57 protein-coding genes, 1 pseudogene and 2 riboswitches (1 of these 60 running past the window's edge) are annotated in these 55337 nt (G+C 68.9%); of the genes and pseudogenes, 24 read left to right on the forward strand and 34 right to left on the reverse strand.

What is annotated here, in order from left to right:
* Position 1: 1 nt before the first annotated feature.
* The 14 genes and pseudogenes from H7F30_RS01885 to H7F30_RS01945 form a co-directional block, all read right to left on the reverse strand.
* A complete protein-coding gene (locus H7F30_RS01885) occupies positions 2–433 on the reverse strand; it encodes a pyrimidine dimer DNA glycosylase/endonuclease V (RefSeq protein WP_047310698.1) in 432 nt (143 codons plus the stop codon).
* A 739-nt stretch (positions 434–1172) separates the two neighbouring features.
* Positions 1173–1409 (reverse strand): YbdD/YjiX family protein, encoded by a 237-nt coding sequence (locus H7F30_RS01890; protein ID WP_187036341.1) that lies wholly within the window; start codon positions 1407–1409, stop codon positions 1173–1175.
* A 106-nt stretch (positions 1410–1515) separates the two neighbouring features.
* Positions 1516–2067: a hypothetical protein gene (locus H7F30_RS01895; protein ID WP_187036343.1), complete on the reverse strand. Its 552-nt coding sequence runs from the start codon at positions 2065–2067 to the stop codon at positions 1516–1518.
* Positions 2068–2193: 126 nt separating this feature from the next.
* Entirely contained in the window at positions 2194–2430 is a 237-nt protein-coding gene (locus H7F30_RS01900; protein ID WP_047311175.1) for a YbdD/YjiX family protein, read from the reverse strand.
* Entirely contained in the window at positions 2423–4684 is a 2262-nt protein-coding gene (locus tag H7F30_RS01905) for a carbon starvation CstA family protein (RefSeq protein WP_222617831.1), read from the reverse strand. The genes H7F30_RS01900 and H7F30_RS01905 overlap by 8 nt, the downstream gene beginning before the upstream one ends.
* Positions 4685–4801: 117 nt before the next feature.
* The gene (locus H7F30_RS01910; RefSeq protein ID WP_255464923.1) at positions 4802–5389 is read right to left on the reverse strand and encodes a GNAT family N-acetyltransferase; all 588 of its coding nucleotides are present in this window, start codon (positions 5387–5389) and stop codon (positions 4802–4804) included.
* 44 nt (positions 5390–5433) lie between these two features.
* Positions 5434–6318 (reverse strand): TauD/TfdA family dioxygenase, encoded by an 885-nt coding sequence (locus H7F30_RS01915; RefSeq protein WP_187036345.1) that lies wholly within the window; start codon positions 6316–6318, stop codon positions 5434–5436.
* Positions 6319–6332: 14 nt separating this feature from the next.
* A riboswitch (SAM riboswitch) is annotated at positions 6333–6448 on the reverse strand.
* A 338-nt stretch (positions 6449–6786) separates the two neighbouring features.
* A complete protein-coding gene (locus H7F30_RS01920) occupies positions 6787–8088 on the reverse strand; it encodes a cyclopropane-fatty-acyl-phospholipid synthase family protein (protein ID WP_187036346.1) in 1302 nt (433 codons plus the stop codon).
* Positions 8085–9479: an FAD-binding oxidoreductase gene (locus tag H7F30_RS01925; RefSeq protein ID WP_187036348.1), complete on the reverse strand. Its 1395-nt coding sequence runs from the start codon at positions 9477–9479 to the stop codon at positions 8085–8087. The genes H7F30_RS01920 and H7F30_RS01925 overlap by 4 nt, the downstream gene beginning before the upstream one ends.
* A gap of 87 nt (positions 9480–9566) precedes the next feature.
* Positions 9567–10823 carry an FAD-binding protein gene (locus tag H7F30_RS01930; RefSeq protein WP_187036350.1) on the reverse strand — a complete coding sequence of 419 codons (1257 nt, stop codon included), beginning with the start codon at positions 10821–10823 and terminating at the stop codon, positions 9567–9569.
* 34 nt (positions 10824–10857) lie between these two features.
* Entirely contained in the window at positions 10858–12096 is a 1239-nt protein-coding gene (locus H7F30_RS01935) for a D-alanyl-D-alanine carboxypeptidase family protein (protein ID WP_187036352.1), read from the reverse strand.
* A 314-nt stretch (positions 12097–12410) separates the two neighbouring features.
* A pseudogene (locus H7F30_RS15030) lies at positions 12411–12515 on the reverse strand (NADP-dependent oxidoreductase); the annotation flags it as partial.
* Positions 12516–12808: 293 nt separating this feature from the next.
* Positions 12809–13186, reverse strand: a complete 378-nt coding sequence (locus H7F30_RS01940; protein ID WP_047310707.1) for a nuclear transport factor 2 family protein — start codon at positions 13184–13186, stop codon at positions 12809–12811.
* Positions 13187–13194: 8 nt separating this feature from the next.
* Positions 13195–14211, reverse strand: a complete 1017-nt coding sequence (locus H7F30_RS01945) for an NADP-dependent oxidoreductase (RefSeq protein ID WP_187036354.1) — start codon at positions 14209–14211, stop codon at positions 13195–13197.
* 59 nt (positions 14212–14270) lie between these two features.
* Between H7F30_RS01945 and H7F30_RS01950 the strand changes: the two genes are divergently transcribed.
* On the forward strand, positions 14271–14735 hold the full coding sequence (locus H7F30_RS01950; protein WP_047310709.1) for a GNAT family N-acetyltransferase: 465 nt from the start codon (positions 14271–14273) through the stop codon (positions 14733–14735).
* A gap of 13 nt (positions 14736–14748) precedes the next feature.
* On the opposite strand, the gene H7F30_RS01955 is transcribed toward H7F30_RS01950, so the two are convergent.
* Positions 14749–15918 carry an acyl-CoA dehydrogenase family protein gene (locus H7F30_RS01955; protein WP_187036356.1) on the reverse strand — a complete coding sequence of 390 codons (1170 nt, stop codon included), beginning with the start codon at positions 15916–15918 and terminating at the stop codon, positions 14749–14751.
* Between the two features lie 333 nt (positions 15919–16251).
* Here H7F30_RS01955 and H7F30_RS01960 point away from each other — a divergent pair, with 333 nt between their 5' ends.
* The 3 genes from H7F30_RS01960 (at position 16252) to H7F30_RS01970 (ending at position 19452) form a co-directional block, all read left to right on the forward strand.
* Positions 16252–17655, forward strand: coding sequence for a hypothetical protein (locus H7F30_RS01960; protein WP_187036358.1), 1404 nt, complete (start codon positions 16252–16254; stop codon positions 17653–17655).
* 147 nt (positions 17656–17802) lie between these two features.
* Positions 17803–19221 (forward strand): hypothetical protein, encoded by a 1419-nt coding sequence (locus H7F30_RS01965; RefSeq protein ID WP_129666141.1) that lies wholly within the window; start codon positions 17803–17805, stop codon positions 19219–19221.
* An 84-nt stretch (positions 19222–19305) separates the two neighbouring features.
* Positions 19306–19452: a hypothetical protein gene (locus tag H7F30_RS01970; RefSeq protein WP_156170139.1), complete on the forward strand. Its 147-nt coding sequence runs from the start codon at positions 19306–19308 to the stop codon at positions 19450–19452.
* Between the two features lie 71 nt (positions 19453–19523).
* Here H7F30_RS01970 and pheA read toward each other — a convergent pair whose 3' ends face one another.
* Genes pheA through H7F30_RS01985 form a run of 3 tightly spaced genes read right to left on the reverse strand, consistent with a single transcriptional unit; the run spans position 19524 to position 21589 of the window.
* Complete coding sequence (gene pheA / locus H7F30_RS01975; RefSeq protein ID WP_187036360.1) at positions 19524–20504, reverse strand: prephenate dehydratase; 981 nt, start codon at positions 20502–20504, stop codon at positions 19524–19526.
* Positions 20501–20929: a DUF4446 family protein gene (locus H7F30_RS01980; protein ID WP_187036362.1), complete on the reverse strand. Its 429-nt coding sequence runs from the start codon at positions 20927–20929 to the stop codon at positions 20501–20503. Before H7F30_RS01980 ends, pheA begins: the two co-directional genes overlap by 4 nt.
* Positions 20930–20962: 33 nt before the next feature.
* Positions 20963–21589 carry a TMEM165/GDT1 family protein gene (locus H7F30_RS01985; protein WP_187036364.1) on the reverse strand — a complete coding sequence of 209 codons (627 nt, stop codon included), beginning with the start codon at positions 21587–21589 and terminating at the stop codon, positions 20963–20965.
* Positions 21590–21662: 73 nt separating this feature from the next.
* Here H7F30_RS01985 and H7F30_RS01990 point away from each other — a divergent pair, with 73 nt between their 5' ends.
* Positions 21663–23831, forward strand: coding sequence for a hypothetical protein (locus H7F30_RS01990; RefSeq protein WP_187036366.1), 2169 nt, complete (start codon positions 21663–21665; stop codon positions 23829–23831).
* A gap of 156 nt (positions 23832–23987) precedes the next feature.
* Here the strand turns inward: H7F30_RS01990 and H7F30_RS01995 are convergent, their stop codons facing one another.
* Both H7F30_RS01995 and H7F30_RS02000 read right to left on the reverse strand, forming a co-directional pair.
* Positions 23988–24881 (reverse strand): DUF5926 family protein, encoded by an 894-nt coding sequence (locus H7F30_RS01995; protein ID WP_187036368.1) that lies wholly within the window; start codon positions 24879–24881, stop codon positions 23988–23990.
* Positions 24882–25067: 186 nt separating this feature from the next.
* Complete coding sequence (locus H7F30_RS02000; RefSeq protein ID WP_047310719.1) at positions 25068–25484, reverse strand: ATP-binding protein; 417 nt, start codon at positions 25482–25484, stop codon at positions 25068–25070.
* Positions 25485–25722: 238 nt separating this feature from the next.
* Here H7F30_RS02000 and H7F30_RS02005 point away from each other — a divergent pair, with 238 nt between their 5' ends.
* Positions 25723–26259, forward strand: a complete 537-nt coding sequence (locus H7F30_RS02005; RefSeq protein ID WP_187036370.1) for a VOC family protein — start codon at positions 25723–25725, stop codon at positions 26257–26259.
* Between the two features lie 110 nt (positions 26260–26369).
* Here H7F30_RS02005 and H7F30_RS02010 read toward each other — a convergent pair whose 3' ends face one another.
* On the reverse strand, positions 26370–27278 hold the full coding sequence (locus H7F30_RS02010; protein WP_255464924.1) for a glycerophosphodiester phosphodiesterase family protein: 909 nt from the start codon (positions 27276–27278) through the stop codon (positions 26370–26372).
* A 95-nt stretch (positions 27279–27373) separates the two neighbouring features.
* On the opposite strand from H7F30_RS02010, the gene H7F30_RS02015 reads away from it, so the two are divergent.
* Positions 27374–28447, forward strand: coding sequence for a 3-hydroxyisobutyryl-CoA hydrolase (locus H7F30_RS02015; protein ID WP_187036374.1), 1074 nt, complete (start codon positions 27374–27376; stop codon positions 28445–28447).
* A 94-nt stretch (positions 28448–28541) separates the two neighbouring features.
* Here the strand turns inward: H7F30_RS02015 and H7F30_RS02020 are convergent, their stop codons facing one another.
* From H7F30_RS02020 to H7F30_RS02035, 4 genes are all read right to left on the reverse strand, one after another.
* Complete coding sequence (locus tag H7F30_RS02020) at positions 28542–28856, reverse strand: multidrug efflux SMR transporter (RefSeq protein WP_187036376.1); 315 nt, start codon at positions 28854–28856, stop codon at positions 28542–28544.
* Positions 28857–28870: 14 nt separating this feature from the next.
* Positions 28871–28936, reverse strand: a riboswitch (guanidine-III (ykkC-III) riboswitch).
* A gap of 132 nt (positions 28937–29068) precedes the next feature.
* Positions 29069–30511, reverse strand: coding sequence for a DUF6297 family protein (locus tag H7F30_RS02025; RefSeq protein WP_187036378.1), 1443 nt, complete (start codon positions 30509–30511; stop codon positions 29069–29071).
* The gene (locus H7F30_RS02030; RefSeq protein WP_187036380.1) at positions 30504–31166 is read right to left on the reverse strand and encodes an ABC transporter ATP-binding protein; all 663 of its coding nucleotides are present in this window, start codon (positions 31164–31166) and stop codon (positions 30504–30506) included. Before H7F30_RS02030 ends, H7F30_RS02025 begins: the two co-directional genes overlap by 8 nt.
* Before the next feature lie 170 nt (positions 31167–31336).
* Positions 31337–31660, reverse strand: a complete 324-nt coding sequence (locus H7F30_RS02035) for a hypothetical protein (protein WP_187036382.1) — start codon at positions 31658–31660, stop codon at positions 31337–31339.
* A gap of 352 nt (positions 31661–32012) precedes the next feature.
* Here H7F30_RS02035 and H7F30_RS02040 point away from each other — a divergent pair, with 352 nt between their 5' ends.
* Both H7F30_RS02040 and H7F30_RS02045 read left to right on the forward strand, forming a co-directional pair.
* On the forward strand, positions 32013–33488 hold the full coding sequence (locus tag H7F30_RS02040; RefSeq protein ID WP_187036384.1) for a UDP-N-acetylmuramoyl-L-alanyl-D-glutamate--2,6-diaminopimelate ligase: 1476 nt from the start codon (positions 32013–32015) through the stop codon (positions 33486–33488).
* 247 nt (positions 33489–33735) lie between these two features.
* Positions 33736–33915 carry a hypothetical protein gene (locus H7F30_RS02045; protein ID WP_047310723.1) on the forward strand — a complete coding sequence of 60 codons (180 nt, stop codon included), beginning with the start codon at positions 33736–33738 and terminating at the stop codon, positions 33913–33915.
* A 76-nt stretch (positions 33916–33991) separates the two neighbouring features.
* On the opposite strand, the gene H7F30_RS02050 is transcribed toward H7F30_RS02045, so the two are convergent.
* Positions 33992–34756: an ABC transporter permease gene (locus H7F30_RS02050; protein ID WP_052946911.1), complete on the reverse strand. Its 765-nt coding sequence runs from the start codon at positions 34754–34756 to the stop codon at positions 33992–33994.
* 104 nt (positions 34757–34860) lie between these two features.
* Between H7F30_RS02050 and H7F30_RS02055 the strand changes: the two genes are divergently transcribed.
* The 6 genes from H7F30_RS02055 (at position 34861) to H7F30_RS02080 (ending at position 39344) form a co-directional block, all read left to right on the forward strand.
* Positions 34861–35697 carry a uracil-DNA glycosylase gene (locus H7F30_RS02055; RefSeq protein ID WP_187036387.1) on the forward strand — a complete coding sequence of 279 codons (837 nt, stop codon included), beginning with the start codon at positions 34861–34863 and terminating at the stop codon, positions 35695–35697.
* 100 nt (positions 35698–35797) lie between these two features.
* Positions 35798–36706 (forward strand): TIGR04222 domain-containing membrane protein, encoded by a 909-nt coding sequence (locus tag H7F30_RS02060; RefSeq protein WP_187036389.1) that lies wholly within the window; start codon positions 35798–35800, stop codon positions 36704–36706.
* Between the two features lie 71 nt (positions 36707–36777).
* Entirely contained in the window at positions 36778–37191 is a 414-nt protein-coding gene (locus H7F30_RS02065; protein ID WP_187036391.1) for a hypothetical protein, read from the forward strand.
* Between the two features lie 29 nt (positions 37192–37220).
* On the forward strand, positions 37221–38024 hold the full coding sequence (locus H7F30_RS02070) for a hypothetical protein (protein WP_187036393.1): 804 nt from the start codon (positions 37221–37223) through the stop codon (positions 38022–38024).
* Positions 37967–38881: a DUF692 domain-containing protein gene (locus H7F30_RS02075; RefSeq protein WP_255464925.1), complete on the forward strand. Its 915-nt coding sequence runs from the start codon at positions 37967–37969 to the stop codon at positions 38879–38881. Before H7F30_RS02070 ends, H7F30_RS02075 begins: the two co-directional genes overlap by 58 nt.
* Positions 38874–39344: a hypothetical protein gene (locus tag H7F30_RS02080; protein WP_052946823.1), complete on the forward strand. Its 471-nt coding sequence runs from the start codon at positions 38874–38876 to the stop codon at positions 39342–39344. The genes H7F30_RS02075 and H7F30_RS02080 overlap by 8 nt, the downstream gene beginning before the upstream one ends.
* On the opposite strand, the gene H7F30_RS02085 is transcribed toward H7F30_RS02080, so the two are convergent.
* Positions 39341–39802 carry a pyridoxamine 5'-phosphate oxidase family protein gene (locus H7F30_RS02085; protein WP_187036394.1) on the reverse strand — a complete coding sequence of 154 codons (462 nt, stop codon included), beginning with the start codon at positions 39800–39802 and terminating at the stop codon, positions 39341–39343. The two genes, H7F30_RS02080 and H7F30_RS02085, sit on opposite strands and share 4 nt — an antisense overlap.
* A gap of 146 nt (positions 39803–39948) precedes the next feature.
* Between H7F30_RS02085 and H7F30_RS02090 the strand changes: the two genes are divergently transcribed.
* Positions 39949–40152: a hypothetical protein gene (locus H7F30_RS02090; protein ID WP_047310729.1), complete on the forward strand. Its 204-nt coding sequence runs from the start codon at positions 39949–39951 to the stop codon at positions 40150–40152.
* Here H7F30_RS02090 and H7F30_RS02095 read toward each other — a convergent pair.
* Positions 40137–41210 (reverse strand): FUSC family protein, encoded by a 1074-nt coding sequence (locus H7F30_RS02095; RefSeq protein ID WP_255464926.1) that lies wholly within the window; start codon positions 41208–41210, stop codon positions 40137–40139. The two genes, H7F30_RS02090 and H7F30_RS02095, sit on opposite strands and share 16 nt — an antisense overlap.
* Positions 41211–41489: 279 nt before the next feature.
* On the opposite strand from H7F30_RS02095, the gene H7F30_RS02100 reads away from it, so the two are divergent.
* Positions 41490–42008 carry a hypothetical protein gene (locus H7F30_RS02100; RefSeq protein WP_047310731.1) on the forward strand — a complete coding sequence of 173 codons (519 nt, stop codon included), beginning with the start codon at positions 41490–41492 and terminating at the stop codon, positions 42006–42008.
* Positions 42009–42079: 71 nt separating this feature from the next.
* Here H7F30_RS02100 and H7F30_RS02105 read toward each other — a convergent pair whose 3' ends face one another.
* On the reverse strand, positions 42080–43468 hold the full coding sequence (locus H7F30_RS02105; protein WP_187036398.1) for an NAD(P)/FAD-dependent oxidoreductase: 1389 nt from the start codon (positions 43466–43468) through the stop codon (positions 42080–42082).
* Between the two features lie 122 nt (positions 43469–43590).
* Positions 43591–44622 carry a PDR/VanB family oxidoreductase gene (locus H7F30_RS02110; RefSeq protein WP_187036400.1) on the reverse strand — a complete coding sequence of 344 codons (1032 nt, stop codon included), beginning with the start codon at positions 44620–44622 and terminating at the stop codon, positions 43591–43593.
* Between the two features lie 155 nt (positions 44623–44777).
* Here H7F30_RS02110 and H7F30_RS02115 point away from each other — a divergent pair, with 155 nt between their 5' ends.
* Both H7F30_RS02115 and H7F30_RS02120 read left to right on the forward strand, forming a co-directional pair.
* Positions 44778–45503 carry a type 1 glutamine amidotransferase gene (locus H7F30_RS02115; protein ID WP_187036402.1) on the forward strand — a complete coding sequence of 242 codons (726 nt, stop codon included), beginning with the start codon at positions 44778–44780 and terminating at the stop codon, positions 45501–45503.
* A gap of 30 nt (positions 45504–45533) precedes the next feature.
* On the forward strand, positions 45534–45767 hold the full coding sequence (locus tag H7F30_RS02120) for a hypothetical protein (RefSeq protein WP_187036404.1): 234 nt from the start codon (positions 45534–45536) through the stop codon (positions 45765–45767).
* Positions 45768–45790: 23 nt separating this feature from the next.
* Here H7F30_RS02120 and H7F30_RS02125 read toward each other — a convergent pair whose 3' ends face one another.
* Positions 45791–46408 (reverse strand): PaaI family thioesterase, encoded by a 618-nt coding sequence (locus tag H7F30_RS02125; protein ID WP_129666102.1) that lies wholly within the window; start codon positions 46406–46408, stop codon positions 45791–45793.
* Positions 46409–46513: 105 nt separating this feature from the next.
* Complete coding sequence (locus H7F30_RS02130; protein ID WP_255464927.1) at positions 46514–47434, reverse strand: LysR family transcriptional regulator; 921 nt, start codon at positions 47432–47434, stop codon at positions 46514–46516.
* Between the two features lie 143 nt (positions 47435–47577).
* Here H7F30_RS02130 and H7F30_RS02135 point away from each other — a divergent pair, with 143 nt between their 5' ends.
* The 3 genes from H7F30_RS02135 to H7F30_RS02145 all read left to right on the forward strand — a co-directional run bounded on the left by H7F30_RS02135 (position 47578) and on the right by H7F30_RS02145 (position 50197).
* Positions 47578–49113: a pyridoxal-dependent decarboxylase gene (locus H7F30_RS02135; protein WP_222617832.1), complete on the forward strand. Its 1536-nt coding sequence runs from the start codon at positions 47578–47580 to the stop codon at positions 49111–49113.
* Positions 49114–49189: 76 nt separating this feature from the next.
* Complete coding sequence (locus tag H7F30_RS02140) at positions 49190–49681, forward strand: hypothetical protein (protein ID WP_187036408.1); 492 nt, start codon at positions 49190–49192, stop codon at positions 49679–49681.
* A 42-nt stretch (positions 49682–49723) separates the two neighbouring features.
* Entirely contained in the window at positions 49724–50197 is a 474-nt protein-coding gene (locus H7F30_RS02145; RefSeq protein WP_187036409.1) for a nucleotidyltransferase domain-containing protein, read from the forward strand.
* A gap of 313 nt (positions 50198–50510) precedes the next feature.
* On the opposite strand, the gene H7F30_RS02150 is transcribed toward H7F30_RS02145, so the two are convergent.
* Together H7F30_RS02150 and H7F30_RS02155 are read right to left on the reverse strand one after the other, a co-directional pair.
* Positions 50511–51803, reverse strand: coding sequence for a cytochrome P450 (locus H7F30_RS02150; RefSeq protein WP_187036411.1), 1293 nt, complete (start codon positions 51801–51803; stop codon positions 50511–50513).
* A 30-nt stretch (positions 51804–51833) separates the two neighbouring features.
* The gene (locus H7F30_RS02155; RefSeq protein ID WP_187036413.1) at positions 51834–53186 is read right to left on the reverse strand and encodes a glutamine synthetase family protein; all 1353 of its coding nucleotides are present in this window, start codon (positions 53184–53186) and stop codon (positions 51834–51836) included.
* Between the two features lie 217 nt (positions 53187–53403).
* Between H7F30_RS02155 and H7F30_RS02160 the strand changes: the two genes are divergently transcribed.
* On the forward strand, positions 53404–54204 hold the full coding sequence (locus H7F30_RS02160) for an acetoacetate decarboxylase family protein (RefSeq protein ID WP_187036415.1): 801 nt from the start codon (positions 53404–53406) through the stop codon (positions 54202–54204).
* 134 nt (positions 54205–54338) lie between these two features.
* A protein-coding gene (locus H7F30_RS02165; protein WP_187036417.1) for a GAF domain-containing protein crosses the window boundary here: on the forward strand, positions 54339–55337 show its 5' portion. The gene runs 120 nt beyond the window's last position; only the first 999 of its 1119 coding nucleotides appear in the window; the start codon lies at positions 54339–54341; its stop codon lies beyond the right edge, outside the window.

The raw sequence follows: 55337 nt of genomic DNA on the forward strand, positions 1-55337 counted from the left end.
CTCAGACTATCTCCCACTCGGCGACGGGGCCGGGAATCAGCGTGAACATCGGATGCGGCCGCGGCGCGCTCGCGGCCAAGTGCGCGCGGAACCACGGCGGGTCTCGCTGCTCGACCTTTCGGCACAGATGGGCCCACTCGTAATCGAGTTGCCCTTGCGCGAGCGTCAGCGATACGGAGGGCTCGAGGGGCCTCAAAAGCTTGTCCGAACGAAACGTGTAGCCACGTCGATCCGCTTCCTCAGCGAGTCGCCAAAGATACGACGTGATGGCGCGGATCGGGTCGTCGGTGGCACGAAACCTCAGCAGCTGCGGGTGGTTCCTGTACCCCGTGGTCTCTCCGGCGAGAACCTTCTGCGCGAGCAGCCCCTCACGCCATCCCGCCACGAGAGCGCGTCTGTCCAGCTGGGCAGGGTGAAGGCTCCATATGCGCATACCCTGAATTTACCGACACTCCTAAGCCGTCGACATTCGGCTCCGAAGGGAAAATCGTGAACTCTACTGCCCGACATCGCTTCGACGGGTACATCCTGGGCGTCGGCACACCGTGTAGTCGCCGATTCGTCGTGGGGTGCTGGCAGCGCTCCCCGTTCGGCGCGTTCGCCGACATCATGGTGGCCCACCCGGACGGCGCGCGAACTCATCGCTCCCAACGAAGAAGTCGGAGCGTACGTCTGCGAGACGTACCAGTTCGATCAGGTCACGTTGTCGGACGTTCACGTCGCGCGCAACTCTTCGAAGTGGGTCATCGCCACCGATCGGTCGAGGCTTAGCGCTACGTTCGGTCGTCGCAGGCTCTTGGGCTACCCCTTGCGCCTGGTCCGTGGACCGCTCATCCACCCTGTGACGGCACGATTGTCGAACCCGCTGGCTCGTCGCCTCGTGGAGGGGGTTCAGAAGCACGGGTCCGCAGGCCACGGGGCGCACGAGTATTACGTCGCCGAGGACCTTCGCCGCGTGGCGACGCTGAGCGGCTCGTGGGAAGGAGAGCCGATCGGCGTCCTGGCCCCCGTGACCCCGGCCCCGCAGTTCGGGTTCAGCTCCACACCGCAGATTCCCTCTGACGCGTGTCACCTCGTTCATTGACCGGCCTGGCGCGTGATCTGAACGAGGCGGAAACGCCGCGGCCCCGCAGAACCTCAGAGGTTCTGCGGGGCCCGGCGTTGTGCGACGTTCAGCAGCAGCGGCTGCGCGGGTTGGTGTCCTGCGCGTCCGTGCGTTCGCGCCAGTACTCCTTCTTCGTCATCGGAGCCTCACCGGGGTGAGTGCGCTCGTGATGCGCGAGGTAGCGCTCGTAGTGGTTGTCGCCCATGACGGACGCCCAGTACCAGCGCACCGCACCGAACGCACGGCGGAGGCCGCCTGGCTGTTCCTGCTCCAGGCGGCACTCCGTCGTCGTGCGATCAGGCATGGACACGCCCACCGGCCGTCGTCGTGCGATCAGGCATGGACACGCCCACCGGCCGTCGTCCTGACGCCGGTCGACCACACCGCGGCATCGCGCGCGGTGAGCCTCGTCAGTCGCGCTCGCGCACCACGTCGCCGGGGTGGATGAGGTAGGCGCCACCACGAACGGGCGGTTGGAGGTCTGCCCAGGGTCCGAGCATCCGCGGAGCGTCCTTGCCGAGGTTGTAGAGCATCGCCATGACCCGGCGGTGACGCACCACGGTGCCTTCTCCGTCGACGATCCACCGCTCCAGCTCCCGTTCGTCGGCACGCATAGTCGGGGCGAACACCGGCGCATGGTCGGTGTCGAACACGTCGTCCGACGGACGTCTCAGATCACACCCCTCGACGCGCAGACACCAGGACTCGATGGCCACGATCCGCCCGTCGACCGCCGTTGCTCGGCACCGGTCACCCTGCGGCAAGAAGGCGACGAGCGAGCCGGCGCACGGCACGGCGAACGCGCACGTCAGTGCGGCCAGGGCGGCGCGCCCCCACGGTCCGAACTCCGCCCACCCGCCGAACAGGCCCCATGCGCACAACACGGTGAAGATCCCCCACGTGAGCGCCGTTCCGACGAGTCGCGGGTACGGGCTCCGCTCCTTGCCCAGCACCTGTCTCACACCTGAATCCCTCTCATGCCTCGGCGCCCCACACTTGGTGACGGCTGGGGTAGATGGTGACGTTCAGCCGTCACCATCTACCCCAACCGTCACCAATTCATGGAGCCAGCCCGCGGGCTCACACGCTCAGCAGCACCTGCTGCGCGGGTTGGTGTCCTGCGCGTCGGTGCGTTCGCGCCAGTACTCCTTCTTCGTCATCGGAGCCTCACCGGGGTGAGTGCGCTCGTGATGCGCGAGGTAGCGCTCGTAGTGGTTGTCGCCCATGACGGACGCCCAGTACCACCGCACCGAGTCGAAGGCCCGACGAAGACCGCCCGGCTGCTCCTGCTCCAGCCGGCACTGCGTGTTCGTCTGCTCAGGCATGGACGCGACCTCCCGCGGGAGCACCCTCCGGGTCGAGACCGGCCTCGCGCCACTGCTCGAGCACGGCCTTCTCGTCGTCCGTGGCCGAGAAACCGGCCGGGGCGAAGATCTTCGAAGGCACCTTCTCGTCGGTGACGCCGTCGTCGGCCTCGCCCGCACGAACCGCCTTGATCGCGGCGATGACACCGGCGATGACGACGATGAGCACGAGACCCGCGAACAGGATCGACAGCGACTGCTGGATGAACGTGTTGCGGATGACCGCGTCGATCGCCTCCGGCGTCTTGGCCGTCTTGAAACTCGTCAGGCCCTTCTCCTTGGCGTCGACGAACGCCTTGTGCTGCGCCCAGTAGCCGAGCTTCGGGTCGGAGGAGAAGATCTTCTGGTAGCTGGCCGTCATCGTGACGATGACGTCCCACGCGAGCGGAACGCCCGGAATCCAGGCCCACTTCACGTGGCCGCTCTTGACGACGACGACGACCACGACCGTCAGCGCCACCGCGGCGAGCAGCTGGTTGGCGATACCGAACAGCGGGAACAGCGTGTTGATGCCGCCCAGCGGGTCGGTGACACCCATGAGGAGGATGGAGCCCCAGCCGGCGACGACGAGGAACGTCGTGATCCAGGCGCCGACCTTCCAGGACGTCTCACGGAAGCGCTTGAGGCCCGGGACGTTGCTGAGCGTGTCGGAGAGCATGAAGCGCGCGACGCGGGTACCGGCGTCGACCGTCGTCAGGATGAACAGCGCCTCGAACATGATCGCGAAGTGGTACCAGAACTGCTTCATCGAAGCGCCGGGGATGACCTGCGAGAACACGTTCGACATACCGAAGGCGAACGTCGGTGCGCCACCCGTGCGGGAGACGACCGACTCCTCGCCGACGTCCTTCGCGGCCTGCGCGATCTCGGTGGCCGACGTCGGGTCGCCGCCGAGGCCGAGCGAGTTCACCCACGCGGCAGCCTTCTCGGGCGTACCGCCGGTGACGCCGGCGGGCGAGTTCATGACGAAGTACAGGTGGTGGTCGATGATGGCGGCCGCGATGAGCGCCATGATCGCGACGAACGACTCCACGAGCATCGAGCCGTAGCCGATGAGGCGAGCCTGGCTCTCCTTCTGCAGCAGCTTCGGCGTCGTGCCCGAGGATATGAGAGCGTGGAAGCCGGAGAGCGCACCACAGGCGATCGTGATGAACAGGAACGGGAACAGCGAACCGGCGAAGACCGGGCCGTTGCCCTCCTTGCCGAACGAGGTGATGGCTGGGATGTCGATGGCCGGTCGGGCGATGACGATGCCGAGCGCGAGCAGCACGATCGTGCCGACCTTCATGAAGGTCGACAGGTAGTCACGCGGAGCGAGCAGCAGCCACACCGGAAGGACGGCGGCGGCGAAACCGTAGATGATGATGGCCCACGCGAGCGCCGTCGGCGACAGCGTGAACATGTCCTTGCCCCAGTCGGTGCCGGCAACCCAGCCACCGGCGACGATGGCGAGGAGCAGCAGGACGACGCCGATGCCCGAGACCTCGGAGACGGCACCCGGGCGCACGAAGCGCAGGTAGCACCCCATGAAGAGAGCGATCGGGATCGTCATCGCGAGCGAGAAGACACCCCAGGGCGACTCGGCGAGCGCGTTGACGACGACGAGGCCGAGCACGGCGATCAGGATGATCATGATCGTCATGACGGCGAACATGGCCGCCCAACCGCCGACCGGGCCGAGCGTGTCACGGGCCATCTGGCCGAGGCTGCGACCGCCGCGGCGCGTGGAGATGGCGAGCACCATGTAGTCCTGCACGGCGCCCGCGAAGATCACACCGAAGATGATCCAAAGCGTGCCCGGCAGGTAACCCATCTGCGCGGCGAGCACGGGGCCGACGAGCGGGCCGGCGCCGGCGATGGCGGCGAAGTGGTGACCGAACAGCACGCGCCGGTCGGTGGGCAGGAAATCCTGGCCGTTCTCGAACTGCTCGGCCGGGGTGGCGAGATCGTCGCGCGGACGGATGACCTTGTACTGGATGAGGCGGCTGTACAGCATGTAGCCGATGACGTAGCTGCCGACGGCAGCCATGACGAACCAGATCGAGTTGACGTGCTCGCCGCGGACGAACGCAACCATCGTCCAACCGATGGCGGCGATGACGGCCGCGACGGCGATGACGATCTTCTGACGTCCCGTGATCTGGCGGGGTAGGTCGACCGCGACCGGGGGCGTGTTCCCGTCGCGCTCGGGGGTTTTGGTGCTCGACGCGGGCACGGAGACCTCCCTTTTCGTGTGAGTGTGAGCAGGGCCACGTTATGCGGTGTCGGGTAGGTCACAGGGCTTTGACAACGCACGCGCAGGTCACGCCTTCATCACGAATTTGGACGAACGTCACGCAGTGGGGCCGGTGGGGCGCGGTCCGTCGCCGAACCAGTAGCGACGGCTGTCTTCACGAACGTCCTCGAGCTGCCCGCCGCAGGCCTCGATGACGGCGCGCGAGGCGCCGTTCGTCTGCGCGCAGCAGACGAGCACGGGGGCGATGTCGAGCGCGGCGGCTTCGGCGAGCCCGAGCTTCAGAGCCTCCTTCGCGATGCCGCGTCCGCGAGCGGCCGGCCGCACGGAGTAGCCGATGTGGCCGCCGAGTTCGTAGAGGAACTCGTTGAGCGCGTGACGCAGGGCGAGGTGGCCGACGAGGTCGCCGTCGTCGACGATCCAGAAGTAGGAGCAGTGGACGAGCCCGGTGTGCGGCGGCCACATCGTGTTGCCCTGGCGGGCGCAGTCTTCGACGTAGGCGGCGAAGCCGTCGGGGGTGATGTCGACGTCGGTGCCCGCGAAGAAGCCCGATCCGTCCATGCCGCCCGCGCACACCCAGTGGTCGTCGCGCGAGTCGGTGGTGGCGTCGCGGAACTCGCGCAGCATGGCCGACCAGTCGTCGTAGCGCGCGGCGTCGGGGGCGATGAGTTCGATCATGTCGGTCATCTCATCACCCCCGACGGTGGAGCGTCGATCAGTTTTCGGGGCGCTTAGCGGGCGCGCAGGCCGTCGACGCCGCGGGGCTCGTCGCCGCGCACGGTGACGCGGTGCATGACGCGGGTGTTCGTGTAGTCGCGGTTGGCGTAGTGGGAGGTGGCGCGGTTGTCCCAGATGCCGACGTCGCCGGGCGCCCAGCGGTGACGGATCGTGTGCTCGGGCTGCGTGAGGTGGGCGTAGAGGGCGTCGAGGATGGCGCGCGACTCGGCGTCGGAGACGCCACTGACGTGGGAGGTGAAGCCGGGGTTGACGAACAGGCCGCGGCGGCCGGTCTCGGGGTGGACGCGGACGACGGGGTGTTCGACGGCGGGCAGTTCGGTGACGATCTCGCCCTCCCACTCGTGGCCGCCGTTCTTCTTGAGGAAGGCGCCCCACTCGCGGTTGCCGTCGTGGACGGCGAGCAGCTGGTCGGCGAGCGCCTTGAAGGGTGCGGAGAGGGAGTCGTAGGCGGCCTGGCTGTCGGCCCAGGACGTGTCGCCGCCGTAGGGCGGGAGCGTCACGGCGCGGAGGATGCTGATGGACGGCGGCCGCTTCATGAAGGTGACGTCGGTGTGCCAGACGTCGGAGAAGGAGAACTCGGGGTCGCTCGAGTCGATGTTATAGATCTCGCTGCGCTCGTGGTTGCCGGCGACGGGGTGGCCGGGCGTCAGGTCGCCGAGGAGGTTGCCGAGGCGTACCTGGGCGTCGTCGTCGAAGCCGTGCTGATCGCGGAAGAAGAGCACCTTGTGGGCGAGCAGGGCGCGGCGGATGTCGAAGGCCGCGATCTCGTCGATGGACGCCAGGTCGATGCCGTGGATGACGGCGCCCAGGGCCGGGCCGAGGCGCTCGATGCGCAGTCCGGGCGTCGTGGCGGGAGCGTGGGTGGCGAGAAGTGTCATGACAACCTCTTTGTTCGTTGCGCTTGCGCAGACGCCGGGCGGCGACGCGCCAGGTCGTTACTCGGGGCACCCCACCGCAGCGGAGGGTTGCCGTCCGGCCAGCCGAGACTTGTCGCCGGAACTCGTGACCTACCCATAACGTAGACGCACCCACTGCCAAATGGAAAGTTATGGTTCGAGCGCCGTCCACATGGCGAACCCGCCCCTCCCCGATGTTGGGTGAGCGCCGCGCCACCGGCGTCTCGGTTCCCCCTCAAAGTCGGTGTGCGCCACCCTCCGCGAACCATCACGGCAGCACGAAGCCAGAACTGCGAGAGCGAAGGGGGTGGACTGCCCACGCTATGGCTTGAGTGCTGAGAGTCCGTCCCGCGCTGCGGGAATCGCTCCCGCCCCGCACCGCTCAACGACGCAGCGCCTGCCTCTTCACAGAGGCAGGCGCCGCGTTACGTTCGTCGATGCGGAGCGGGCTCAGGCCCGCCAGTGCGAGCCGAGGGGGTAGCCGCCGTTGTCGCCGTTCTCCGTCGTCTTCGTCGCGAGCACCTGGTGCAGGTGCAGCCAGCCCTCCTCGAACGCGAGGCGCGAACCGGCCATGTAGATGCCCCACACGCGCGCCGTCGGCAGGCCGGCCTCGCCGACGCAGAACTCCCAGTTCGCCTCGAGGTTGCGGCACCACGCGGCGAGCGTGTGCGCGTACGACAGGCGCAGGTTCTCGTCGTGCTGCACCTCGAACCCGGCGTCGTGGCACTCCGCGATGAGGCGCCCCGGGGAGGCCAGTTCGCCGTCGGGGAACACGTAGCGATCCGTGAACGGCTCCGGCCGCGCCGACGCCGTGTCGTCACGACGCGTGATGCAGTGGTTGAGCAGGCGCCCGCCGTCACGCAGCTTCGAGTGCAGGAACGTGAAGTAGTCGTGGTAGTTCTTCACGCCGATGTGCTCCGTCAGGCCGATCGAGCTCACCTTGTCGAATCCCGTCTCCGTCACGTCGCGGTAGTCGCTGTGGCGAATCTCGACGAGGTGCTCAAGGCCCGCCTCGCGCACCGCGCGCTGACCCCACTCCGCCTGCTCGCGGCTCAGCGTCACCCCGAGCACGCTCACGCCGCGCTCGCGCGCGGCGTGGATCGCCATGCCGCCCCAGCCGCAGCCGACGTCGAGCAACCGCTCGCCCGGCTGCAGGTCGAGCTTGTCCGCCACGAGCGCGAACTTGCGCTCCTGCGCCTCCTCCAGCGAATCCGTCGCCGCGTCGTAAACGGCACACGTGTACGCCATCGACGGGCCGAGCACCTTCTCGTAGAACGCGTTCGAGACGTCGTAGTGGTAGCTGATCGAATCGGCCGCCCGCGACATCGGGTTCACCTTCGCGAGGTGACGCTTCCAGCGCGGCTGGCTCTCGATCTCCGGCAACGGCGGGTGCTTGAGCGCCTTCGTCCCCAGCGCCTTGACGATCGGCGCGAGCACCGACGCCGCGTCACGCTTGCCCAGATCCTTCACACGCAGATCGCGCTTGATGAGGCTGAACACCTCGTACGGGTCGCCCTCGGAAAAGCCCGTCCCCGTCAGCGTGCCCGTGAGGTACGCGCGAGCGAGCCCCAGGTCGCCGGGCGCTGTGAGGAGGTAGCGCAGCCCCTCCTCGTTCTCGATCCGCAGCTGGATCGCAGCGTCCTTCGGCCCGACGTCGGTGCCGTCGTACGCGGTGAGGCGCATCGGCAGCGGCTCCTCGAGCACCGCGGTGACGGCCTGCTGAACGAGGGGTGCGCCGGTCGGCGTGGTCATGCGTGGGTCCTTACCTTGTCTGCGAATTCGGGCAGTCGGCCCGAGGGGTCGTACATCGACTTCATACGGCGGTATTCGGCTGCGCCGTAGAGGTCTTCGAAGGTCTGTGCGTCGTAGTAGACGTCGGAGTACAGCGACTTGTGACCGCCCATCGTGGGCAGCACGGCCTCGATGTCGCGGTTGACGTCGCCGTCCGCGCGGCCGGGCTCGATGGCCACCGTGCCCCAGAACCCGACGTTGACGTACGTGCGATTCGGCTCGAGCCGGTACAGCGGCCACGCCTGATCGCCCCGCAAACGCAGCGGGCAGACCCACACCGGCGTCATGCCGACGTGCTCGTCGAACCACGGCATGAAGTTCACGAGTTCCTCGAGCGGCACCTCGACGTCCTGGACGACGCGCTCACGCGGTAGCTCGCCGCGCATCGAGTCGATCTTCGCGGCCACGCCGTAGCGGTTCTCGAAGCCGACAATGCGGTGGAATACGTCGCTGCGGCGGTACTTGCTCGGCCACAGCCGGCGGACCGTCGGGTTCTGCACACCGAACGCGTTGGAGCACCAGAACCAGTCCGTGTCCCAGCGCCAGATGTAGTCGTGCGCCGTGAGGGTGTCGCGGTCCAGCTCTTCGATGCTGCGGTAGAAGATGCGCTGACCGGTGTAATCGCTCGGGTGACGGCGAACGTCGGGGAAGAAGTTCGCGAGGACGAGGTAGCACTCGTCCGGCGAGACGATCATGCCGTCGAGGCCGTCGACGCGCTCGCCCTCCCACACCTCGTCCGCGACGATGCGCTCGATCGCCTCCGTCATCGCCCGGGCGGAATCGAAGCGGACGTTGCGCGTCTCGACGAGGTCGCCGATCGGCGCGAGCTCGATGCGCAGGCGCGTCGCATAGCCGAGGCTGCCGTAGCTGTTCGGGAAGGCCCGGAAGAGGTCGGCGTGCTCGTTCGTCGGCGTCGCCGTGACGATCGTGCCCTCCCCCGTGAACACATCCATCTCGAGGACGGATTCGTGCGGCAGCCCGTTGCGGAACGACGTCGACTCGATGCCCAGGCCCGTCACCGCACCGCCGAGCGTGATGGTGCGCAGCTGCGGCACGACGAACGGCATGAGGCCGTGCTGGAGCGTGACATCGACGAGGTTCTCGTACGTGCACATGCCCTGGACGTCGGCGGTGCGCGCTTCGGCGTCGATGCTGATGACGCCGGCGAGGCCCTCGACGTCGAGCCCGCGGGTGGCGCGCTCGCGCGGACGGAAGAGGTTCGAGGTCTTCTTCGCGAGGCGCACCGTCTCGTCCGGGCCGAGCGCGGCGAAGGACTCTCGCAGGCGCGAAACAGCCCGCTCGTGAGCCTCGACTCCGACCGGACGCGCGGTCTGAGAATTTCTATTGAACATCGATGTACCTCACGTTCTGACGCTACACCCGGCCCCAGATTATCCGCGACCTCCCGCGGATGAGACGGTGCTCACGCCCTGGGGTGTCTACCCGAACAGGGCTTCGCTCCACGCGTTGCGGAACATCCCGTCGGGGTCGAGACCGCGCGCCTCCGCATCCACCTCCGGCAGCGCCGGGAAGAGTTCGAGCATCCGCTCGCGCGACGTGGCGTAGAGCTTGCCCCAGTGCGGGCGCGCGTCGAACGGCTCGAGCGCAGCCTCCAACCGAGGCAGGAAGCGCATGACGGCGTCCGGGTCGCGATGCCACGTGATGTGCACCGCGACGACGTCCGCGCCGCGCATCGGGCTGAGCGACAGGTCGTCACCGGCGACGGCGCGAATCTCCATCGAGTGCGCCAACGTGGCGAAGACGTCGGCGAACTGCGGCAGCGCTGACAGGGCAGCACCGGCGTGCTCGCGCGGCACGAGGTACTCCGACTGCACCTCCTCCCCCACGCTCGGCTCAAACTCGGAGCGGAAGTGCGTGAGGCGCTCGTAGCTCGGCCCGGCCACTCCGAGCTGCTCCGTGACGGCCACGGGGTCGGCACCCGGCGAGGGATGACGCGCACTCGTGGCGGCGCGGGCTCCGAGGATCTCAGCCGGCGCGGCGTCACCGCCGCGACGCTTGGCGAACAGGAGCGCGCGACCACCGTCCTGCCAGTTCGGGGCGAGGCTGAACGAGTACAGCTCGCTGACGAGCGTGTCGAAGTGCTCGACGGCGGCCGCGTAGTCGAGGCCCTCGTACACCGTCGTCGCGATCTCGAACGCGGGCACGACGTCGAGTTCGAGCTCGACGATCGGCCCGAACAGCCCCAGGTGCACGGGGTAGTGCGCAAAACCTGCGTCACCGCGACGCACGATGCGCAGATCGCCGTCGGCCGTGACGTGCGTGAGGGAACGCACCGCGGACGCAAGGCTCGGCTGCGTGACGCCGGAGCCGTGCGTCGCCGTCGCGATGGCGCCGGCGATGGTGATGTGCGGCAGCGACGCGAGGTTCGCGAGCGCCAACCCGTGCTCGGCGAGCGCCGCGTTCGCCTCGGCGTAGGTGATGCCGCCGTCGACCCACGCGGTGCCCTCGTTCGTCACCTCGACGCGGCGCGGCAGGTCGCGCAGGGTGACGTGGACGCCGTCGGTGTCGGCGATTCCGTTGAAGCAGTGCCGGGTTCCGACGACCCGCAGCCGCTTGCCCGACGCTCGAGCCGCGCGCACCGCGTCCTGCACCTGCTCGACGCTCGTGGGCGCGACGCGCGCACTGGCTTCGTAGACGACGTTTCCGGCCCAGTTCGTCACGGGGATCTCGCTCATGAAACGACGCTATACCCGCGGGCCGAGGGTGAGGTCAGCCGATGAAGTTGTAGTGCCAGGACTCGGGATTCGAGCCGTTCCGGTCGAGGTAGGCGGGCCGGTCCCAGCCGTACTCCTTGCCGTGAGCGGTGAGCCACGTGTCGTAAGGGCCGCCGAAGCCGGAGCGATACGGAGTACCCGACATGGCGCTGCTGCTGCGGGTCTCCAGATCGATGGCCACGCCCATCCCGTGGTTGGACGTGCCCGGCCGGGCAGCCCGGGGGTATCCGAGGAAGCCAGCGTACTTCTGCTGCGTCGTCAGGTCGCGGTAGGCCTCGCCGATCTTGATGTCGTAGCCGTACTGAGCGCGGAAGGCCGCGTTCATCTCGACGAACGACTTCGCGGCCGGGCACGCCAGGAACCGGGGCTGCGTGGGGGCCCAGTTCGTCTGGGTCCAGGAGGGCAGCGCACACATGTCGTTCTTCTTCGCGACGCCGTTGTACGCGGACATGGTGTTGGTCGCGTAGATGAGGGCCGACGAGACGTAGCGACCCGTGTGAGCGCCAGAGGTGATCCTGAACCAGTCGTCGCTCACGTACTTGCCCTTGAGTGCGGTGCCCTTCGGGATGTACGCCACGAGCTCGGAGTGCGTCGTCGCCGCCGAGCGCACCGCGATGGGGTCGCGGTTCGTGATGACGTACCGGGTGACGGTGATGCCGACGGGCGCTTTGTTCGTGCCGAGTGCGGTGGGCCCGGACCGGAGCGGGTCGGTCCACAGCAGGTCGATGTTGCGCAGGTACTTGCCGTTGTAGGGCCCGCCGGTGATCTTGAACAGCTTGGTGCCGGCAATCTTGCCGGTGACCTTGGTGTTCACGGGGATCGTGGTCAGCTGGGTTCCGGCGCTGTTGTACAGGTAGGTCTTGGCGTACCCGACCCAGGCCGGCGTGCCGGTCGGCGCGGGGAGGCTCGGCTTCTTGGCCGGCGGGGCAGTGGCCGTCGTCTTCGCAAGAACGCTGTCCTTGACGTACTTGCCCGCGTACTTGCTGGGGGTGCTGATCTTGACCCAGCCGTTGGAAAGCGTGCCGGTGACCGTTGTGCCAACGGGCATCTTGCCGACGAGGACGGAGCTCGTGGCCGGGCTCGTGCGCACATTCGTGGTCTGGAACGTGGCGCGGGTCACCGTGGTGGAGGTCGCGGCGGGCGCCGCGAGGCTGACGGCGGCGCTCCCCGCGACCGTGCCCCCGAGGGCGAGCGTCACGGCCACAACGAAGCTGCGGGGGTTGGCGAGGATCATGCAGTTCTCCAGGATTCAGGCATGCCCGCTCGCGAGGCGACCGAGGTGGTGGCCGGCGACGGACGACGGGCTCGTCAGGCAGCGCGAGCGCCGAGAATCCCGGCCATCACAGAGTCGCCCACACGACGCTGCGCGATGCCCGAAGGCACCGATCTTCGACGCCCCCTTGGAAGACGTTGCCGCCACAGTGCGTGACGGAGATCTCGCTCTTGGAGGGACGTTATACCCCCGGCACCGACAATCAGCCCGAAGCGCACGAATCCTTCAAACGGCCCCGGTGGCAAGTTCGTGTCGACACCCATGGCTGGCGGGCCTCAGATCGTGACGACCATCTTGCCGGTGTTGCCGCCGGTGAGCAGATCCATGAACGCCTGCGGCGCGTTCTCCAGCCCCTCGACAACCGTCTCGTCTTCGGTCACGAGACATTGCGAGGTGACGAAGATGCCCCGCTCAGTTGACAAGATTCTGGAGCACGCCGACGAACTGACCACCCGATTCGAGACCTAGGAGCCCAGCCCGAACGACGAGGTCGACCCGCGTGCTCCCGTGAACTGCGTTCGGCCGCCGCGGAACGCTCCTCCGCCGAGCGTCACCTCTGGGATCGGAAGCGGTTCGCCTGGCACGCGACTTCGGGATGTCGTGGCGGCCCTCGGAACCTTCATCGGAGCAGTAGCGAGACAGCGCTACTGCCCATGCGACGCATTAACCCGATTCACGAGTGCAGCGGCGCAACTGTCTGCTGGTAGAGCGCCAGGCGCGGTTCGTCGTCGACGAGCCGATAAACGCTCGTCATGAGCGCGGTGAACGGCTCGTCGTCCCCGCGACGTGCCGTGGCGCGGTACGTCAGCGCGGCAGCCGATGCGCCGAGGGGTAGCAGCTTCACGTTGCTGAGCTCGTACATCGACCACGGCGGCGCGCCGTCGAGCGACTCGACCACCCCGCCGCGATCGAGCAGGAGCCCGCCCGCCAGGAGCATGACGCCGTCATCGGTCATAAGGCGGCCGTAGAAGTCAGCACCCGTGCGCGAACACAGCGCCTGCCAACCGCGGTGCTCCAATGTGACGAGGCGTTCTTCGCTCAGGTTCGACACGGTGGGCCTCAGATCGTGACGACCATCTTGCCGGTGTTGCCGCCGGTGAGCAGATCCATGAACGCCTGCGGCGCGTTCTCGAGCCCCTCGACAACCGTCTCGTCCCACGTGACCTCGCCGGAGCCGATCCAGCGCGCCATCTTCTCCTGGAACTCGGGCACGAGGTCGCGGTGGTCGGCCTGGATGAACCCGCGCATCGTGAGGCGCTTTCCGATCATGAGGGCCAGGTTGCGCGGCGCAGCTGGCGGCTCTGCCGAGTTGTACTGCGCGATGGCGCCACACATCGCGATGCGCCCGTTGAGGTTGAGGGCCGAGATGGCCGCCTCGAGGTGGTCGCCGCCCACGTTGTCGAAGTACACGTCGATACCGTCGGGCGCCGCGTCCTTGAGCTGACGACGCACGTCACCGTCCTTGTAGTTGAACGCCGCGTCGAAACCGCTCTCCTTGGCGCGCTCCACCTTCTCCGGCGAACCGGCCGAACCGATGACGCGCGACGCGCCCTCGAGCTTCGCGATCTGCCCCACGAGCGAACCGACGGCACCCGCCGCGCCCGAGACGAAGACCGCGTCGCCCGGCTTGAACTCGGCCGTGCGCAGCAGGCCGCCGTACGCGGTGATGCCCGGCATGCCCAGCACGCCGAGGTACGTGGACGGCGAGATCTCGACGCCGTCGATCTCCCGCTCCACCTTGCGCGCGCCCTTCGCCGGGACGACCGCGAGGTCGCGCCAGCCGAGACCGTGCAGCACGAGGTCCCCCGCGGCGAACCCGTCAGCCTGCGACTCGACGACCTCACCGACCGCGCCACCGTCGAGCGGCTCGTCGATCTGGAACGGCGGAACGTACGACTTCACGTCGTTCATGCGCCCACGCATGTACGGGTCGACGCTCATCACGACGTTGCGCACGAGCAGCTCACCGTCACCGAGCGCGGGCAGTTCGCGCTCCTCGAGACGGAAGTTGTCGGCCGTCGGAGCACCCTCCGGGCGCGACGCGAGAACGATGATGCGGGCCTTGTCGAAAGTCATGCCCTCACCTTGTCACACACCCCTGACAACCCCCTGGCCGCATGGCGCAAGATGGAACCATGACCATCGAGATCTCGTACGCCACCGAGGCCGACATCGACGACGTCGCAAGCCTTTTCGAGCAGTACCGCAGCTTCTACGGCAAGGCCCCGACGCACGACGCCCGCACCTTCCTCGAGGAGCGCGTGGCCGGTGGCCAGTCGCTCGTCCTCGTCGCCCGCGACGGCTACCGCGTCGTCGGCTTCGCCCAGGCCTACCGCGCGTTCGACTCCATCCGCCTCGCCCACGAGTGGATCCTCACCGACCTCTTCGTCGACGGCGCCGCCCGCGGACGTCGCGTCGGCGGTGGCCTCGTCGACGCTCTCGTGACGTCGGCCCGCGACAACGGAGCCCACGCCGTCATCGTCGAGACCGAGGCCGACAACGGCTACGCCCACCGTCTCTACGAATCGCGCGGGTTCGAGCAGGCCCGTGACACCGGCCGCTCAGTTCGGTACGCCCTGCACCTGCGCGACCACCACTGACGTCCGCAGCAGGCTACAGCGAGCGCGCGACGAGTTCCTTCATCACCTCGTTGGCGCCGCCGTAGATCCTCTGGATGCGCGCGCCGGCGTACATCTTGGCGATGGGGTACTCGGACATGAAGCCGTACCCGCCGAAGAGCTGCAGCACGCGGTCGATGACGTTGCACTGCACGTCGGTGGTCCAGAACTTCGCCCGCGAGGCCGTCGCGGAGTCGAGGTCTCCGTTGACGTGCAACCCGATGCAGTGGTCGAGCAGTGTGCGGGCGGCGAGCACGTCCGTCGAGCACTCGGCGAGGACGAAGCGCGTGTTCTGCAGGTCCATGAGGACGCCGTCGAACATCTCGCGCGACTTCGCGTGCTCGACGCCCAGCTCGATGGCGAGCTCCGCCGAACCGACGGCCGTGCACGCCAGGCCGAGGCGCTCCTGCGGCAGCTGCTCCATGAGGTGGTAGAAACCGCGGCCCTCCTCGCCGAGAACGTTCTCGACCGGCACGCGCATGTCGGTGAAGTGCAGCTCGCGGGTGTCCTGGCCGTGCTGACCGATCTTCTGCAGAACACGCCCACGCTCGAATCCCTCAAGGCCATCGGTCTCGACGACAAGCAGCGAAATGCCCTTGTGCCCGGCCTTCGGGTCACGCTCGCCGGTGCGGGCCACGACGACGATGAGGTCCGCGTGGCCGGCGTTCGTGATGAACGTCTTCGACCCGTTGACGACGAAGTCGTCGCCGTCACGCACCGCGCGGGTGCGCACACGCTTGAGGTCCGAACCGGCGCCGGGCTCCGTCATCGCGACGGCGCCGACCATCTCGCCGGTGCACATCTTCGGCAGCCACCGCTTCTTCTGTTCCTCCGTGCCGTAGGCGAGCACGTAGTGCATCACGATGATCGAGTGCACGACAAAGCCCCACGAGTCGTCACCGGCGCGTGCCTGCTCCAGCGCGACGACGGCCTCGTGGGCGAACGTACCGCCCCCACCGCCGTACTCCTCGGGGATCGACAGGCCCAGCAGCCCGAGCTCACCGGCCTTCGTCCACACCTCGCGGTCCACGGCGTGCTGCTCGTGGAAGCGGTCGATGTGCGCGGCGAGTTCGTCCTCGCAGAAACGTCGGGCGAGGGTGCGCAGATCGTCGAGTTCCTCGTTCATCCACGGCGATCGGTAGGGCAGCGGCGCGGTGGGGCTCATGCCTGATCCTTTCGAGCTGACGGGCGGTGCCCCCAGTGTGCCGCACCTCACATGAACGGCGGGCGTTCGCCCCCGCCGAACCTCTTGACCGAAATTCAAACCGAAGGGCGAAAAACAGCGTCGAATATCGCCCAGTTCGGCGCATCTGAGACAAGCGTTCGGCTACGATCTCGCCTGCAGGGGTGCACACGGGAGCGAAGGTTGCAAAATCGCCACACAGCCACCGCTTTTGAAACACGTTGCAACCGCCAGGTTGCGAAGTGTCGACACGAGAGAACTCTCGCGTCTACGCAGGACGTCGCCCGGGAGGGCGGCACGAAGGAGTCGACACCGATGGCGAGCCACGACGCCGGATGGGACGCGTTCCGTAGCGAACTGCGTCACTGGATGGAACTGCGTCACTTCACGAGCCGCGCGCTCGCAATGAAACTGAACGACGCCCTCGGGGCGTCGAGCGACGTCAACCTCGACGAACACGTGGTCAAGCGTTGGCGCCACTCCACCGCGCCGCCCCTGGCCGCGGTTCGCCACATCGCCGCCATCCTCGAGATGAGCGACGACCCGACGGGCGCCGCTCCGCACGACCCGACCTTCATCCTGCGCCGCATGGGCCTGCTCGACGAGCCCGCGACGACGGGCGAACTCGTCGACTCCAGCTTCCGCCTGCAGGAGCTGCGTCTGCGCCTGCTCGACGTGCGTGCCTCCCTCGGCGAACACTCGGCACGAAGCGGCGCCGGCCGCCTCGTCCAGACGGCGATGTCGCACGGCTACGCCGCAGCCGTCTACCCCGTGTGGGCCGGCCCTGTCGGTTACCCAATGCACGTCTCCGACCGCATCGACTTCCGCGCAGCGCGCCCGGGCCTCGGCAGCATCGACGACGTGCCCTCCATGCGGTCGCTGTTCGTCGAGAACTTCGTCGTGCCCGGCGAGCTCGGTCCACGATTCAGCACCCAACCCGACGACCTCGCGACGCAGGAGCACTGGGCCATCCCGCACATCGGGCGCCCCTCGACGCGCAGCGGGCACGTGCTGCACCTCGCCGTGCCGTCGATCGCCGTGTCGGCGCAGACGGCCCGAGCATGGGTCGACGACGTCGCCTCGATGCTCGCCTGGGTGCTCGGCTACGGCTTCGTCAGCACCCGCGAGATCGCTCGCGAACTGACGCGCAACCCGTTCGCCACCGAGGCACTGCGCAACGACGTCCACGAGCAGTTCCTCACCCAGGCGCCCGCGCGTCACGTGTGGTCACACCACGCCGCCGGCCTGCCCAGCGACAACCCGGGCGCGCCCTGGACCGACGCCAGCGGCGCCGTCGCCTCCTCGCTCGTCCACGTCCGCCTCGTCGAGACCGACGCCGTCCTCGACCACGAGAGCGACTGGCTCGCCGAGCAGCTCGGCACCACCGAGGAGGAGGCAGCCGTGCTCGCCAAGCGCGACCGCGACGAAGCCGCCAGCCGCCTCGACTCCCCGACCATGCAGCAGGTGCGCCACCGCGTCGTCACCGTGCCGGTCGAACTGCTGACCGACGCCTCGGACCGCTGGGAGCAGGTCTTCCAGACCGTGCTGCTCGTGACGCACCGCCTCCACGAGCTGGGCGTGAACGTCGACCTGTACCCCATCCACGAACGACTCGCGCGCGACGAACCGGACATCGCGCCGACGATCCTGCGATGGCTGGCCGACCACGGCTCGCCGCTCGTCAGCGAGACCTTCTCGTCGTCGCACCATCTCGGCTGAAGTTTCACCGGAAATCTGGCAACGCTGTGCCGTAGATTGAACATTCGACCTGCTTCTCGAGGTCGAAGCGCGAGACGACGGCGCCTCCATGCTGCGCCACCCCGCCCCCGGATCCTTCTCCTCTACCACCAGGAGCACCTTCGACGGATGGCTGCACACGACGCGAGTTGGGACATTTTCCGCTCCGAACTCAAGCATTGGATGGAACTGCGCAGGTACACGAACAAGGCCCTCGCAGACGCGATCAACGCCGACGCCGATGACGCCGGCCTCTCCGCGCCCATCACCGAACAGATCATCAAGCGCTGGCGGCACTCCACGTCGCCGCCGCTGCAGTCACTCAAGGTGATCGGCCGCATTCTCGGCATGAGCAACGACCCCGCCGGGAACGCACCGTACGACCCGACGTACCTGCCGCGCGCCATGGGAATCCTCGAGGCCGCACCGGAGCACTCGGAACTCATCGAGGCGGCCTACCGGCTGCAGACCATCCGCGCGAAGATCACCGACGCCCAGAGCACCCTCGCGAGCGCCACGGCCGACGAAGGTGTCGTCAACATCGTGCGCAGGGCGATGGAGAGCGGCCTCGGTGCCGCCGTCCTCCCGGTGTTCGAGGGGCCGCGCGGTTACCCGATGCACGTGTCGGACCGCATCGATCTGCGTGAACCGCAGCCCGACCGTCCCGCGCCCAAGCCGATCGACCATCCCGGGCTCGCCGACGCTCTCCAGGACTCGTTCGCCGTCGTCAGTCGACGGACGCCGCGTTTCGCGGTCGCAGCCGACGCCGCTCCCCCGGTGACGTTGTCACCGTGGGCCGTTCAGTACGTCGGACGCCCCCGCCCCGGCATCGTGCACCGCCCGCACGACGGCGTTCCGGCCGTCGTCATCACCTCCGTCACGACGACGCCGTGGACCGACGACGTCGGCGCCCTCGTGGCGATGGTGCTCGGCTACGGCTTCACGACGACGCGTGAGTTGGCGCGCGAACTCGTCAAGGACCCGTACCGCAGCGACCACCTGCGCAACGACATCCACGACAACTTCCTGTCCGCGGCGACACCGACGCGGCGCGTCTGGTCGCACCACGGCTCGATCCTTTCCGGCGACAATCCGTACGCACCGTTCCGCGACGCACAGGGACGCGTCACGAATCAGCTCGTGCAGATCTGCCTCGTCGAGGACGACGCCTCCCTCCTGCACACCGCGCAGTTCCCGCCCGGGCGTCTCGGCGGGGGACGCCCCGTCGACGAGGTGTCCTCGGAGTTCGACGAACTGCGCCGTCAGCGGGACACCATGGTGGCGCGCGCGGAGGAACTCACCGGGAACGTGCGCGTCTTCTCCCTGCCCGTGACCTTCTCCCCGGAACCCGACGAGCGCTGGCTGCAGGTCTTCCGCTGCACCCTCGCCGTGCTGCAGATCATCGCCGGGCTCGGTATCGACGGCGACCTGCGTGACGTCCACGACCGTCTCGTGCGCAGCGACCCGCAGGTGGCGCCGCAGGTGCTGCGCTGGCTCGCCGACCACGACGCGCCCTTCGTCGATCCGCGCTACCGCACGCGCCGCTGACCCCCGCGGGGTGGAGATGCTGGACGCGTGGACGGCGAGGGCGTAGAACAGGAATCGACCTGTACGACGCACGAGGAGGACGCCATGAGCGACATGGGTAACGACAAGAACGCTTCCGACGTGGCCGACACGCCGACGCCCGACGCCGACGAGGCCGTCGACGAGCAGACGGGCTCCGACCTCGAGGGCAACGCCAACGACGACGTCGTCGAGACCGAGGACGCCGGCTGAGCCGACCGATCCGACGAGAAGGGGCTGCCGCAGTTCGACACTGCGGCAGCCCCTTTCGTCACATCTGTGCGTCAGCGCAGGGAGTCGAGCCACTCCTGGGCAGCGACGTAGGCCTCGTCGCTCGCGTCCGGGCGGACGTCGACCGGACGGCGGTCGGCGCGCGCGTAGGAACCGAGGAAGCGGACCTGCGCGGCAACGCGCTGCAGGCCCATGAGCGCCTCGCCGACGCGCTCGTCCGCGACGTGCCCGTCGACGTCGATGGAGAAGCAGTAGCTGCCCATCGCCGCACCGGTCGGGCGCGACTCGAGGCGCGTCATGCTGATGCCGCGCGTGGCGAGTTGTTCGAGCAGTTCGAGCAGACCACCGGGGCGGTCGTCGTGCTGGTAGAGCACGAGCGTCGTCTTGTCGTGGCCGGTCGGCTCCGGCGTCGAGCTTCCCCCGTCCCGCCCACGGGCACGCTTGACGAGGACGAAGCGCGTCACGGCCCCGACGTTGTCACCGATGTCGGTGGCGAGCGTCTCCAGACCGAAGACCTGCGCGGCCATCGGCGCGCAGACGGCCGCCTGGTACTGGCCGACCTCACCGCGCGCGAGACCTTGCGCCGCGGCCGCCGTCGACAGCGTGGGCACGTACGTGGCTCCCGGCAGGTTCTTCGCCATCCACCCGCGCACCTGCGGCCAGGCGTGCGAGTGCGAGCCGACGCCGGTGATCGCGTCCTCACGCGTGCCGGGGCGCACCGCCAGGACGAACGTGATCGGCACGAGCACCTCGCCGACGAGCCGCAGCGTGCCCTCGGAGTGCTCCGAGTTGAGGGCGTCGAGCGTCGAACTCACGCCACCCTCGACGCTGTTCTCGATCGGCACCATGACGGCGTCGACCTCACCCTCGCGCACCGCGTCGAGCGCGGCCGGGACGGTGGCGTAGGGCACCGACTCGGCCAGCAGCGCCTCGGCGGCCTCAGCATCGTTGTGCTGGTGGTGCCACTGACGCAGCGCCGCCTGGGTGAATGTGCCCTCGGGGCCGAAGTAGCCGAAGGTCTCGCGTGCGCTCACGGTGTCTCTTTCCCGGCCCGCGCTGCCGCGACGGCCTGCTTCTCCTCGGGCGTGAGCTCGATCGAGCTCCGCCCGTTCTCGATGCTCTTGGCGTAGGTGCGCGACTCGCTGCGCGCGTGGATCGACGAGATGACGAGCCCGTCACCGTCGTCGTCGAGCAGGGCCGCGGAGAACGACAGGCGCCCCGCGATGTCGCCGAACGCGTCGTAACGCACGAGCGCCACACGCTTGAGGCTGTCGCCTGCGTCGACGGTTGCGCTGCGAAGTTCGCTTCGCGCGGAAGCGAGTTCTCGCGCAACCTCCTTCGGGCCGTCGCCGTCACCCCAGAGCACCCGGAAGCGCCGTTCCAACGTCACGACGCGCCACAGCGAGACCACCGCGACGAGGCACGCCACGGCGGCGACGGCGAGAGCGGCGATCAGCATTGGTTCAGCCTAGGGAAGCTCGGGCGGCCCGCGTCAGGCCGGTACCCAGCTCGGGAACTCGACGCCCGCGAGCCCGGCGATCATGAGCGCGGCGAAGATGAGGCAGACGACGCCGCCCGCAGCGCGGATCGTGGACAGGCTGATGCGGTTGAGCAGCGCGCGGCCGACAGCCGCACCGAGGCCCGAGACGAGCGCGAGCGCCGTGAACGCGGCGATGCCGACGGCCCACGGATTGCCGCCTCGGGCGACGAACCCGGCCGTCGCGAGCTGCGACAGGTCGCCCCATTCGGCGAGGAAGAGGATGAGGAAGCTCGCGCTGATCGCCTTGAGGCCCTCGGCGGGCTTCGCCTTGCCGGCGAACTCCTCCTCCGCCTCGTCGCCCTCGGCGGCAGCGTCCTTGGCGCCCTTGATGAGCAGGATGCCGGCCACGAGGAAAAGCAGCGCGACGACGACGTGAACCGGCGTCTCCGGCAGCTTGCTCAGCACCGCACCGAACGCGACGGCGACGACCGTCTGCACGAGGAACGCCGAGGCCACGCCGATCCACACGTACAACGGGCGGTACTTCGTCGCGAGAACGAGCGTCGCGATGAACGTTTTGTCGGGCAGTTCCACGAGGAACAGCGTCGTGAAAACGGTCAGCATGAGGGCGATATCCACGCTGGCCAACGATACGCGAGCCGGGCCGCCGGGGACTCACCTCCGTCTCAGGGCCGACACCTATGCTTGAGCGATGTTCCGCCGGTGGCTCGTCAGCGTCCTCGCGGCCGCGCTGGCGTTCGCGGCAGCGGCGTTCGGCATCAGCACGATCAAGGGCGACCGGCCTCCCACGCACCGCGTTCAGCCCGGCAACCTCGTCGTCATCGGCATGCCGGGCCTCACGTGGAGCGACATCAACGAGGAGACCACTCCGACGCTGGCGCAGATGGCCGGTCACGGCGCCATCGGTAACCAACTCGTGCGCGCCATCAGCGCCCACACGTGCAGCGACGCAGCGTGGGTGACGTTGGGCGCCGGCGCCCGCACTCCCATGGGGTACGGGCCCCCGATAGCGTCCAGTTCCGGCACCAACTCGTTCTGCCCCGAGCCCGTCACCGGCGTCCACAACCCGACGACCCAGACCTACACCTTCCACCAGTGGGACACGTGGTCGAAGGTCGCCTTCCGTCGCAACATCCCCTCCCGCATGGGCCTCGTCGCGAGCACCCTCGAGGACGACCAACAGTGCGTCGCCGCCGTCGGTGAGCGCGCCACGCTCGCCGCCGCGAACCGCGACGGCTTCGTCAGCCACTACTCACCGACGCTCACCAAGGACGCCCTCAGCGCCTGCCCGGTGACCTTCGTTTCCCTCGAGAGCCGCAATGACGCAGAGCTGCGCTACGTCATCGACAACGCGCCCATCGACACCACGTTCCTCGTCACCGGTCTCACCGACGACGAGCGACCCGAGTCGCCGCGCGCCATCATTCTCGACGGGCCGAACATCGGCGGCGGCATGCTGCGTTCGCGCTCGACGCGCCAGCCCGGCCTCGTGACGACGACCGACATCTCCGCGTTCATCCTCGAACGTGTGCCGAACCCGCCGACGCTCGGTGAGGGCAGGCCCCTCTCGGTCGAACGCACGTCGACACCCGCGACGATCCGCTCGGTCCACAACATGCAGACCCTGTTGCGCACCGAGCACAACCTCATTGCGCCGTTCTTCACGTGGGTGTTCTCCATCGCCCTGGCACTCGCGCTCGTGGGAGTCGGGCTGTTCGTGCGGGCGCGACGGCTTTCCGGCGGCCACCTGACGCCGCCGTCACGAAAGGACGCCGAGGCCGAGAGCCCAGAGGTGACTCGAGCCCGGCGACTCAACCGATGGTGGTGGAGCGTGACGGCCGCGCTCCTCGCCAGCGTGCCGGTCGCCACGTTCCTCGCGAACCTCTACGCCTGGTACCTGCACGAGCACGCCCTCGTGCGCTACGGGTTGAGCGTGCTCGTCGTGCTCGTGCCGACGGCGATCGTCGCCTTCCTCGGGCCGTGGCGCAGGTGGACGCCCGGGCCGGCCGTTTTCCTCGCGGGGTTCACTGCCGTCACGCTCGCCATGGACGTCGTGCAGGGTTCGCGCCTGCAACTCGTGTCGATGCTCGGCCTGCAGCCGGTGTACGGCGGGCGCCACTTCGGTATGGGCAACGTCGGGTACGCGCTGTTCATGACGTCCGCGCTGTTCGTGGCCGCGATGCTCGCCGGGCGCTACCGCGCGATGAAGCGGCCCCGTTTGGCGCTGCTCACGGTGCTCGCCATCGGCGTGCCCGCGATCCTCGTCAACGGGGTGCCGCAGTGGGGCAACGAGGGCGGCGGCTCGGCGGCGTTCGTGCCTGCGCTCGTGTACCTCGCCATGCGTGCGCGCGGATGGCGCATCACGTTCACGCGCCTGGTCGCTGCCGCTTTCGCGGGCGTGGTCTTCGTCCTCGGCGTCGCGTGGCTCGACTACCTGCGCGGCGAGTCGGAGCGAACCCACCTCGGTGACGTGTTCGCCGGGCTCATCGGCGACGGGCAGATCAACCCCGTCAAGCGCATCCTCTACACGAACTGGAACATGCTCAACCAGCACTGGTTCCACTGGCTCGTGCCCCTCGGGCTGCTCGTCGCGGTCGTCGTGACGGCCTTCCCGACGGGCCCGGGGCGCTTCCTCCAACCGCTCTTCGTGCGTGTGCCGATGCTGCGCCACGGGCTCATCGCGATCATCATCATGCTCGGCTTCGGGTTCATCGCGAACGACTCCGGCACGTCGATCCCACCCGCCGGCGCCCTCGTCGTCATCCCCCTGCTCGTGCTGACGGCCGCCCGCCTCACGTCGTCGGCCACCTACGAGGCGCCCCGCGTTCCTGCGGCCGGTCGACTGCCGTCGAAGAAGTGACGCGAGCGTTCGAAGGTGCCGCGCCGAGGCGGGGTTGAGGACTCAACGCGCCCTGACGGCGAGCACGCACCTGGCACCGCGTCACCTCGCCGCCGCGTTCCCCCGAACGCACTGCGCCCCTCGTCCGAACCGGACGAGGGGCGCAGGTGGCGACGCTCAGCGAAGCGTGATCTGGCGCGAGACGATGCCGTTGCGTGCTCGGCGCTCCTCGGCGTCGAGCGGCGTCGAATCGAGCGAGGCGTAGGCCTCCTCGTAGGCGGCGGCGAGTTCGAGCATCGGCTTGCGCTGTTCCTCGGGCAGACGCGTGGTGACGACCTCCCACACCGGCGTCAGCACCCCGCAGGCACGGAAGGCGCCGAGGAGACGGCCGTCGTCGTCGTTGCTCGGCATGCGGCCCTTGCCCGACGCCGACAGGCGCGCGAGAGCGTCGGTGGCCTTGTTCTCCTCCTGCGGGAGCACCCAGCGCACGAAAGCGCGGTCGCCGATGAGCACCCAGTACGCCGAGTCGACGCCGGGCAGCTTGAAGGTGGGAGCGATGGAGTCGTTGGCGTCCTCCATCGAGATGGAGGCCTCTTCGCCGACCTCGTGGTCCTCGGGGATCCAGAAGTCGAACGTGTCGTGCACCGTGGGCTCGAGCGAGGTGCTCGTGAGGATGTCCTGCAGACGCGGGGTGGCGGCGCTGACGGGCGGCATCGCGGCGAGCGGCTGACCCGGCTCGAGCTGCGTGACGGCGATGAGTTGCGCGGCGACGTCACGGCTGGCGTCGCCGGAGCCGCCGCCGGTCTGCAGCGCGACCATCATCTCGCCACTCTCGCGACGCAGGCCGGGCCACGCCATCGGCAGGATGGTGGCGACGATTGCCTCGTGCTCGGTGCCGTCGACCTCGAAGGTGGCCTTCGCGGTGGCGGACGGCACGATCTCGCGCATGGCGACCCAGTCGGTCTCGTTCGCGAGGCCCTCGAAGGGGCGCGCGACGAACGGCGCCGGCTGCTGCGAGGGGTCTTTCGCGACCCGGTTTTCCTTGCCCTTACGGCGTGAAGCCTTACCCATGGGCACGATTCTAGGCGTGACGACGCAGGGGTGCTTGCCCCGCCGTCGCGCGAGGTATCAGCGGCTGATGGGTGGGCGTCGACCCGTGGTGTCCGGGGACGTTGTGTGGATCCGGGGGCGACATATCGCGGCCAGATCGAGAGAAGTGCCCCGGCCAGGAAGTCGGCCTGGCGGCGGAGGCGGGCGTCAGGCGCGGCGGCGGCTCGGGCCGCCGAGGCTGGCCCACACGGTGCGGCCGTTGCGCTCGTCGGTGACGCCCCACTCGTGCGCGAGGGAGCGGACGATGCGCAGCCCGCGGCCCGCGTTGACCCACTCGGCCTTGGGTTTGGGGACGGGAACGTCGTCGCTGCCGCCGTCGGTGACCTCGACCTCGACGCGGGGCGCGCGCACCTTCCAGTGCACGCGGATACTGCCGTCGGCGAGGGGCTTGGCGTGGCGGATCGCGTTCGTGACGAGTTCGCTGACGACCATCTCGCACTCGCTGATGATGTCGTCCTCGATGGTGCCGTCGGAGAGGTCGTCGACGATCGCGTGGCGAATCTTGGGCACCGACTCCAGGCTCCAGTCGAGGCGGACAGTTCGGACGCGTGCGTCACTCGACACGGTGACTCCTCTCCCTGGGGGTGTGCTCCGTGCACAGTTTCTCACGCGAGTGAAAAACCGACCGGTAGCGCCTGGAGCTCGCGGCCGCAGCCCAGTCGCTGCCGGGCTCGCTTCGTAGACGGTGACGTTCGGTGCGGTTGGTGACGTTGCACCGTCACCAACCGCAGGAAACGCAGCCGGCTGGAACGGGACGTCGGCCCCTTGTCGCCTCGCCGCCGTCCTCGCTAGCGTCGAAGTCGTGACGACGAATTCCCCTCTGCCCCGCGGTATCCAGCACATCGGCGTCACCGTGCCCGACCTCGAGGCGGCCACGCGCTTCTTCGTCGAGGGCCTCGGCGCCAAGGTGGCCTACGACGGCCTCTCCCCCGACGACGAACCCCGCCAGGGCGCCGAGGTGGAGCGTCAGCTCGGGCTGCCGCGCGGCGCGGCCATCCACCGTCAGCGCATGTTCGTCATCGGCGAGGGGCCGGGCCTTGAGGTGTTCGAGATCAGCGGCGAGCAGCGTCCGGCGGCCGGCCTGGCTGACTTCGGCCTCAACCACATCAGCTTCGACTGCGACGACATCGAAGGGTCGCTGCGCCGTCTCGTCGACGCGGGCGGCGAGGCGCTGAGCGAGGTGCACGGCAACAGCCGCTACGAGGATTCCGAAGGCAACGGCAGCGTCTACGTCAAGGCTCCGTGGGGCATGCTCATCGAACTGCAGACGATCCCCGGCGGCCACTACTACCCCGACGACTCCGAGGCCGAGGTCTGGATGCCGAAGCCCCGCGCCTGAGATCAGCGGACCGCGGACCCAAGGTTCCCCACTCGCGCGACATCCCGCGCTTGTGGGGAACTCTCACCCCTGTTGAGCCCCACGTGCGCGACATCTCGCGCGAGTGGGGCTCACCCGTAGAACGCCGCCCGGGCGGCGAGGACCTCTGCAGGCTTGTTGGTGATGATCGCGTCGACGCCGTTGCGCAGGCAGCGCAGGACGTCGTCGGGTTCGTCGACCGTCCACACGTGCACCTCGTGGCCGCGGCCGTGCTGCTCGGCGACGAGGCCCGGGTTGCGGCGCAGCATCCCGACGCTGATCGCCGCGATCGAGATGCCGCTCGGCAGCCGTCCGCCACGGATGCGCTGCGGCATGACGCCCTCCATGAGCCACGCGAGCGGCACCTCGGGCGCGAGCCGCGTCAGCCGCGTGACGGCCGGCAGCGAGAACGACATGACGCGCACGTTCGTGCGCTCCGGGTCGTGCGTGTCCAACCCGAAATCCGCCAAAACCCGCGCGAGTTCGGCCTCCACCTTCCCCGCGTGCCGCGACGGGTGCTTCGTCTCGATGGCGAGGTCGACGCGGCGCCCGGCGGCCAGCGTCGTCCGCAGCAGCTGACGCAGCGTGAGGATCTGCGACGCGTTGCGGTCGGCGAGCTCCAGGTCGTCGGCGCCGACGCGCGCCTTCCACGACCCCCAGTCGAGCTCCTCCAGCATCGCCAACTCGAGCGCGCTGATCGCCCCGGTGCCGTTCGACGTCCGCTTCGCCGTGCGGTCGTGGACGCAGACGAGGTGCCCGTCGGCGGTGAGCCGCACGTCGCACTCCAACGCGTCAGCGCCCACCTCGATGGCCCGTTCGTACGCCTCGAGGGTGTGCTCCGGCTCGTGGTGCGACGCCCCGCGATGCGCGACGACCTGCGGCGGGCGGCCCGTCAGCGTCGGGATGTCGAGCGGCTCCACGGGCGGGCGCACCGCACGGAACCCGTGCGCGACGACCTTCGTCGGCTTCGGCAACGCCGGGCGCTGGGGCTGAGCGGGCACGTCGATCATCCTTACCGCGAGGAGCGAACCGGGCGCGCCGCCCGCCGACTAGGGTGACGGCGACGGCACATGCCCACGATTTCACGAGGAGCCTCATGAGTACGCAGGAGATTCCCGAAGAACTTGCCGCGGCCGGCTTCACTCCAACGAGCACCTCCGAGGTGCTCGCGGCGCGCACCGGCTCGCTGGCCCGCATCATGCTCAACCGCCCCAAGGCGATCAACGCGCTCACCACCGACATGGTCGATGCCGTGCGTGAGTGCCTCGACGCGTGGCGCGACGACGACTCCGTCACCTCCGTGACGATCGAAGGCGCCGGCGAACGCGGCCTGTGCGCGGGCGGCGACGTGCGCGGCGTCCGCGAAGCGTTCCTCGAGGGCGAGCACGAGCGCACGTTCGGTTTCTTCGAGCACGAGTACCGTATGAACGCGGCCATCGCCGACTACCCGAAACTCATCGTGAGTTGCCAGGACGGCATCGTCATGGGCGGCGGCGTCGGCATCTCCGCCTACGCCGGTCTGCGCGTCGCGACGGAGCGCACGAAGGTTGCGATGCCGGAGACGATCATCGGCTTCTTCCCGGACGTAGGCGCTCTCTACCTCCTCTCGCGCGCACCCGGCGGCACAGGCGCCTACCTCGCGCTCACCGGCACCACCGTCGACGGGCACGACTCCTGTTACGTCGGGCTCTCGGACGCCGTCATCGACTCTGTCTCGTGGGCGACCGTCATCGAGCGCCTCGCCGACGGTGCCACCCGCGACGAGGCCGTCGCCGGCCTCACGACGAGCGCGGACTCCTCGCTGGAGAGCGATCGCGCGTGGATCGACGACGCCTTCGGATCCGGCGAGCAATTGCGCGCGCCGTCGGACGTCCTGGCCCGTCTTCGCGACTCGGACGAGACGGCGGCCGGCGAAGCTGCTGACCTGCTCGTTCAGCGTTCGCCCCTGTCCGTGGCGGCGACCCTCGAGGCTTTGCGTCGCGCCGCGTCGATGGATTCGGTTCACGAGGTGCTCGACCAGGACAAACGCCTCGCCCGCGGCCTCGTCGAACACGGCGACTTCGTCGAGGGCGTGCGCGCGCAGCTCGTCGACAAGGACCGCGCGCCGACGTGGTCTCAAAGCTCGTTCGACGAGATCACCGACGAGCAGGTCGCGCGTCTCTTCGACTGACGCTTCTCTGCTGTGACGAACGGCCCGGTCTGTGAGCAGCGCTGCTCACAGACCGGGCCGTTGCTCACAGATGAGGCGCCAGATCACGCAGGGCTCAGTGGAGCACCTTGAGGCCGATGACGCAGCCGATGATGCCGAGCAGCAGCACGATCTTGGCGATCGACACGGGCTCGTCGCCCGTCGCCATGGCGTAGGCCACGGTGAGCACGGCGCCGATGCCGACCCACACGGCGTACGCGGTGCCCACCGGCAACGACTTCATCGCCACCGCCAGGCCGAACATGCTCAGCGCGCATCCGATGACGAACACGACGCTCGGGCCGAGCTTCGAGAAGCCCTCCGACTTGCCGAGTGCTGTCGCCCAGACCGCTTCCATCGCACCGGAAACCACGAGAATCACCCATGCCATCGTTCATCACTCCCGATGGCCGTCTTGTCGCGTTCCGGGTACGGCTCCCTCGTCCGGGCCCCGACGATCGCGGGGTCACCTCCAGCCTCTCAAACCCCGTGACGGCGGGCCAACGCGGTGTGAGCTCCGGCCCGGTTCGTGAGGTGCGGCCCGACCTGTGAGCTGCGCCGGTCACAGACCGGGCCAGAGCTCACACCTCGACACAGGAGGACTCAGCGTCGCTTGCCGCCCGGCTTGGCCGTGACGACGACACGGACCATCCATCCGACGGCCGCGAGGCACCCGGCGTACGGCCCGGCGATCATGCCGATGACGAGGCACAGTGCGACGACATCCGGGCCATGCAGGAGGGCCGCGGTGAGGCCGAGCTCGAGATCGCCCATCGGCGTGCTGACGGCGTTGCCGAATTTCACCGGTGGCGGGTCGGTGCGGCGCGCCACGCCGGCCACGCTCGCGGCCGAGAGCAACACACCCCACGCGAGGGCGTCGGCAGCGCCGACCCCGGCTCCGGCGAGCGCCGCCGTCGCAACGATCCAGCCGACGACGAGCGGAGTGACGGCGAGCGCCGCCGTCACCGCCTGCGGGCGCGTGGGGACGAGGCGCCACAACGACGACGAGCCGAGCCACGTCGCGAGACCCTGCCCGGCCGCCGCGACCGCACCCCAGACGACGACGGCCGCCACGACCACGCTGGGACGATGCCCGAACTCAGGCGCGAAGATCGCCCCGAACGCCCAGACTCCGAGCATCCAGGAGGCCTTGGCGAGCAGCGTTCCTCCGCGCCGAAGAGCGGCCACGGCGTCCCGGGCGACGAAGTCGAGTACGGCCGAGCCGTGCCGGAACCGAACTACGCCGACGCTCGTGGCACGGCCCCGACGGCGGCCCGCCCGTCGGGCGTCGCGCACCGCGAAGGCGCTCGGGTCGAGCATGACCGCGCCCCTCATTGCGGTGTCCACGACGTCGCCCGCCGTACGCAAGCTCGGTGCGCTCACCCTGCGCAGCCATGTCGGCCACCGGAACAGCGACACAAGAATGACCGCAGCAGCAACGATCGCCGCCGCCCCGGCGACCCACGGCGCGAAGCCCGCGATGCCCCATGTCATCCCGGCACGGCGCCCGGACGTGATGACGAGCGCCACAGCTGCCGCCGTCAGCGCCGCGCCCGTTCGGACCACGCGCACAGATCCTCGCGCCTGCGTCCGGAGCGCCAGCTGGTGGAGGGCCACTCCGACGAGACCGCCCAGCGGAACGAGCGCGACGACCTTGTCTTCTGCGCCGCTCACGAGCGCCGTCGTCAGACCACCGAGCGCACCGAGGGCCGCGGCGAGCACGAGCGTCACGGCAAGGGCACGCCTGAGCAACGAAACCCTGTCGATCGGTGACGGCAGCAGCCACACGGCCGTCGCAGGCGGGGCGTGAGCGGGGCCGAACGTCAGGCAGGCCACGAGCAGGCCGGCACTCCACGCGAGGGCGACGGCGTACGGCAGCCACGACGCTCCTGCGGTGAGCGATCCGGCTGCCTCGTGGACCACTGCGAGCGCCATCGCGCAGATCATGGCGACGAGGAGGACCCCGCCGTACACGAGGGTCCACGTGGTCGTTCGGGTCTCCCGACTTCGGGCCCGGGCGTCGCGCAGGACGTCGGACTCAGCCATCGGTGTCTTCGACCACGCCTTCGATCGTGGGTTCACCCGCAGCCTCGACATCGAGAAGGCGCGCCCCGGCGAGATCGCACAGTGTGCGGTCGTGGCTCGCCATGAGGACGGCACGGCCCTCGTCGGCGCAGGCCCTCAGGTAGTGACCGAGCCACTCGCGACCGTCGACGTCGAGGCGCTGCTCGGGTTCGTCGAGGACAAGCAACCGCCACGGCCGTACGAGAGCCTGCGCGAGGCGCAGGCGTTGGGTCTGGCCGGAGCTCAACGTCGCCGGCATCCGATCGCCCAGATCGGCGAGGCCGAGAGCGTCGAGGGCGTCGACGATGACGTGCGCCTCTTCTCCGTGTGCTCGGGCGATGAGGGCCAGGTGTTCGGCGACCGTGAGGTCGGGGAACCAGGCCGTGTCGTCGAGGAGGGCGCACACGTCGCGCCGGGTGGCCGGCTCACGTTCGTCGAGCGAGGCACCGCCCCAACGGACCGAGCCGCCGTCACGCTCGTCGAGCCCGACGATGCACCGCAGCGTCGTCGTCTTGCCCGCACCGTTGGCGCCGACGAGTGCGAAGACCTCACCCTCGGCGAGGGTGAACGTCAGATCGTCGACGACGGTGACGCCACCGAACGCACGTCGCAACGACTCGACCTCAAGCACAGCCATTCCCTCCCTGACAGGTATGGGGCCAGCCTGTCACGGGGATGCCACCCGCATCCGCACCCAGGCTGTGGCCCGGCACAGATCAGGTCAACAACGGCCAGCAGGCGTCGCCACCAGAGCCATCCAGGGACGACCTACCCTGTCGATCCACGACTCGACGAACGAGCGTGAAACTACTCGTCTTCGGCCGAATGATCTCGGATGCGGCGCGTCACCTCGGGGAGCGGCGGATGTTCAGCTGAGCAGGAGCGGCGGGAGCACGTGCAACGGCACGAGGATGCCGAACGAGACGAGGGCAAACCAACCATGTGTGAACGTCGGGCCGCCGCTGCCACGACGATGGCGGCGACCAGGCCGATACCGGCGAGGGGCAGCGCAGCCATGAAGGCGACGAAGGCCAGCCAGCCGAGGCCGCCACCGTGGTCGCTGACCACGTCGTCCGGCAACCAGTCCAGCGCGGTGTAGAGACCGAAGATGCCGACAACCTGAGCGAGCACCCAGACGAGAAAGTAGCCGACTCCGCGGGCGAATCGTGTACCACCGTCAGGCCCCTGAGGTGGGGCGACAAAGCCGGGATGAGCCAACGGCCCAGCGCCCGGGTACGGCTGCGCTCCCGGGTACGGGTAAGGGTGCTGTCCGTACGCCTGCTGGTGGGGGTAGCGCGGATACTGCGGCGGTACTGATGGTTGGGCTCATACGCATTCATGGTGGGCTCCTCGGGGCATTGCCTCTGAGACGTTCGGCGTCGACGAACCGTTCCTCCGTCAGTGACGATCAATGCCCGCGCCGCTCCGCGTACGCCCGCGCGGCGTCCGTCCAGGCGAGATTCCGCGTTGTTAATCTCGGACGGTGTTTGTGACCCGCGCAGAACTCGAGACGATCCTCGGCACGTCGATCCCCGACGGTGTCGACGGCATCGACGCCGTCACCCACGACTCTCGCGCCGCGGGCCCCGGTGGAGCGTTCGTCGCCGTCCCCGGGTTCACCGTCGACGGCGTGACGTTCGTGCCGCAGGCCATGGCCAACGGTGTCTCACTCGTCGTCGCCGAGCGTGACGTCGACGGCGCACCCACCGCCGTCGTGCCCGACGCGCGCGCTGCCCTGGCCGCCCTCGCGACGGCGACGGCCGGCCACCCGAGCCACGACGTCGTCGTCTACGGCATCACGGGAACGAACGGCAAGACAACGAGCAGCTACGTCCTGCACGGCATCCTTTCCGCCGCGTACGGCGAGGAGCACACGGGCCTCCTGACGACGGCGGAGATCGTCGTCGGCACCCACCGCGAGCCTGCCGTGCGCACCACGGGCGAGGCGCCGCAGGTGCAGGGCAACCTCGCGCGCATGCGGGACGCAGGCGTGCAGCACGTCGTCCTCGAGACGAGTTCACACGGCATCCACCTCCAGCGCGTGGCCGGAACCCGCTACGCCGCAGCGCTGTTCACGAACCTCACGCGCGACCACATCGACCTGCACGGCACGATGGAGGACTACTTCCTCACCAAACGCCGCCTCTTCGAGTGGACCGAGGGCCCCAAGCTCACGAACGTGGACGACGCCTACGGCGCCCGCATCGTCACCGAGGTGCCCGGCACGCTCGGCTTCGGCGTGAGCGAGAAGGCCGACTACCGCATCAGCGACGCCCGCCCCAGCGAAGGCGGCACCGCCTTCACCCTGACGACGCCCGCCACGTTCCTCGACGGCCGCGAAGCGCCGGGACGCATCGAGCTGCAGATGCCGCTGCTCGGCGACTACAACGTGCACAACGTCGCCGGCGCCTCCGCGATCGCCCTCGAGATGGGCATGCCGCTCGACACGCTCGTCGACGCCGTGAAGAACATGGGCCAGGTTCCCGGCCGCTTCGAGCGCGTGGCCGCGGCCACCGACAAGGGCTTCGAGGTCGTCGTCGACTATGCCCACACCGAGGTTGGCCTCGAGCTCGTGCTCGACGTGGCGCGCGACGTCATCTCCCCCGAGGGCCGCGTCATCTGCGTCTACGGCGCAGCGGGGCGCCGCGACCCGGCCAAGCGCCCCAAGATGGGTGAGGTCGCGAGCCGCCTGGCCAACGTCAACATCATCACGAACGACGACACCTACGACGAGGATCCGCAGGCCATCGCGGACGAGGTCATGGCCGGCGCCGACGCGGCTGACACGACGGTCGTGCTCGACCGCCGCGAGGCGATCCGCCAGGCGCTGGCGCAGGCTCGCCCGGGCGACATCGTCGTCGTCGCGGGTAAGGGCCACGAGCGCGTCCAGCACCTGCCCGACGGCGACGTCGATTTCCACGACACGACCGTCGTCACGGAGCTGCTCGCCGAGAGCTGACATCCGAGAACGACCACGAAGGGCCGGTCCCGCGCAGGAGCGCGGGCCGGCCCTTCGTCGTCCTGTGCCCTGAAATATCGGGTTTCCATGAACGTGATGCACGAGACACCGCCTCGACTTGCACCCGATTCACTACAGGCGTAGTGTCGAAGACATCGAGGCACTACCAGATGTAGAAAGCAGATGTGGGAAAGCCTCCAGCGCCTGTCTCAACACCTCGCGCACACGACTTTCGAAGGAGAACATCATGGACAACCTCAACACCGTCTTCTGGATCCTCATGACGATCAGCGCCCTCGGCATCATCGCCTTCGTCGCCACCCTCGCCACCTGGGGCACGCAGTTCTTCGCCGCGAACCGCCCGGTGCGCAAGGAGCGCCGCGAGAGCATCCCGGCCTACTACGGTCGCCTCGCCACGAGCCACTGATCGTTCGCGATCATCGCGAGACCCCGTCACACCTTCGCGGTGTGACGGGGTCTCGCTCTGTCTGTAGACGGGGGCGTCAGTCGAGGAGCGACTCGCGCAGCTCAGGCGGCAAGAGGCGGCGCGCGCAGATCATCTTCTGCTCGACGGCCGACGTCACGGCCTGAGCCGCGAGGATCGACGTCGACACGACAACCTGCGCCGTCGCGGCCTGAACGGCCGAACCGCCACCGAGCATGACGCCGATGAAGGCGCCGGGCAACGTCACCATGCCGGCCGTCCGGGTCTGGTCGAGCACGGGGATGAGCGACTCGGGCAGGCGCCGTTCGATGACGAGCGCGATCGCGTCCTTGGGCAGCAGACCAATCGAGAGGCCCGCCTCGTACTGGTTCTTCTCCTCGCGCAGGCCGTCGAAGGCGCGACGCGAAACGAGCGTGTGCACGCTCATGACGTTGCCGATGACGATGCCCGCGGTGGGGATGATCGACTCGCCCTTGAGCGGCACGACGCCGGCCGCCGCGACGATGACGAGCACGGGAAGCAGCCCTGACGCCATGGCGATGGCCGCGGCCACGCGGGCGCGATGATCGGTGGCTCCGGAGCGTTTCGTCGTCGTGAGGACGGCGACGAGGAACATCGCGACAACCGCAGCGATGGACGCCCAGAGGTACTTCACGACGCCCGTGATGAGCAGCGCGGCTAGCGTCAACTGCACGGCGGCGCGGGCCACTGCGATAAGCGATGTGCGCGACAGGCGGACACCGGACATCCGGTAGCCGACCTGGATCATGAGGAGCAGGCACACGATCGCGACGACGACGTGCCAGCCGAAACCTGTTGTCACCCGTGCAGTCTGCCCGCGTTCGCCCCCGTCGGCCAGTGAGGCGAGACTGTGCAGACGCCCCATGGCCGGTTCGGCGGCTTGTGACGAACGCAGAGGAGACGCCCATGACGACGCTGCCCCACCCGGGCACCGGCGAGCCGTTCGCCTCCCCCGTGCCGCCGGGCACGGGATGGCCGGCCGACCCCGCTCGACCGCGCACCCGCGTCGCGCGCAGTTCGGACGACGTCGAGCGGCTCGCAGCGTCGTCGCGTTCCCTGGAGCAGCTGGACGCCCGGGTGACGGTGTGCCGCGCCTGCCCGCGGCTCGTCGCATGGCGCAAATCGGTGGCGCGCGACAAGCGGGCAGCGTTCGCGGGCGAGCCCTACTGGGGACGGCCGGTGGCGGCCTTCGGCAGCACCAACCCCCACGGCCTGATCGTCGGCCTGGCCCCGGCAGCCAACGGCGCCAACCGCACGGGCCGGATGTTCACCGGCGACCGCAGCGGCGAGTGGCTCTTCGCGAGCCTGCACCGGGTGGGCATCGCATCGCAGCCGGTGAGCAAACACGCCGGTGACGCACTGGAACTCGACGGCGTCCGCATCACCTCCCCGGTGCACTGCGCGCCGCCGGACAACGTACCGACGAGCGTGGAGAAGGCCACCTGTTCCACCTGGCTCGTGCGTGAGCTGCAGTTGCTCGAGCCGGGGTTGCGCACGGTCGTCACGCTCGGCGGTATCGCGTGGACGCAGACGCTCGGCGTCGCGCGGCGCCTCGGCTGGGAGGTGCCGCGCCCCGCCCCCCGCTTCGGCCACGGCGCCGAGGTGGAGCTACGCACGGCGAAGGGACGCCCGATCAAGCTGCTCGGGTGCTACCACGTGAGCCAGCGCAACACCCAGACCGGAGTGCTCACCGAGGACATGCTCGACGCGGTGCTCGCGCGGCTCCACGACCCGATTCTGTAGACGTTCGGCGTCATATGCGACGCGCAACGTCGACAGAATCCGCAGGAAACCTCCCAGCGGATCGCCACGTCGAAGGGCTGTGACTGGATATCGTGACGTCGTGACAAGCACAGCTGGCGAGACGTGGGGGATTTCCGGCCCGAACTTCCTCATCGGCTACGTCATTCTCACGTTCGCGGGCTACCTCATCGCCCGCTGGATCTTCGCGCCGCAGCAACGCGGGCCCAAGGACCTCGGCATCCCTCTCGACTCGTTGAGTTCACCCGAATGGGGCCTCATGCGACGGCCGGAGGCCGCAGTGAACGCTGCGATCGCCGACCTGCTCAGCGACGGCTGGTTGGTCGGCACGCCCGGACGGTGCGCGCCGGCCGGGCGCGGTGAACGCCCCCTTCGCACCCCGTTCCACGGGGCGGTCCTCACTGCGGTTGCGAATGCCGGTACCCACCAGCCGACGACGAAGCAGCTCCTCGCCGACCCGACGGTCGTGCGCGAGATGGCGACGATGCGCGGCCACCTCGAACGCCTCGGTGTTCTCACGACCCCTGCCCGCGAACGTCTTGCCTGGGGACTGCCCCTCGTCATGACGGCGGTGATCGCGCTCGGCGTCGCGCGGCTCGTCGCGGGCCTGAACAACGGCAAGCCGATCCTCTACCTCCTCGCCGCTCTGTTCTTCGCCGCTCTGTTCACCATGGCCGCCTACGGCGAACCACGGCACCTCACACGGGCGGGTCAGCGGTTGATCACCGAGAAGGCGAAGGCCAACCCCGACCTCGTCATCTCGAAGGCCACGCGCAAGGGCGGGTACGTCGGGGGCGCCGGGCGCGACATCGGCCTCTCGGTGGCCCTCTTCGGCACCTCCGCGCTCATCCTCGCCCACCCCGCCGCGGCGTCCGCGTTCGGTATCGAGCACACCACCTACGGCGCCATCCCCACCGCCGGCAGCAGCGGGTCGTCGTACACGAGTTCGTCCTGCAGCAGCGGAGGCTGTCGCAGTGGATGCGGCGGCTGACACCCTGCAGGCCGATTCTGTAGACGTTCGGCGTCACATACGCCGCGCGATGTCTACAGAATCCGACGGAGTTGATCGCCACCCGGCGTCAGCAGCACGGTTGGATCCTCTCCTACGCCGGGCTCGTCGCGTGGTTCGCCCTCGGCACGGTGCGCCTCGTCGTCTGGCTCGGGCGCGGCAGGCCCGTCGGCTATCTCGTTGCGGAACTGATCGCCTTCGCCGTTGCCCTCGCCCTGAATTTCACCTTCCGGCGCGACCGCATGACGAAGGTCGGCACCGAGGCGCCGGCACCGCGCGACCTCGGGCTTGCCGTCGGACTCTTCGGCACGGCTGCCCTCTTCGTCGCGGCTCCGGCCTTCGCGGAAACGATCGCCCTCCCGAAACAGGTGTACGGCTCCGTGGCGAGCGACGGCTCCGGCGGCGGCGACTCGGGAGGCTCGGGATCGTCGTGCGGTGGCGGCTGCGGAGGTGGTTGTGGTGGATGATGGCGCCATCAGACCTGGGGAGGGACGTGATGATCACACCTGAGCACATCGCGATGCTGAACGGCCGCATCGCCGCCGTTCAGGCTGGCACCGCAGACCTGCTCGAACGCGGCGCCCTGCGCAGCGACGGCCACACCGTCTCCGCGGGGGCCACCGTTCCCGGCATGACGGACCTGCAGCGAGCCATCCACCGCGCCGTCCACAACGGCGCGCCGCGTGTCGAACAGGACCCCGACGTCGTCGCCCAGCTCGACCTCCTCCAGCGTGACTGTGTGCGCCGGGGCCTCCTGCACCCGCCGAAGCGGCAGCAGGGTGGCCAGCGCGTCACCGAGGGGCTGGCCGTGGGCGCCTTCCTCTTCATCGTGTTGTCCGTGCTGCAGGTACCCGGAGTCGTCATCTTCCTCGTGCTCCTTGCTGTCGGCGCCGGAACCGTCTTCGTCATCCGCCGCCAACCGGCCAAACGTGAGCGCCGCACGAAGCAGGGCATCGCCGCCCTTCAGCAGGCGCGTGCGGAAACCAGCGAGACGGCGCCACTCGGTTCGCGGGTGGCCGCGTTCGGCACCCGCCCGCTCCTGCTTGCCTTCCCCGCAGCGGCCGTCCTCGGCTGGCCGCTCGTCGACTTCGACGACCCGATGATGCAGGCCCAGCGCTGGGCCGGCGGGAACGGCAGCGGCGGCTACTCATGCTCGTCGTCGTCCGACAGCAACGACACCGATGACGCGTGGTGCAGCGGCGGCTACACCTGCGGTTCGGGCGGTTCGTGCAACTCCGGGTCGTGCAGTTCCAGCAGCTGTGGCGGCGGTTCCTCCTGCGGCGGCGGGTGCTCGTCATGACGACGACGCCGTCCACCACGCGCCTGCCCATGCCCTCCGGCGTCGGCATCGGCTGGCGTCAGGAGATCGCGCCCCTGCTCGCGGGGATGCCGGACCTGCGCTGGATCGAGGTCGTCGCCGAGGGCGTCATGCACGGTATGCCACCGGCCCTGCGTCGGCTGCGTGACGACGGTGTCACCGTCATCCCGCACGGCGTGCGCCTCGGCCTCGGCGACGCCGAAGGACTCGACGAGCACCGCATCGCCCACTTCGCCGATGCCGCCCGCATCACAGGGGCGCCGCTCGTCAGCGAGCACATCGCGTTCGTGCGCTCCGGAGGCGTCGAGGCCGGACACCTCCTGCCGCTGCCGCGCACGCGGGAGGCGGCCGACGTCATGGTCGCCAACGTCAAGCGCGTGCAGGCCGAGCTCGACGTCCCGATCGCCCTCGAACCCATCGCGGCCGTCTTCACGTGGCCCGAGGACGAGCTGACCGAGGCGCAGTTCGTCACCGAGATCGTCGAACGCACCGATGCGATGCTGCTGCTCGACATCGCCAACGTCTACGCGAACGCGCGCAACCACGGCTGGGGCGCCCTCGAGCAGGCCCGGGCCATGCCGCTGGAGCGCCTCGCGTACATGCACGTCGCCGGCGGCGTGGAGAACGAGGGCATCTACCACGACACCCACGCCCACCGCGTCGAGCCGGAGGTGCTCGCCCTCATCGCAGAGCTGTCGACGCACACGCAGTTGCCCGCCGCGATGCTCGAACGCGACGGCAACTACCCGCCTGCGAGCGAACTGCTCGGCGAGCTCGACGCCATCGCCGACGCCGCCCGCATGCCGCGCGTCAGCACCCAGGTGTCGGTCGGTGTCTGAGCCGGACGTCAACGCCTCGCTCGCCGCCCGTCAGCGGCAGGTGCTCGACGCCGTCACCGGAACGGCCGCCATCCCCGACGGCTTCGCGGCGTTCAACGTCGACGTCGCACGCCGCGCACTGCTCGACAAGCGGGCGCGCGAACTGCACTACGCGTGGCCGATCCTCGCCGCGTCACTCGGCGAGCACCTGCGACCGCTCTTCGCCGAGTTCGCCGAGCACCGCCCGACCCGCGGCATGCGCAACGACGGGTACGCGTTCGCCACATGGCTCGAAGCGCGCGGCGACCTCCCCCTGGCCGGCGCTCTCGAACTCGCCGAGGCACGCCTCTGGTGGGTCTGGTCCGATGACGACACCCCACCTCAGCGGCGGACGTCACGGATCGCGAGCGCCCGCTTCCCCGGCGGCCGTCTCGTGCGCACGGGCAACCGCGTTCACACGATCGGCCGACCGCGCACGTCCTAGCCGCGCGTGCTCATGTGCTCCCACGGCTTCGACAGGTCGAAGCGGCGCCCGCTGATCTCCGAGACGGCAATACGCACGATCGTGTGCTTCTGCGTGGGCACCCACGGGCGCAGCGGAAGCTGTTCGGCGCGTGCCTTGTCCTGGCCCCCGAGCACCTCGGCCTTGCCGTGGACGACGACGCTGCACGCCTCGGCGTCGCGCCTGCCGTCCGGCGCAGCCACGAGGTCGTCGACCTCGAACGCGACGGCGTCGTTCATCGTCACGCCGAGCAGCTTGCTGCCCTCTGCGGTGCGGAAGTAGACGGCCTCGTGGTCGGAGACGTAGTTGATCGGCACGATCTGCACGTCGCCCACGAGCGTGTAGGCAAGGCGGCCGAACTCGTGGCGGCCGAGAAACTCCCAGCACTCCTTCTCGTCGAGCGGGTGGACGACGTCACGCGGTTCCGCGAACTCGGGCATGGCTCCTCCTGGTGCTACGGCGGGGGCTGGTGCGCCCCGCACCTCCAGCCTGCCCTGCCTGCGGGCGCGGTGGGGACCTTCGGCCCCAGGCCCTTCGTCCCTTCCCTGGGCTACTCTCGAAAGGTCAGCCGCGAGGAGGTGCCCACGTGAACGCAGCCATCGGCCTGATGATCGCCTCGGTCGTCGTCATGGCGCTCATCGTCGTCTTCATCGTGCGCGTCAACAATCAGGTGCAGCGCCAGCAGCGCGAGCGCTACTTCGGCGACATCAGCCACGTGCGCATCCCCGACGACACGAGTGAACTCACCGACCGTCGTCAGCGTCCGAAGCCGCCCTACCGCCCGCTCTGACGCGCGCGAACCCGCGTGGCGTAGAGCAGGAGCATCGCGACGACGCAGCCGACGGCGGTCTCGGCGGCACGATCGAACAGCAGCGGTCCGACGGCCACCTCGTGCCCCAACTGCCCCATGAGCAGGGCGAGTGGCGTGACGAAGATCAACGCGATGCCGTAGTTACGACCCACGAACAATTCCGCCGCGGCTTGGAGCACGGTGAGTGCGAGCACCGCCACGACGCCCCGGGGGTACAGCGGCAGGATGAGCGCGGCGAGGCCCACACCGGCGAAGGTGCCGATGAGGCGGTGCAGCCCACGCGTGAGGCGGGCGCGACGCGTGGCTCCCGTCAGCCCCGCGACGACGGCCACCACGGCCCAGTACGCGTGCGTGCTGCCGTAGAGCGAACCGACGACTGCGCCGACGAGGCCCGCGACGAGGGCTCCCCCGGCGAACAACATGGCCCGCCGACGGTTCGCCTCAACGCTCAGAACCTGCGCGAGATCGAAGCGCGGGAGGACGACCTTCTTCGCACCGTCAGCGCCGCCGCGCGACGATTCGACACGCACCCGGCCCACCTGACTGACGACGACGGAGAACGCCGCCGCGAGCGCCGCCACGGCGAAGGCGACCGGCACGTTGCGCGGGTCGTGCGGCAACGACGTCACGGCCGTGAAGGCGAAGACCGGGAACAGCGGGCCGGGCGGGTGCCAACGCATCCCGTCGGAGAGCAGGGAGGTCGCGCCGGCCACGAGCGTGCCGCCGAGGATGACGGCGAGTTCGCGTTGGGGCATGAGCGAAAGGGCGGTGCCTGCGGTGACGAGCACGGTCAGGACGCTGCCGACGACGATCTGTTCCCCCGCGCGCCGGGCGTGCTGCTGCCCTCGCGCGTACAACGAGGTGAAGGCTCCGAAGGCGGCGAACATCGTCCACTGCGGACGGTCGAGGACGACGAGCACGAGCAGCGGGACGAAGACGGAGACGGCCGCGCGAACCGCGACACGGTGCGCTCCGGCGTGGGGCCCGACGGTGAAGAAATCGGTGAGAAAACCGGAGTTCGAACGCTGGGAGGCCACCGCTCGACGGTACGCCGCACATGAGCCGCACACCTCATCGCGAGCACCCTCGCGGCCCGTGATGTTGCTCATCCTGACGGCGTCGACGCGCGAATGTTCCTCGCGCAGTTGGGCGTTCGACCTGGGCGCCCCGGCGGGGGCTATCCACGCGACAGGCGATCGGTACCACACCGCGAAGGTGGATTCGGGCAATCCGGCGGGCTAATCTCGTGAGCAAGTAGTGGTGGCCGCATCCGAGAAACCTCCCTGACCGCAACACGCCACCCGAGGAGTTTGAACATGTTCGCACTCGCCATCGTGCTGCTCATCGCAGCCGCTGCCCTCGTCCTGTGGGTCATCTTCGGACTCAACGACGCAGGCAACAACAAGATCCACTTCGACGGCTTCGGCATCACCGCCGACCTCAGCCCCCTCACCCTGTTCCTGCTCGGCGCCCTCGCGCTGCTGCTCGTGTGGGCCGCCACGCGCCTCATCGCCGCCGGCACGAAGCGCGGCATGCGCAAGCGTCGCGAGCGCAAGACGCTGGAGAAGGAGCACAAGCTTCACGAGAAGGACCGTCTCGCCGCCGAGCGCGACCGCGACGCCCTGCGTGACGAGCGTGACGCCGAAGCCCACCAGCGTGAGACCGCCGAGGCCCGCCAGCGCGTCGCCGAGCGTGACGTCGCCCGCTCCGAGGACGACCACCGCACGGACGCCAACTACGTGCGCGGCACCGAGCCGCAGCGCGGCGCGCACAGTGACGTGCGAGACGCTGACGTGCGTGACGCCGGCACGGACGGTCGCCACTACCGCGACTGATCCACAGCGTCACTCATGACGAAGGGGTGCCCCACCGATTCGGTGGGGCACCCCTTCGTCATGGGCGAGGGTCAGCTCTTCGCGGGCTCTCCCTTCGACTCCTTCTTCGGCGCCGGCTTCGAGTTGGCGGCGTCGACGAACGCGTGACGCGGCGACTCGAGATCCATGAGCGCGCTGGCGTCGCGGCCGAACATGAGACCGACGGCCCAGTTACCGAGGATGCGCGCCTTGCGCTCGAACGTCGGCATCGCGTACGCGTGGTAACCGCGGTGCATCATCCACGCCGGCAGACCGCGCAGACCGAACTTGCCGACCTGGGCCACACCCTTACCGACACCGAGACCGGCGACCGAGCCGATCGTCTTGTGCTTGTACTGCTTGAGCTCGCCGCCCCCGCGGATGACGGTGAGGATGTTGCTCGCGAGCACCGGCGCGTGACGCAGCGCGTGCTGAGCGTTCGGCACGCAGAAGCCGCCGGGGCCCATGCCCGTGACGTCGGGAACGGCCGCGTTGTCGCCCGCGCCCCAAGCGCCCTCGACGACGTTGCCGTCGTCGTCACGCACGCGCAGGTCGGTGCCGACCGTGAGGCGGCCACGGTCGTCGATCGGCAGGTCGGAGTCGACGAGCACCGGGTTCGCCTTGACGCCCGCGTTCCACACGATGGTGTCGGCGTCGAACTCCTCGCCGGTCGACAACACGATGTGCTTGTTCTCGCAGCTCTTGAGCTGCGTGTCGAGGTAGACGTCGACGCCGCGCTCGCGCAGGGAGGCGACGACCCACTTCGCCTGCTCCTCGCTGACCTCGGGCATGACGCGGCTCATGGCCTCGACGAGCACGAAGCGCGGGTCTTCGGGCGACAGGCGCGTGTAGTGCTTGATGGCGTCCTTCACCATGTCCTGGATCTCGGCGATCGCCTCGATGCCGGCGAACCCGCCGCCGACGAAGACGAACGTCAGCGCACGCTTGCGCTCCTCGGGGTCGGTGAGGACGGCAGCCTCGTCGAGGCGCGCGAGGACGTGGTCACGCAGCGTGACGGCTTCCTCGATCGTCTTGAAACCGATGCCCTCCTCGGCGAGGCCGGGGATCGGCAGGGCGCGCGGCACGGAGCCGGCGGCCATGACGATGTGGTCGTACTCGAGCGTGAAGTCGTCACCGAGCTCGGGGTCGACGTTGACCGTGCGGTTCGCGTGGTCGATCGACGTCACCTTGCCGGTGATGATGTCGGCACCCTTGAGGTGACGGCGCAGCGGAACGAGCGCGTGACGCGCCTCGATGGAACCGGCCGCGACCTCGGGGAGGAAGGGCTGGTAGGTCATGTAGGGGTTCGGGTCGACGACCGTCACCGAACCTTCACCCTGGTTCAGCCCCGCGAGGAGCTTCTTCGCCGTGATGAAGCCGAGGTATCCGCCGCCGACGATGAGGATGCGGGGGCGAACGTTCGTGTTCTGCGAGAAAGGCATGCCTTCACTCTAGAACCGTTCGAGGCACCGGTCGAAATGCAGAGGGCAAGCGACCAACTGTCGGTGATGACGCTCGCCCGCGTGTGGTTCCGGCCTCGTCAGTTCAGCTGTCCGAACGGGTCTCAGAGCTCGAGGACGAGTTCCTTGCCCTTGCAGCGGCTGACGCAGATCATCATGACGTCGCCCTCCTCGCGCTCGTCGTCCTCGAGGACGGAGTCGCGGTGGTCGATCTCGCCGGAGACGACGCCCGTCTCGCAGGTGCCGCAGATGCCCTCGAGGCACGAGCCGAGCACCGAGATGCCGTTCTCACGCACGACCTCGAAGATCGACTTGTCGGCCGGCACCGTGAGGCGCATGTCGGACTCCTCGAGGACGATCTCGAACTCGGAGTTGTCCGAGTCGTCGATCTCCTTGGGCGTGAAGCGCTCGACGTGGGCGACGAGCGTCGCGCGCGTGCGGCACTGGTTTTCGACCGCTTCGAGCAGACGCTCGGGGCCACACGAGTAGACGAGTGCAGCACCCTCGGCCTCGATCTGGTCGAACATGCCCTGCAGGTCGAAGGCACCCTTCGGGTCCTTGGCCCAGAGCGTCACCTTGTCGCCGTGCTGGGCGAGCTCGTCACGGAAGGCCATCGTCGCCTCGCTGCGGCCGAGGTAGTACAGGTGCCAGTTCTTCCCGGCGGCCTCGACCTCGCGGATCATCGGCATGATCGGCGTGATGCCGATGCCCCCGGCGACGAAGACGTACTTGGGTGCCTTGCGCAGTTCGAAGTGGTTGCGCGGGCCGTAGCTGACGAGTTCGTCGCCGGCCTTGAGCGTGTCGTGGACGTAGGAGGAGCCGCCGCGCGACTCGACCTCGCGCAGCACCGCGACGCGGTAGCAGGAGCGGTCGGCCACGTCACCGCAGAGGGAGTACTGGCGGATCGTCTCGGCGAACGGGTCATGCTCGGGCATCGCGCCGGCTTCGGCGGCCTGCATCTGGGCCGCGTCGACGCCGCCCAGGACGAGGTCGAGGTGCGAGCCGGGCGTCCACGGCGGCAGGTCGCTGCCGTCCTTGGACCGCAGGGTGAGGAGACGGACGCCGTCGGCAGCTTCGTCGATGGTGTCGACGACGAGCAGGGTCGACGATTCCGGCTGGGTCGATTCCGAGATCATGCGCTTCTCCTTCGGCGGTGCTGACACTCCGCGGCCCTTTCGTTCGGGTGCGAACGAGTCACCAGTGTACGCACCACATCATGCATCTGTGACCTACGTCTCAATCGTTGCCCCGAAGTCTTTCGGGGCCGAACGAAACGTCCTAGCGTAGGGACATGACTCAGCGCGTCCTCATCGTCCAACACGACCACTGCTCCCCTCCCGGCGCCGTCGCGGAGCGTTTCCGCGAGCGCGGCTACGAGGAGACGCTCTTCCAGATCGTGCCGGAAGCCGATTTCGAGAACCCGGGCGTCGAGGTGGAGTTCCCCGACGTTCGCGGGTTCGACGCGATCGTCGTCATGGGCTCGTACTGGTCGGCGTGGGACGACGACCTCATCGGCTCGTGGCTGCGCCCCGAGATGGAGATGCTGCGCGGGGCTGACGAAGCCGGCGTGCCGGTGCTCGGCATCTGCTTCGGCGGGCAGCTGCTGGCGCGCACGCACGGCGGCTCGGTGGCGCGTGCCCCGGAGCCGGAGATCGGCTTCGTCGAGGTGACGAGCGAACGTGAGGAGCTGGCTCCGGGCGGACGCTGGTTCGCGTGGCACTACGACCGCTGGCAGCTGCCGCCGCAGGGCGTCGAGTTCGCGCGCAACGCGATGGCGTCACAGGGATTCATCCTCCGCAAGAACCTCGCCGTCCAGTTCCACCCGGAGCTGTCGTCGGACATGCTGACCGGCTGGTGCGACAACGGTGGCCGCGAGATGCTCGCCGGCATGGGCCGCAGCGCCGACGACCTCATCGCGCAGGCGCGCGACTGGGACGAGCGCGGTCGCGAGCGCGCCCACGCCGTCGTCGACGGATTTCTCGACAACGTGGCGTCACAGGAGGCCCGTGCTTCGTGAATGCCGTGATGGGATTGATGGGATGAACCGATGAGCGTTCAGATTGCCGTGAGCCTGCCCAGCACTGCGGTTGCCTTCCTCAACCACAGCGTGGCTGCAGGGGAAGCGCCGAGTCGAGCCGCGCTCATCACGATCGCGCTCGAGCGAGAGTTGCGCCATCGTCTGGCCATGCGCGACACGGAAATCCTGAGCCAGGTCGGGCCCGCGGACGAACTGGACGACCTCGTGCTCTGGGGCGGTCGCTCCTTCGACGATCTCGACTGAGCCGCGGCCGCCCACTCACGGGGTCAGGGCTGGCCGGGCTTGAGGGCCACCCACAGCCCCTCGGCTTCGGCACACAGGCGTTCGCCCGCCCACAGCGAGCCGCGGATGAATTGCTTGCGCCCCTCGATGCGATCGACGGTGGCCGTCACCGTCAGCGTCTCGTCGACCGGCGCGACGGAGCGGAAGTTCACGGTGAGGTACGCCGTGCGACTGGGGTCGAGCTCGGCTTCCAGAGCGAGCGCTCCGAGGACGTCGTCGAAGAGCAGGCAGATCGCGCCGCCGTGGACGACGGAGTTCTCCCCGACGTGGAACGTGCCGAAGCGGACGCTGCCGGAGAACGAGTCGCCGACGTAGGTGCCGTCGACGACGGACGGCACGAGGGTCTGCGCGCGGCCGACGGTGTCGACTCGACCCCAGACTCGCTCGGGTTCGGGGGCTCCGGCGCCGCGCAGAATGGTGTTCACCTCGCGCAGGTGTTCCGTGATTTCGGCGGCCTGAGCGGCGTCGAGGCGAGAGGCGGCCACGAGGTCGAGCAGCTCGCGTATTTGCGTCGCCACCGAATCGTGGGCATCGATCGTCTCGGGCGGCACCGTGTTCTCACGCAGGGCGTGCAGGGCGGCGATGGCGTCGCGCTCGGTCATGGGTTCTCCTCTGAGTTCGGCATCGCCGGGGCGGGCGCCGGCCTGTGCGCATGATGCCCCGAGCAGGGCGAGTACGTCGAGGGTGCCTGGTGACGAGGGAAAGGTTCAGGCGAGGTCGTCGGCGTACTGACGCGCGCAGAAGTCACGCAGATCCTCCGCGAGCGCGGCCAGCTCGCCCGCTGCGTGATGATCGGGCGACCATGCGGCCCGCAGCGACTGTGTGAGCACCTGGCCGTCGACGTCGAGCACCCGCCGCGGTACGAGGCCGAAGCGCGGGTCGTTCGTCAGCACCGCGATGCCGCGGCCGGACGCGGCGATTGCCTGGGCCGCCTCCGGGGAGTCGACCTCCTGCAGGTGTGCCGGCGCGAGCCCCGCGTCCTCGAAGGCGCGCGAAAGAACCTTCCGCACCGGGTAGCGACCGGGCAGGACGACGAGGGGGTCGGCGGTCGCGAGGGTCGCGAGCGAGAGGGTGCGCGGCGCTTCGTGGCTCTGCGCCTCGTCGTCCGCCGAGGGTCGTGAACCGACGTAGGCGCGCACCGGTAGCTCGGCGATGATCATCGACGCGAGGCCGCTCGGGGCGGGCGCCGGGGCGACGACGAAGTCCGCGCCCTCGTCGAGCGCGGCGAAGACGTCGTCGCTCGGGCGTGCGACGACGTTCGGCGTCGGCGAGGCGCCGTCGTCAGCGGGTCGCGAGGCGAGGAACGGTGCGATCACGTCGCTCAGGGTTGTCGGCGGAGCGGCGAACGTCAGCGAGACGAGACGTCCGGCCGCGAGCGAGGTCGCGGTGCGTTTGATGAAGGCCTCGCGCTCGAGGAGATCCCGGGCGAGGGCGAGCAGTTCCGCACCCGCGGCGGTGAGGCGGACGCCACCCTCGGAGCGGGCGAAGAGCGTCACGCCGAGTTCGTGTTCGAGACCGCGGATCTGCCTCGACACCGCCGGCTGGCTGACGTGGACGGCGGCCGAACCGCCCGTCACGGTGCCGGCGTCGGCCACGGCAACGAAATAGCGCAGCGCCCGTAGCTCCACTGGCCCCTCCTCGCGCCGCCGGTCGACTCTTCGTCGAGCCATAACAGAAAGGCATGACAGGCAGCCGAAACAAGTATTGGACAGCCTAGCCGCGATCGCCCAACCTGAGTGACGCACACCACTCCCCACCTTCGGAGGTATCGATGTCGTCCGACGAGATCGTCACGAACCCGGCCCCGCTGCCGGGCATGTCCGCGGCGGCCATGGGCCCGCTGCGCGGATACCTCGACGAGGCGATGGGCTTCATCACCGAGTGGATGAACGAGTACGGCCCCTCCACGCCACACCCGACGCAGGAGGTGGACGCCGACGCGTTCCACGGCGCCTTCGAGGAACTGACGACGCGCCTGCGCGCGAACTACCCGTTCTTCCACCCGCGCTACGTCGGGCAGATGCTCAAGCCACCGCACCCGGCGGCCGTCGTCGGCTACCTCACGACGATGCTCATCAACCCGAACAACCACGACCTCGACGCGGGCGCCGCGACGACGCGTATGGAGCAGGAGTGCGTCGACGCCATCGCGCACATGTTCGGCTGCCGCGCGCATCGTCAGTCGATGGAGGGCAAGAACGGTTCGTCAGCGAGCTTCGGTGTGCCGCATGACGACTCGGAGCACGAGAGCGGCATGTGCCACCTCGGGCACCTCACGACGTCGGGCACCGTGGCCAACCTCGAGGCGCTGTTCGTCGCACGCGAGACGCATCCGCGCAACGCCATCGCGCACAGCGCCGACGCGCACTACACGCACGGGCGCATGAGTCACCTGCTCAACGTGCCGTCGGTCGCCGTACCCACCGACTCGCGTGGACGCATGGATCTCGTGGCGCTGGAACGCCTCATCTCGGCGGGCGGCATCGGCACCGTCGTCCTGACGGCCGGAACGACGGGCTTGGGGGCCGTCGATCCGATCGACAAGGCGATTCCGCTGTGCCGCAAGTACGGCGTGCGCGTGCACGTCGACGCGGCGTACGGCGGTTTCTTCCGCCTGCTCGCCGAGGAGGGCGACGACCTTCTCGCGCCGGACGTGGCCGCCGCCTTCCGGGCGATCGACGAGGCCGACTCCGTCGTGATCGACCCGCACAAGCACGGCCTGCAGCCGTACGGCTGCGGCGCGGTGCTGTTCCGCGACCCGAACGTGGCCAACTTCTACGACCACACCTCGCCGTACACGTACTTCACGAGCGGTGACGACCTGCACATGGGCGAGATCTCGCTCGAGTGCTCGCGTTCGGGCGCGTCCGCGGCGGCGCTGTGGATGACGCTCCAGCTGCTTCCGCTCACGCGGGAGGGCATGGGCGAGATCGTCGCGCCGGGACGTCGCGCCGCGCTGGCGTGGGCCGAGAAGCTGCGCAACTCGGAGGTGTTCGACCTCTACCAGGAGCCCGACCTCGACATCGTCAGCTACTTCCCGAAGGGCGACTCTCTCGCCGATGTCGACCGCCGTTCGGGCGCGATCCTCACGAACGGCATGAAGGCGCCGCGTGACGAGTCGCTCTTCGTCGCGACCTACCAGGTGAAGCCCGACGACATGACGAACCGTGGCCACGACGTTCCCGGCGAGGCTCGCGAGGCGGGCGCGCGCATCCTGCGCAGCGTGACGATGAAGCCGGAGACCGAGCCCCTCATCGACGACATCCACGCCGCCGTCGAGAAGCTCGCCCGCGCCGTCGACGCCTGACCCGATGTTGAGCGGCGTGCGCGGCACCGGTGCCGCGTTTCCCAGGCAACATCGCGCCACGCCGTAGGGTGGAGGCATGGCACTCAACACGGCCTTTGCGGTCCTGCCCGGTCTGACGATCGACACGCTGCCCAGCGGCATTCTCGACCCGACGACGGACTACGTCACGGGCGAGGAGGCCATCTCCAACGCGCTGCCGGCGGGGTACGTCGGCGCGTTCACGGCGCGTACGGATGACGACGAGGACGCGGTCGTCCTCGTCGGCTACGAGCTCATGGTGCAGCCCGACCTCATCCCCGACATCGCGGACGAGGCCGTCACCGCGGTTTTCGCGGGCAACTCGAAGACGTGGCTGCTCATCGTCGACGGCGACGAGCAGAGCCGCATGCTGACGCTCGACGCGTCGGGCGTCACGGCGGAGGACGGCGAGCCCGTCGAGGGCGAACCGACCGCCATCATCGACGGCGACCCCGAGAAGACCCTCAAGCAGGCCGTCGTCGACCTCACCGGCATCGACCTCGACGCCGTCGTCGCCGACAAGGGCGTCCTCGTCATCGTCGAGGACTGAGGATTCACCGATAGGTCTTGCTATCGGCTGTAGTCTGTAGGCATGGCGACGGGCTTGGAGGAGATCGCAGCCGCGAGCGACCGCATGACGCGTGACGCTCGCGCCATGTTGACCGCTGCCGTCCGCGACGCACACCGCGAGGGAATGTCCCAGCGCGAGATCGCCCGGCGTATCGGACGCAGCCAGCCTGAGGTGTCGCGCCTCATCCGCTTTGACGGGTCCGGACCTCTTGCCCGCAGGTTGCGCGCCCACCGCCAAGCGGTGATCCACCTCATCGAGGATGCCGGGGGACGCAATGTGCGTGTCTTCGGCTCCGTCGCCACGGGCCGCGAGCACGCCGGCTCGGACATCGATCTCTTGGCGGACCTCAGCCTCGCTGACCTCAGCCTGCTCGACCTCGAGCGCCTCCAGTCACGACTCACCGAAGAAGTGGGCGCGACAGTGGAACTCACGCCCGACTCGGGGCTGAGGCCCTACCTACGCGAACGCGTCCTGAAGGAAGCCGTTCCGCTGTGAGCCCCACCGGACGCACACCCGCCGAGAACGTTGAAGAAGCCCGCTACCACTTGCAGTTCGTCGTGACCTACCTCGACGAACCCGCTACGCAAGTTGCGACGGACGCCTCCTGCGAACCACCGCAGAACGGGATGTCCCAACCCTTCTGACTCGCCTCACAGCCGAGCTCACCTGACGATCGGACCGCGCGTCAGCGTGCGTCGGGCATCCCTCGCCCCCCACTCGCGCGAGATGTCGCAATTGGGGACAGACCAGGCACAAAGATCCCCACTCGCGCGATTCGTCGCGCAAGTGGGGATCTTTGGCGGTCGGATCACTCCGCCCAGGTCACCTTAACCGGGAACTTCTTCACACCATTGACGAAGTTGGAGCGCACGCGCTTCACGTCGCCGACGAGCTCGATCTTGTCGATGCGCGGCAGCAGCTCCTCGAGCAGCAGGCGAATCTCGAGGCGGGCGAGGTTGTTGCCGAGGCACAGGTGCGGCGAGCCCTTGCCGAACGTCATGTGGTCGACGTTCTTGCGCGTCACGTCGATCTTGTTCGGGTTCTCGAAGACGTCCTCGTCACGGTTGCCCGAGCCGAACCACATGACGACCTTGTCGCCTTCCTTGATCTGCTTGCCACCGAGCTCGACGTCCTTTGTCGCCGTGCGGCGGAAGTGGTAAACCGGCGTCGCCCAGCGCAGCAACTCCTCGAGGCCGGACTCGATGAGCGACGGGTCCTCCTTGAGCAGCTTGAACTGGTCGGGCTGCGCGATGAGGCCCAGCATGATCTGGCTGATCGCGTGGCGCGTCGTCTCGTTGCCGGCGATGACGAGCAGCGAGAAGTAGTTGTTGAAGTCCTGGTCCGAGAGCGGCACGCCGTCCTCGGGCATCTTGTTGGCGAGGATCGAGACGAGGTCCTTGCCCTCGCCGCCGACGCGCTTGTCACGCAGGTCGCGCCCGTAGTCCCAGACGTCCTGCACGGTGGGCGAACGGAACGGCAGGTGGCGGTACTTCTCCGACTCGGGCGAGTCGAGCAGGTGCTGCGTGTAGTCCGGGTCGGTGTTGGCCACCATCTCGTTGCCCCACGCGATGAGCTGCGGCGTGTGGTCGCGCGGCACGTCGAGCAGGCGCGCGAGCACCTGGATCGGGAAGTCGGCCGAGATCTTCTCGACGAAGTCGAACTCGCCGTCGGGCGACGTCTTCTTCGCCTCGTCGATCGTGTTCTTCGTCAGCTCGCGCAGGAACGCCTCGTAGTTCTTGAGGAGGTTGCGCGGCGAGAACTCACGCTGGATGAGCTTGCGCAGCGCCGTGTGACGCGCGCCGTCCGTCTCCAGCATGGAACGGCGGAAGTCCATGAGGTCGTCGTCGACGTCCTCGAGGTTGACGAACTTCTCCGACGTGAACGTCTCGGAGTCCTTGTCGACGGCCCAGATGTCGTCGTACTTCGTGACGGCCCAGAAGCCCTTGCCGTCGGACTCCTCGTTCCAGTGCACCGGGTCACCGGCGCGCAGGGCGGCGAACTGGGCCCAACCCTCGTTGTCGCGGAACCTGTCGAGGTTCGCGAGGTCGACGTCTTCGAGCGTGTACTGGCTGCTGGGTGCGGCACCCACGTCAGTGGTCATGTCGGTCTCCTTCGATCGCTGAAGTCTGGATCACAGGTGGTAGGTGTACTCACGGAACTCCCAGTCCGTGATGAAGGCGTTGAAACGCTCGATCTCGTTGCGCTTGTACGCGAGGAAGGTCGTGACGAAGCCCTCGCCGAGCACCTCGCGCATCTCCGAGTCGGCCTCGAGGGCGTCGAGCGCCTCGCACAGGGACGAGGGCAGCTTGGGCGAACGCTCCGGGTCGTAGCCGTAGCCCTCGAGCGCGGGGCCCGGGTCGATCTCGTTCTTGATGCCGAGGTAGGCCGCGGCCAGCGTCGCCGCCGTGAGCAGGTAGGGGTTGGCCGACGCGTCGCCGAGGCGCAGCTCCAGGCGCGACGCCGAGCCACGCTCCGGAGGGATGCGCACCATCGCGCTGCGGTTGTCGAGACCCCAGTCGATGAGCCACGGGGCGAGCGTGTCCGGCCCGAAGCGCTTGTAGGAGTTGATCGTCGGGTTCGCGAGCGCCGCGAGCGCCGGGGCGTGCTTGAGGATGCCGCCGATCGCGTGGTGAGCGACGGCGGAGAGGCCGTTGTGGCTGTTCGGGTCGTCGAAGAGGTGGTTGCCCGCGGCGTCCTGCGTCGAGAAGTGCAGGTGGAAGCCCGAGCCGCCCTCATCGTTGAACGGCTTGGCCATGAACGTCGCGAGCTTGCCCCCGGCGCGCGCCATCTCCTTGACGGCGGCCTTGAAGCGGAACGCGCGGTCGGAGGCGTCGAGTGCGTCGGAGTGCCAGAGGTTGATCTCGAACTGGCCGGAGCTGAACTCGTGGTTCGCGGCGATGACGTCGAGGTCGTAGGCGCCGAGCTGACGCAGCGAGGCGAGCAGAACGTTCTCGGGGTCGCCGCGCAGGCCGGAGACGTAGACGTTGCCGGGGCTCTCGCCGTAGCGCGCCCAGCCGGAGTCGTTCGTGTCCGACTCCTCGAGGAGGTAGAACTCGAGCTCCGGGCCGCAGATCGGGGTGCCCGCGATGGAGCTGAACTTCTCGATGACCTGCTTGAGGACGTAGCGCGGGCTCTCGGCGGACGGCGAACCGTCCGGGTTGAACACGTCGGCGATGACGTGGGCGACGCCCGGCTCCCACGGCACGGTCTTGATCGTCGCGATGTCGGGGTAGGCCACGATGTCGGGCAAACCCGCGGCGAGGCCGCCCTCGATGTCGACGACGTCACCCATGGGCGTCGTGCCGTAGACGCTGCGGCAGAACGCGACGCCGTGGCCGGTGGTGCGCTCGAAGCGGTTGACCAGCAGATCCTTGCTGCGGTCGGTGCCGATGATGTCGGAGTAGCCGAGGCGGACGACGTCGATGCCCTCCGCCGCACACTTGCTCATGGCTTCCGCCATTAGCCTCGAGTCGATCTTCGTCATGCCATCGCCTTTCACGCCTTTGTGAGCGAACGCCTCCCCCGACGGTTGCCGTGCCGGGAGTGAGTCAAAAGGTCGTTCGGATCCGAACAGTAGCCGTGTGACTCAGACCACACAACCCCTCTTGATCGGGTAGCCTAGCCGGTGTCGTACGGACACGAACGATTTCTCGGCAACAAACTTGCGGCACGGGCCGCAGACGGTGAAAGGGTGCACGCACATGAGCGACCAGAAGGGCTTCTTCTACCCCCGCACCGCCGGCGGAACCTCGGGCATCATCCCGAGCCCGCCGTGGTACTACTCGGGCGACCTGCTGACGGTCGAGTACCGCACCAACCCGGAGCGTGTGCGCGAACTCCTGCCCGCCCCACTGGAACTCGCTGACGAGGACCCGGGCGCCGTTGCGCTCATCTGGGCCGAGTGGCAGAGCTGCTCCAGCTCCCGCGAGGAGCTGCTCGACCCGGTGCGCGCCCAGTACAAGGAGGCGTTCGTCGTCGTCCGCTGCTCGTACAAGGGCAAGACGTTCAGCCGCTGCGTCTACATCTGGGTCGACAAGGACTTCGCGATCGGCCGCGGCCTGCACCAGGGCTACCCGAAGAAGCTCGGCTCGATGTGGCAGACGCGCCCCCACCCCTTCGCGCAGGGTGCGCCGCAGATCGCCGAGGGCGGCATGTTCGGTGCGACGCTCGCCGCCGGCGACCGTCGTCTCGCCGAGGCCGTGCTGACGCTGCGTGAGCCGAGCGAGACGAACGGCTTCGTCAACGGCCACCCGATGGCCCACCACCGCATCTACCCCGACATCGCCCGCGGGGCGACGGGCGACGCCTACAGCGAGCTCATATCGTCCGGCGCGGCCGAGTTCGAGGGCGGGCAGGCGTGGCGTGGTGACATCGATCTGCGCCTGTTCGAATCGCCCACGGAGGAACTCGCCGCCCTGGAGGTCGACGAGATCATCGGCGGCTACTACCGGCAGATCGGCGTCGTCTGGAACGGCGGCGAGACGCTCGAACGTCTCGTGTGAGCCAGGCGGCCGCGAAGGGCGGCAGCCTGCGTCGCAGATGAGTTCGTGGACACATGGCACGCAGCGTCACGCCGCCGACCCACCCCACCCCGGACGGGTGTAGTGTGAGGTGGATCACTACGAGGGGGGAAGGGATGCGGCACAAATCCCGTCCACAGGGTTGCGCCTGCGGGTGCGGCCCCGGCTGCGTCCACGCTCGGCTCGCCGACGCGATCCCCCTCGTCAGTTCGCTGTTGAGCTCGACGGCACGCGACGAGGGTCTTGTCATCGCCATCGCGGACCGCGAGGCACGCCTGCACTACGTCGACGGAGACTCCCGCGCCCGCAGCCGCGCCGAGAGCATCGGCTTCACCGCGGGGGCGAACTGGTCGGAGGCGCAGGTCGGCACGAACGCGCCGGGCCGAGCTGTGGCCCGCGGCGAGGCGGTCTCGATCCATCGCGAGGAGCACACGCGCCCGGACGTCCACCCGTTCAGCTGCTCCGCGGCGCCGCTCGTCGACCCCGTCACCGGCGAGGTGCTCGGCGCTCTCGACGTGACGGGAGGTGACGCTGCGGCAGACCGGCGCACCCTCGCACTCGTGCAGGCCACCGCGGCCGCGGTGGCTCGTGAACTTCGCCTCGCCGGGGTGCCGGTCGGCCCTCCACCGCACACGAGCGCGCGGCTGCGTCTCGTCCATCACGGCCGCCCCTGCATCGAAACGGGTACGGCCACCCACGCACTCACCGACCGCCACGCCGAACTCCTCGCGACACTCGCGCTCAAACCCCAAGGCCTCAGCGCCGACGAGATCGGGGCCCTCGTCTACCCGGACGGCACGCCGCCCGCCACCATCCGCGGCGAGTTGCTGCGGCTTCGTCGACGGCTCGACACGATTCCCGGCGCGCCGAACCTCGAAAGCCGCCCCTACCGCCTCACGGGGCCACTGCTCATCGATGCCGTCCAGGTCACGGAGCATCTGCGTCGCGGCGAGCACGATGAAGCCCTCGAGCTGTATCGCGGAGCCTCGCTGACGCACAGCGAGGCGGAGCCCGTCGTCGACCTGCTGCGTTCGACGTCCGGGTCGCTGCGCGAAGCGATGCTCAGTGACGCCACTCCCGAGACCCTTCTGCGCTATCTCGACCTGCCCGAAGCC

The sequence above is a fragment of the Dermacoccus sp. PAMC28757 genome (assembly GCF_014302635.1).
GTDB lineage: Bacteria > Actinomycetota > Actinomycetes > Actinomycetales > Dermatophilaceae > Dermacoccus > Dermacoccus abyssi.

Excerpts from the sequence above, each read along its gene's own strand:
- H7F30_RS01885 (WP_047310698.1), bottom strand. The coding sequence starts at position 433 with ATGCGCATATGGAGCCTTCACCCTGCCCAGCTGGACAGACGCGCTCTC.
- H7F30_RS01890 (WP_187036341.1), bottom strand. The coding sequence starts at position 1,409 with ATGCCTGATCGCACGACGACGGAGTGCCGCCTGGAGCAGGAACAGCCA.
- H7F30_RS01900 (WP_047311175.1), bottom strand. The coding sequence starts at position 2,430 with ATGCCTGAGCAGACGAACACGCAGTGCCGGCTGGAGCAGGAGCAGCCG.
- H7F30_RS01910 (WP_255464923.1), bottom strand. The coding sequence starts at position 5,389 with ATGACCGACATGATCGAACTCATCGCCCCCGACGCCGCGCGCTACGAC.
- H7F30_RS01915 (WP_187036345.1), bottom strand. The coding sequence starts at position 6,318 with ATGACACTTCTCGCCACCCACGCTCCCGCCACGACGCCCGGACTGCGC.
- H7F30_RS01920 (WP_187036346.1), bottom strand. The coding sequence starts at position 8,088 with ATGACCACGCCGACCGGCGCACCCCTCGTTCAGCAGGCCGTCACCGCG.
- H7F30_RS01925 (WP_187036348.1), bottom strand. The coding sequence starts at position 9,479 with ATGTTCAATAGAAATTCTCAGACCGCGCGTCCGGTCGGAGTCGAGGCT.
- H7F30_RS01930 (WP_187036350.1), bottom strand. The coding sequence starts at position 10,823 with ATGAGCGAGATCCCCGTGACGAACTGGGCCGGAAACGTCGTCTACGAA.
- H7F30_RS01935 (WP_187036352.1), bottom strand. The coding sequence starts at position 12,096 with ATGATCCTCGCCAACCCCCGCAGCTTCGTTGTGGCCGTGACGCTCGCC.
- H7F30_RS01945 (WP_187036354.1), bottom strand. The coding sequence starts at position 14,211 with ATGACTTTCGACAAGGCCCGCATCATCGTTCTCGCGTCGCGCCCGGAG.
- H7F30_RS01950 (WP_047310709.1), top strand. The coding sequence starts at position 14,271 with ATGACCATCGAGATCTCGTACGCCACCGAGGCCGACATCGACGACGTC.
- H7F30_RS01955 (WP_187036356.1), bottom strand. The coding sequence starts at position 15,918 with ATGAGCCCCACCGCGCCGCTGCCCTACCGATCGCCGTGGATGAACGAG.
- H7F30_RS01960 (WP_187036358.1), top strand. The coding sequence starts at position 16,252 with ATGGCGAGCCACGACGCCGGATGGGACGCGTTCCGTAGCGAACTGCGT.
- H7F30_RS01965 (WP_129666141.1), top strand. The coding sequence starts at position 17,803 with ATGGCTGCACACGACGCGAGTTGGGACATTTTCCGCTCCGAACTCAAG.
- H7F30_RS01970 (WP_156170139.1), top strand. The coding sequence starts at position 19,306 with ATGAGCGACATGGGTAACGACAAGAACGCTTCCGACGTGGCCGACACG.
- H7F30_RS01980 (WP_187036362.1), bottom strand. The coding sequence starts at position 20,929 with ATGCTGATCGCCGCTCTCGCCGTCGCCGCCGTGGCGTGCCTCGTCGCG.
- H7F30_RS01990 (WP_187036366.1), top strand. The coding sequence starts at position 21,663 with ATGTTCCGCCGGTGGCTCGTCAGCGTCCTCGCGGCCGCGCTGGCGTTC.
- H7F30_RS01995 (WP_187036368.1), bottom strand. The coding sequence starts at position 24,881 with ATGGGTAAGGCTTCACGCCGTAAGGGCAAGGAAAACCGGGTCGCGAAA.
- H7F30_RS02015 (WP_187036374.1), top strand. The coding sequence starts at position 27,374 with ATGAGTACGCAGGAGATTCCCGAAGAACTTGCCGCGGCCGGCTTCACT.
- H7F30_RS02020 (WP_187036376.1), bottom strand. The coding sequence starts at position 28,856 with ATGGCATGGGTGATTCTCGTGGTTTCCGGTGCGATGGAAGCGGTCTGG.
- H7F30_RS02025 (WP_187036378.1), bottom strand. The coding sequence starts at position 30,511 with ATGGCTGAGTCCGACGTCCTGCGCGACGCCCGGGCCCGAAGTCGGGAG.
- H7F30_RS02030 (WP_187036380.1), bottom strand. The coding sequence starts at position 31,166 with ATGGCTGTGCTTGAGGTCGAGTCGTTGCGACGTGCGTTCGGTGGCGTC.
- H7F30_RS02045 (WP_047310723.1), top strand. The coding sequence starts at position 33,736 with ATGGACAACCTCAACACCGTCTTCTGGATCCTCATGACGATCAGCGCC.
- H7F30_RS02055 (WP_187036387.1), top strand. The coding sequence starts at position 34,861 with ATGACGACGCTGCCCCACCCGGGCACCGGCGAGCCGTTCGCCTCCCCC.
- H7F30_RS02070 (WP_187036393.1), top strand. The coding sequence starts at position 37,221 with ATGATCACACCTGAGCACATCGCGATGCTGAACGGCCGCATCGCCGCC.
- H7F30_RS02085 (WP_187036394.1), bottom strand. The coding sequence starts at position 39,802 with ATGCCCGAGTTCGCGGAACCGCGTGACGTCGTCCACCCGCTCGACGAG.
- H7F30_RS02100 (WP_047310731.1), top strand. The coding sequence starts at position 41,490 with ATGTTCGCACTCGCCATCGTGCTGCTCATCGCAGCCGCTGCCCTCGTC.
- H7F30_RS02105 (WP_187036398.1), bottom strand. The coding sequence starts at position 43,468 with ATGCCTTTCTCGCAGAACACGAACGTTCGCCCCCGCATCCTCATCGTC.
- H7F30_RS02110 (WP_187036400.1), bottom strand. The coding sequence starts at position 44,622 with ATGATCTCGGAATCGACCCAGCCGGAATCGTCGACCCTGCTCGTCGTC.
- H7F30_RS02115 (WP_187036402.1), top strand. The coding sequence starts at position 44,778 with ATGACTCAGCGCGTCCTCATCGTCCAACACGACCACTGCTCCCCTCCC.
- H7F30_RS02120 (WP_187036404.1), top strand. The coding sequence starts at position 45,534 with ATGAGCGTTCAGATTGCCGTGAGCCTGCCCAGCACTGCGGTTGCCTTC.
- H7F30_RS02125 (WP_129666102.1), bottom strand. The coding sequence starts at position 46,408 with ATGACCGAGCGCGACGCCATCGCCGCCCTGCACGCCCTGCGTGAGAAC.
- H7F30_RS02135 (WP_222617832.1), top strand. The coding sequence starts at position 47,578 with ATGTCGTCCGACGAGATCGTCACGAACCCGGCCCCGCTGCCGGGCATG.
- H7F30_RS02140 (WP_187036408.1), top strand. The coding sequence starts at position 49,190 with ATGGCACTCAACACGGCCTTTGCGGTCCTGCCCGGTCTGACGATCGAC.
- H7F30_RS02145 (WP_187036409.1), top strand. The coding sequence starts at position 49,724 with ATGGCGACGGGCTTGGAGGAGATCGCAGCCGCGAGCGACCGCATGACG.
- H7F30_RS02150 (WP_187036411.1), bottom strand. The coding sequence starts at position 51,803 with ATGACCACTGACGTGGGTGCCGCACCCAGCAGCCAGTACACGCTCGAA.
- H7F30_RS02155 (WP_187036413.1), bottom strand. The coding sequence starts at position 53,186 with ATGACGAAGATCGACTCGAGGCTAATGGCGGAAGCCATGAGCAAGTGT.
- H7F30_RS02160 (WP_187036415.1), top strand. The coding sequence starts at position 53,404 with ATGAGCGACCAGAAGGGCTTCTTCTACCCCCGCACCGCCGGCGGAACC.